Raw genomic sequence first — 55,514 nt, forward strand, 5'->3', positions numbered from 1 at the left:
GACGGGCGAGATCATCGGCTTCTACTACAACCGGCAGATCTTTGAGGAGAACGGCGTCTCCGTGCCCACCACCTTCGACGAGCTCGAGGCTGCCTTTGAGACCTTCAAGCAGAAGGGCGTCACGCCGATCGTGCTCGGCAACCTGGACAAGTGGCCGGCCATCCACGTATACGGCGACCTCCAGGGCGCCTACACCACGCTGGAGTACCTGGATCAGCTGATCTACCACCAGGGCAATCAGACCTGGGAGACCGACGACATTATCGTCCCGGCCCAGAAGCTCCAGGAGTGGGTTCAGAAGGGCTATCTGATGGAAAACTTCGCCGGTGTGGGTTATGATGACGCGTGGAAGATTTTCGCCAACGGCGGCGGCGCCACGCTGCTGGCCGGCAGCTGGCTCTCCGGCGACCTGGCCAAGGCGATGGGCGAGAACGTCGGCTTCTTCCTCATGCCCGACCGCGATCGCCCGACGGTGCACGTGGGGGGCGTCGGTCTGCCGTACGGCATCATCAAGACCACCAAGCACCAGGACCTGGCGGCCGAGTTCATCAACTTCCTGGTCTCCGACCGGGCCGTGGAACTCCTGATTGCGAACGAGACGCTGCCCGGCCTGCCCATCGGCGACGAGCACATCAAGGAAGGCACGCTGTCCGGCGACCTGTACCGGGCCTGGAACTATGCCAACCAGACCAACACCGTGGGTCACTACATGGACTGGGCCACGCCGACCTTCTATGACACGCTGACTGCGAGCCTGCAGGCGCTGATGGCCGGTGAGATGGATCCAGAAGGCTTCGCAAGGGAGTTGCAGCGTGACTATGCGGCGTTCCTCGCAACGAAGCAGTAAGTCAGGCGGGGCGGAGCCGGCGGCCGCCGGCTCCGCCCGCATCCCGGGCCGGTCCTCTGTCCTGGCGAGGCTGGAGCCCCACCTCTTCTACCTCCCGGCGCTGGTCATCTACGCGCTCTTCATGGTGGTGCCGGTGGCCGGTACCGTGGGGCTCAGCCTGGTGCACTGGGACGGCTGGGGAGCCCCGTCGTTCGCCGGGCTGGCCAACTACGTCGCCGCCTTCCGCGACCCGCTCTTCTGGCAGGCGCTGTGGCACAACCTGGTGCTCATTCCGTACTACGTGGTCCTGCCGCTGGCAATCGGCTTGGTGCTGGCCGCGGTCATCGAGCAGCTGAAGCTCAGGGGCACGGGCTTTTTCCGCTTCACCCTCTTCCTGCCCTACATCATGCCGGGCGTTCTGGTGGGCGTCGTGTGGCGCTGGTTGCTCAACCCGGTGTTCGGGCTGGTGAACGAGGTGCTGGCCCTGTTCGGCGTCGCGGGCCCCGCCTGGCTGGGCGACTTCAAGCTGGCCTTGCCCACGGTGGGCCTCATCGGCGCATGGGCCGGGTATGGATTCTGCTTCGTCGTCTTCCTGGCCGGCATCCAGAAGATCCCCGCCGAACTCTACGAGGCTGCCCGCATCGACGGGGCGTCGGCGGTCGGGGAGTTCTGGCACGTGACGGTGCCCGGGCTGCGCGGGGAGATGGTGGTCGTGCTGGTGGCCAACATGATCAACGCGCTGCGGGCGTTTGACGTGATCTGGGCCACCACCCGGGGTGGCCCCGGGCGGCAGACGACGGTGATTGCCTCGTACATGGTTGAAAACGCGTTCAACATCAACCGGGTCGGATACGGTGCGGCGCTGGCCGTGATCCTGGCGGTGGTCACCATCGCCCTGTCCACGGCGACGCTGCGCCTGCTGGGGGAGAGGAAATGACGGACAGCGCAAGGCGGGCAACCTGGACCAGGCACATCCTCGCATACGCGTTCCTGACCCTCGCTGTGCTGGGGGCCCTCGTGCCCTTCATCACCACGACGATCTCGTCGTTCAAGACCGACACGGAGCTGGTGCAGGGGGCGCTCAGCCTGCCGAAGGTCTGGCAGTGGCAGAACTACGTGACCGCCTGGGTGCAGGGTAAGTTCGGCATCTTCTTCCGCAACAGCGTGATCGTCGCGGTGCTGGTGGTGGTGCCCTCGGTCATCCTCTCGGCCATGACGGGCTTCGCCTTCGCCCGCTACCGCTTCCGCGGGGCCGGCGTCCTGTTCGCGGTCTTCCTGCTCGGCATGACCATCCCCAGCCAGGCCCTGGTGATCCCGCTGTTCTACGAACTGAAGTTCATGGGGCTGCTCAACAGCCACGCGGCGATGATCCTGCCCCAGATCGCGATGAGCCTCTCGTTCGGCACGCTGCTGATGCGGACGGCCTTCGCCAACCTGCCGCGGGAGATCTCCGAGGCGGCCATGGTGGACGGCTGCACCTCGTGGCAGGCCTTCTGGCGGGTGCTCCTGCCGCTCGTCAGGCCGATCCTCGGCACGCTGGCCCTGCTCTTCTTCATCTGGACGTGGAACGAGTTCCTCCTGCCCTTCGTGGTGACCACGGTGGAGGAGTACCAGACGCTGCCGGTGGGCCTGCTCTACTTCCAGCAGCGGTGGACGTCCAACGTTCCCGTGCTCTGCGCAGGAGCGACCATCATCTTCCTGCCGCTCACCTTGCTCTTCCTCATCTTCCAGCGGCAGCTGATCGAGGGCATCATCGCCGGTTCCGTCAAGGGTTAAGCGCATAGGCTGGTCTTACTCAGGAGGGACAGGTAGGCGCATGGGAAAAGAAGGCCGTGGCGTCGGTCCGACGATCTATGACGTGGCGAGGGTCGCCGGCGTGTCCCTGGCGACGGTCTCGCGGGTGGTCAACCAGAGGCCGAACGTGCGGCCGGAAACGCGGCAGAAAGTTCTGGCGGCGATGAAGGAGCTGAACTACCGCCCCAACCTGATCGCTTCGGCCCTGATGACCGGGCGGACGGCCACCATCGGGCTGCTGGTGCCGGACATCACCAACCCCTTCTTCGCGGAGATCTGCCGCGGCGTGGAAGACGCGGGCTTCGCGATGGGCTTCAGCGTGATGATCTGCAACACGGACGAGAAGCTGGAGAAGGAGCGATGGTACATCGACGTCCTGCGGAACAAGGGCGTCGAGGGGATCATCCTGGCCAGCCCCGAGGTGAACGACCCGAACATCGCCGCCCTGCACGCGGAGGGCTTTCCCATCGTGCTGCTCACCCGCGGCGTCGACGCGCCGGAAGTGCCCTCCGTGGGCGTGGACGACTTCCGCGGCGGCTACCTGGCCACCGAGTACCTGCTGCGCCTCGGCCACCGGCGCGTGTCTCTCTTCGGGGGTCCTACCCGCACCCGTCCGGGCCTCTACCGCAAGAAGGGCTTCGAGGCCGCCATGGAGCAGTACGGGGTGCCGGTGGATCCGGCGCTGGTGGACGAGGGTGAGTTTACCGCAGCCAGCGGCGCGGAGCAGGCGACGCGCCTGCTGGCCAGACAGGTGCCGCTGCCGACGGCCATTGTGGCCGGCAACGACCTCATCGCCATCGGCGCGATCAAGGTCCTGCGGCGCAGCGGCATCCGGGTGCCGGAAGACGTGTCAGTGATCGGTTTCGACCTGACCGCCCTGGCCCGGGATTTCGACCCCGAACTCACCTCCATCGCACAGCCGATGCAAGACCTGGGCAGCGAGGCGATGCGGATGCTGGTCGAGCGAATCCGCGAGCCGGCGGCGCCGGTGCGCCAGATCCTGCTGCCCCCGCGCCTCTCGGTGGGCGAGTCGACGGCTCCTCCGCGCTCCGGACGCTAGGTCCGGCGCGGTTTCCTTTGCGGCAAGTTGTAAGCGCTTACAATAGAGCATGAAATGGAGTGGATGGCATGAGCAACGCAAGGTTGGGTTGCGCAGTGCTCGGGCTCGGGCGCATGGGGTACCGGCATGCGAACATCCTGGCGACGCAGGTTCCGGAGGCCCGGCTGGTGGCCGTCTCCGACGCGCTGGCCGGCCGGACGGCGGAGGTGGCCGCTGACTTCGGGGTGCGGGGGAGCACGGACTGGCGCGAGATCGTGGCGGATCCCGAAGTGGATGCCGTCATCGTGGCCACGCCGAGCACGACCCACGCCGAGATCTGCATCGCGGCGGCGAAGGCCGGCAAGGCGATCTTCTGCGAGAAGCCCCTGGCGCTCACCGTGGCCGAGTGCGAGGCGATCGGTCAGGCGGTGGATGCCGCGGGCGTCCCGTTCCAGCTGGGGTTCATGCGGCGCTTCGATCCGGGCTACGCGGCCGCGCGGCGTGCGATTGACGAGGGGGCCATCGGCGACGTGGTGGCCTACAACGGCATCAGCCGCGATCCGGAAGCGCCGCCGGAGGCGTATGTGGCCGAGTCGGGCGGCATCTACCTGGATTGCCTGATCCATGAGTTCGACATCGCCCGGTTCCTGATGGGCGACGAGGTAACCCGGGTCTACGCCACCGGCAAGGCCCTCGTCTACCCGTGGTTCGCCAAGTACGAAGACGTGGACACCGCCCACGTCATCCTCGAGTTTGCCCGCGGCGGCATCGGCCACATCGAGGGCAGCCGGCACGCCTTCTACGGCTACGACATCCGCGGCGAGGTCATCGGGACCAAGGGGACCATCACCATCGGCTATCAGCGGCAGACGCCCATCATGCTGCTGACCCGGGCCGGCGTGACCCACGACCTCGTCCCGGGCTTCCTGGAGCGGTTTGAGCAGTCTTACGCGATCGAGATCGTGGAGTTTGTGAACGCTGTCCGTGCCGGCCGGAAGCCGTCCGTCGGCGTGTGGGACGGCAGGCAGGCGCTCGCCGTCGCGCTCGCCGCCGGCAAGTCGCAGCGGCTCGGCCGGCCCGTGGCGTTGGAGGAGGTATGAAGATGGCACGCCTCACCGGAGCGGAGATCCTGGTCGAGTACCTGATCGCCAACAAGGTTCCCTACGTGTTCGGCATTCCCGGCCACGGCGACGTCTGCCTGTTCGACGCCGTGGTGGACCGGCAGGATCGGATCCAGGCCCGTATGGTCTACCACGAGCAGAGCGCGGCCCACATGGCGGACGCCTACTACCGGGTGACCGGCCAGCCCTGTGCGGTGTTCACCTCCATCGGTCCCGGCGCGTGCAACACCACCATCGGCGTGGCCCAGGCCTACGTGGACTCCACCGCCCTGCTGGTGGTGACAGGCAGCACCCACACCTACATGCGGGGCCATTCGGTCCTGCAGGAGCTGGACCGCTACCAGTTCTCCGACTTCCCTAACGTCCTCCGCCCGATCACGAAGCAGACCTTCCAGCCCACCCGCGCCGACGTGGTGCCCTTCGTGATGCACCGGGCCTTCAACAAGATGCTGAGCGGGCGGCCCGGGCCGGTCCACATCGACATGCCCATGGACGTCCAGGCCGAGGCTGCCGACGTCGAGCTGCCCCTGCCGGTGCAGCGGCAGGCGGCCCACCGGCCCCGGCCCGACGCGCAGGCGGTGGAGAAGGCCGTGCGCCTGCTGCTGGATGCGGAGCGTCCGGTGGTGCTCATCGGCGGCGGCGTCATCACCGCCAACGCCTGCAAGGAGGTGCAGGCGATCGCCGAGTTCCTGGGCGCCGCGATCCTGACCACCTGGATGGGCAAGGGCGCCGTGCCGGAGGACCACGAACTGTACGGCCTGCACCCCGGCTCCCCTGGCTCCAGCGTGGCCAACGCCCTGCTGCGGGAGGCCGACGTGGTGCTCTCCTTCGGCTGCCGGTTCACCGACTGGTCCTTCTCCAGCTACCACAAGGACTACAACATGCAGCCGGACTGCAAGTTGATCCAGGTCGACATCGACCCGCACGAGATCGGCAAGAACTTCCCGGTGGCCGTGGACATGGTGGCCGATGCCCGCAGCGCCGCCCGCGACATCCTGGACGGCCTGAAGCTGCTGGGCAAGCCCCGCGACTGGCGCGGCTCGGCCTGGCACCGGCGCATCGTGCAGCTGCGTGAGGAGTGGTACGCGGCGCTCCGTCCCGCCCAGACCTACGACGGCCCGGGGTTCACCACCATCTCCCGGGCGCTGGTGGAGGTCCGCAAGGCCCTGCCGCGGCACGGCATCGTCGTCGCCGGCGCCGGACTCGTTCAGAACCAGGTCTACCAGGAGTTCCCCGTCTACGAGCCCAGGACCCACATCAGCTCCGGCGGCTTCAGCACCATGGGCTTCACCGTGCCGGGCGCGATCGGGGCGAAGCTGGGCGCCCCCGACCGGCCGGTGGTGGGTCTGGCGGGCGACGGCGACTTCCTGCAGACCATGCAGGAGATGGGCGTCGCTGCCATGTACGACGTGCCGGTGGTCTGGGTCGTCATGAACAACCGCGGGTTCTCCTCCATCCGCAACCTCCAGGAGAACCGGTTCGGCCGCGATCGCGTGATCGTCACCCGGTTTGAACGGCGCGGCGAGGCCTACAGCGCCAACCTGGCCGAGGTGGCGCGCGGTTTCGGCATCCAGGGCGAGCGGGTGGTCGACCCGAACGAGATCGCACCGGCCGTGCAGCGGGCGCTCGCCTCGGGCGGCCCGGCCCTGGTCGAGGTGATGGTGAACGAGCGCGGCCTGACCAGCGCCGGCTGGTGGGACGTTCCCGTGCCAGAGTACCTGAAGGAATCGCACGCGGACTGGCGGCAGAATCGCAGCAAGGAGGTTCTTTAAAGTGGAAGGAACAGCCACCGGCCGGATCAGCGTGGGCGTCGGCCCGATCGGATGGGTGAACGACGACCTCCGGGAGTGGGGCGCTGAAACCCCCGGCACGCAGGTCATGGATGAGATCGGCGCCGCCGGCTTTGCCGGCACCGAGATGAGCTACAAGTATCCCCAGGACCCGTCCGAACTGCGCCAGACGCTCGCGGCGCGCGGGCTGGTGCTGTCCGCCGCCTACCGCTGGACAAACCTTGCCAACCCCCGCCGCCTCGAGGAGGAGATCGCTGCCACGAAGCGGCACATCGACTTCTGCCGCACCGCCGGCGCCCGCTACGCCATCGTCGCCGAGGGCTACCGGTCCCAGCACTGGGATCTGGAGGGTGAACGGCCGCGCCGGCAGCCTCTGGAGGAGGAGCACTGGAAAAGCCTGATCGAGGGGCTCCACGCCTGCGGTCGCTACGCCCGGGAGCGGGGGATCACCCTGGTCTTCCACCCGCACGGCGGCACCGGGGTGGAGTCGGAGGCGGAGATTGACCGCCTGATGGCCCTCACCGACCCGGAGCTCATCGGCCTCTGCCCCGACACCGGCCACATCTTCTACGGCGGCGGCGACCCGGCGGCGGTCTTCCGGCGCCACGCCGGCCGCATCCGGTACGTGCACGCCAAGGACGTCCGGCCCGAGGTGCTGGCACGCGTGCGGGCGGAGGGTCTCACCTTCAAGCAGGCCGTGATGGCCAACGTGTTCTGCACCCCGGGGACGGGCTGCCTGGACTTCCCGGCGATCTTCGCGCCCCTGCTCGCGACGGGCTTCTCGGGGTGGATCGTCGTCGAGGCGGAACAGGACCCGGTGCGGTACCCGGCCCTGGAGGTCTCCCGGGCCGCGCGTGCCTACATCCGGGAGGTGACCGGAGCATGACCCAACCGACCCTTCTGATTCGGCAGCAGCGGGAGGCGGGGCTGCTGGTCTCGGTGGCCCCGCCCCAGGGCGGCATGACCCGCACCCACTTCCAGGCGTACCGGCTGAAGCCCGGCGAGACGCTCACCGGCGACGAAGCAGGCCGCGAGGCGGCTCTCGTCGTGCTCGGCGGGAAGTGTACGGTGGCAGCCGGGAGTCTGGAGTTCCGCGGCGTCGGCACCCGCCGGGACGTGTGGGAGAAGGTTCCGCCCGCCGTGCTGCTCCTCCCGCCGGCGACGCCCTTTTCGGTGCGGGCGGAGACCGACCTGCACCTGGCGGTGGCCTCCGCCCCCGTGAGCCGGGGCGGCGTGCGGGCGGTGCGGCTCGTGGGCCCCGAGGAGATGGTGACGGAGCATCGGGGCGAGGGCCAGACCTACCGCTACATCCAGCACCTGCTTCCGCCCGCCTCGACGCTGGCCGAGTCGCTGATCCTGGTGGAGGTGTACACGCCGGGCGGCAACTGGTCCAGCTTCCCGCCCCACAAGCACGACACCGAGGATCCGCCCCACGAGAGCTTCCTGGAGGAGATCTACTACTACCAGATCCGCCCCTCCGGCGGGTTCGCCTTCCAGCGGGTCTACACGGACGACCGCGCGCTGGACGTCGCCTGCGCACCGGGGGACGGCGACCTCGTCCTGGTCCCGCGCGGCTACCACCCGGTGGCGGCCACTCCGGGCCACGACGCCTACTACCTGAACGTGATGGCCGGACCCACGCGCAACTGGAACTTCCGGCCCGACCCGGTGTACGCGCACCTGATGAACTGGCAGAAGCCCAACGTGTAGCCTGCAGCCGTCCGGGAGGAGGAATTGACGTGGTCCTGAAACCCGACACCCGCGTCTACTGCCTGGGCAGGGTGCTGGTCGACCTTTACGCCGAGCAGCTCCACACGCCCCTGGCGCGGGTTCAGTCCTTTCGCAAGTACCTTGGCGGCTCCGCGGGCAACACCGCCTTCGGGCTGGGCCGCCTCGGCGCCTGGGCGGGGCTGATCAGCCGCGTGGGCCCCGACGAGTTCGGCGACTTCCTGCTGGCCGAGCTCCAGGGGGCCGGGGTCGACACCGAGATGGTGCGGCGTGACCCGCGCTATCCCACCGCGCTGGCCTTCGGCGCCCTGTTCCCGCCGGGCGACTCCAAGGTGCTCTTCTACCGCAAGCCCTGCGCCGACAACCACCTGGAGATCGGCGACATCATTGAGGAGCGGCTCGGCGGGATGCTGGTGGTGGCCGCCACGGCCCTCGCCGAGTCCCCCGTGCGGGAGGCCGCCCTGTACGCCCTGCACATCAACCGGCGGCGGGGCGGCGTCAACGTGGTCGACGTCGACTGGCGCCCCGGCCTCTGGGCGGACCCGCGGGCGGCGCTGCCCTACTACCGTGCCGCACTGGGCCTGACGGACATCGTCCTCGCCAACGAGGCCGAGCTGGCCTTTGCGGGCGAGTCCGATGACCCGCCCACGGCAGCGGCAAACATCCTCGCCCTGGGCCCGCGCCAGGTGGTGGCCAAGCGCGGCGGGGCCGGCGTCCTCATCTTCGGCGAGGGCGGGCCGCTGCAGGTGCCGCCGTTCCGGGTGGAGGTCATGAACACCCTGGGTGCGGGCGACGGCTTCGGCGCGGCTTACTGCTTCGGGCTCCTGCAGGGATGGCCCACCGAACGCTGCGCCACCTTCGCCGCGGCGGCCGGCGCGATCGTCGTCAGCCGTCACAGTTGCTCGCAGGCCATGCCCACCCGGGCGGAGGTGGAGCAGCTGATGGCCGCCCAGGGCCGCGCCTACTAAGCAGAGAGGAGATGGAGCATGAGCGGAAACGAGATGCCCCGCCTGGCCCCCATGCTGATCGGGAGCGAGTGGCGGCGCACCTTTGACGGACCGACCACCCCCGTGGTCAACCCGGCGACGGAAGAGGTGCTGGCCGAAGTGCCGGCCGGCGGTGAGCGGGAGGTCGCCGAGGCCGTGGCTGCCGCACAGGCCGCGTTCCCGGAGTGGTCGGCCGTTCCGGCGCCGCGCCGCGCCCACTACCTGTTCCGGTACCGGGCGCTGCTGGAGGAGCACTTCGAGGAGCTGGCCCGGCTGATCACCCTGGAGCACGGCAAGGCCCTGGACGAGAGCCGCGGCTCCCTGCGCCGGGGGCTTGAGGTGGTGGAGTTCGCCTGCGGCATCCCCACCCTGCTGATGGGCGAGACTCTGACGGACATCTCCCGGGGGATCGACGGCAGCCTCATCCGCCAGCCGCTGGGTGTCTGCGCCGGCATCACCCCCTTCAACTTCCCCGGCATGATCCCCCTCTGGATGTTCCCCGTGGCCATCGCCTGCGGCAACACCTTCGTTCTGAAGCCCTCGCTGCGGACGCCGCTGACCAGCGTGCGCCTGGTGGAGCTGGCCAGAGAGGCCGGCCTGCCCGACGGCGTCATCAACCTGGTGCACGGCGGCCGGGAGGCGGTGGACGCCCTCCTCACGCACCCTGACGTGAAGGCCGTCTCCTTCGTCGGCTCCACGCCGGTGGCGCAGCACATCTACGCCACCGCCGCGGCGCACGGCAAGCGGGTGCAGGCCCTCGGCGGCGCCAAGAACTACCTCACCGTGATGCCCGATGCCGACATGGAGCGCACGGTCAAGGCGGTCATCGATTCGGCGTTCGGCTCCACCGGGCAGCGGTGTCTGGCGGCCTCGGTGCTGATCGCCGTGGGAGCGGCCGGCGACGAGATCGTCTCCCGGCTGGTGGAGGCTGCCCGGCAGGTGCGGGTGGGCGACGGCCTCGACCCCGAGACCTTCATGGGCCCCCTGGTCTCCCGGGAGGCGCTGGAGCGGGTGACGCACTACATCGAGCTCGGCGTGCGGGACGGCGCAGAGCTCCTCCTGGACGGGCGGGAGCACCCCCGGTACGGCTCGGGCCGCGGCTTCTTCATCGGCCCGACCATCTTCGACCGCGTGCCGCCCGAAAGCGCCCTGGTGCGCGACGAGATCTTCGGGCCGGTGCTGGCGGTGATCCGGGCCGACACGCTGGAGGAGGCGATCGCCCTGGCCGGCCGGTCGGCCTACGGCAACGCCAGCGCTATCTTCACCCGCGACGGCAAGGCCGCGCGCACCTACGCCCTGGCGGTGGATGCCGGCATGGTGGGCGTGAACATCGGCGTCCCGGCCCCGATGGCTTTCTTCTCCTTCGGCGGGCACCGGGCGTCGTTCTTCGGCGACCTGCGGGCGCACGGCAAGGACGGGGTCCACTTCTACACGGCAGAGAAGTCCATCACCACCCGCTGGTTCTAGCGGGCCTTCCGCATCACACCTCCACATCCGGCAAGCGCACCCCGGCCCTGCGCCGGGGTGTGCTCGTGCATCGCCCCAGCAGGAGGGCGGGAAGGAGGATGCGAAAGAAGACGTATCCTACCTCGAGGGGGTACCTTGCAGCGATGGCCAGGGCCAAGAGCCTCTTCGTCTGCCAGGAGTGCGGTTACGAGTCTCCGCGCTGGATGGGTCGGTGCCCGGGCTGCGGCGCCTGGAACAGCCTGGTGGAGGAGCCGGCGGCCCGCTCCGGCGGGTCCGGCGCCGGCCTGCCGGGCCTCGGTTCGGGCGAGCGGCCCGTGGCCATCGGCGAGGTGCCCGCGGAGGACGCCCGGCGGCTCCCCACGGGTTCGGCCGAGCTGGACCGGGTACTGGGCGGGGGCATCGTGCCCGGCGCGTTCGTGCTGGTGGGCGGCGACCCCGGCATCGGCAAGTCGACCCTCCTCCTGCAGCTGGCGGCCCGGGTGGCCCGGGATCACGGCACGGTTCTGTACGTCTCCGGCGAGGAGTCGGCCCGGCAGATCCGCCTCCGGGCCGACCGGCTGGGCACCTTCCACGAGCGCCTGCTGGTGCTGGCCGAGACCAACCTCGAGGCCATCGCCCAGCACGCGGCGGCCATCCAGCCGGTGCTGCTCATCGTGGACTCGATCCAGACCGTCTTCACCCCGGACCTGCCCTCGGCCCCCGGCTCCGTCGGCCAGGTGCGGGAGTGCGCGGCGCGGCTCCTGCGCGTGGCGAAGGGACAGAACACAGCCGTCTTCATCGTCGGCCACGTCACCAAGGAGGGAGCCATCGCCGGCCCCCGGGTGCTGGAGCACATCGTGGACACGGTCCTCTATTTCGAAGGAGAGCGGCACGCCAGCTTCCGCGTGCTGCGCGCGGTGAAGAACCGGTTCGGCTCCACCAACGAGATCGGGCTGTTCGAGATGCGCGACGCCGGGCTGGTGGAGGTGGGCAACGCCTCCCAGCTGTTCCTGGCGGAGCGGCCGCTGGAGGTGGCGGGCTCTGTGGTGGTTCCCTCGCTCGAGGGCACCCGCCCCCTGCTGGTGGAGGTGCAGGCGCTGGTGAGCGCCTCCACCTTCGTCACGCCCCGCCGCACGGCCGACGGCGTCGACCTGAACCGGGTTCAGCTGATCATCGCCGTGCTGGAGAAGCGGGTGGGGCTGCTCCTGGGCAACCACGACGCCTACGTGAAGGTGGCCGGCGGCGTGCGGCTGGCCGAGCCGGCCATCGACCTGGGGCTGGCCGTGGCGCTGGCCTCTTCCTTCCGGGACCAGCCGCCGGACCCGCAGACGGTGGTGGCCGGCGAGGTGGGTCTGGCCGGCGAGGTGCGGGCCATCTCGCGGATCGAGCAGCGCATCCGGGAGGTGGAGAAGATGGGCTTCACGCGCATGGTCTTGCCCCGAGCCAACCTTCGTAGCCTGAGCGTGAAGACACACCTGGAACTGATCGGCGTTGAGACCGTGATGGAGGGGCTGGAGGCGGCCCTGAACCGGTGAGTCCCGGTGGCAGGGGGGTGTTCCGGTGGACGAGCGGGACGGTTTCTGGCGAGTGCTGAGGCAGGTCGCACCCGGCACGCCGCTCAGGGAGGGGCTGGAGTCCATCCTGCACGCCCGGACGGGTGCGCTCATCGTCGTGGGCGACTCCCGGGAGGTGATGGCGCTGGTGGACGGCGGCTTCCGCCTGGACTGCGAGTTCACGCCCGCCAGCCTGTACGAGCTGGCCAAGATGGACGGGGCCATCATCCTCACCCGCGACGCCAGGCGCATCCTTTACGCCAACGCGATGCTCGTCCCCGATCCATCGATTTCCACGAACGAGACCGGCACCCGCCACCGTACGGCCGAGCGGGTGGCGAAGCAGACGGGCGAGCTGGTCATCTCCATCTCGCAGCGGCGTAACCTGATCACGCTGTACCAGGGGCCGATGAAGTACATCCTGCGCGATTTCCCCGTCATCCTGGCCAAGGCGAACCAGGCCCTGCAGACCCTGGAGAAGTACAAGCTGGTGCGGGACGAGGCGGTCGCCCGACTCTCCGCGCTGGAGCTGGACGACATGGTCAGCGTGCAGGACGTGGCCGCGGCCATCCAGCGCACGGAGATGGTCCTCCGGATCGCCAAGGAGATCGAGCGCTACATCGCCGAGCTGGGCGTGGAAGGCCGCCTCGTGGCCATGCAGCTGGAGGAGCTGACCGCCGGTGTGGCGGCCGAGGAACTCCTGATTCTGCGGGACTACGCCGCCGCCGGCGACGCCCAGTGTGCCGAGGCGCTGCGGGAGCAGCTGGCCTCCTGGCCGTACGAGATGCTGCAGGATCTGACGGCTATCGCCCGGCTCCTGGGCGTGGCTTCCGTGCCGGTCGCACTGGACGCCCCCGTCTCGCCCCGGGGCTACCGCATGCTGCGCCGGATTCCCCGGCTGCCCGCCGGGGTGATCGAGAACCTGGTGGGCCAGTTCGACCGGCTGCAGGGGGTGTTGCATGCCTCCCTGGAGGAGCTGGACGAGGTGGAGGGCATCGGCGAGGCGCGGGCGCGGGCGATTCAGGAGGGGCTGCACCGCCTGAGGGAGCAGATCCTCACGCTGCCGGGGCGGCACCTGGGGCTCCCGCCGACGCCGTGACCCCCGGCCTGGGCGGAAAAACACAAAGCCCGAGCGCAAGGCTCGGGCCTCATATTTTTCATTCACAGCGCCAGGCGGTCTCAGTCGGCAAAGTTGTAAACCCCGAGGGCGGACAGCTTTTTCTGCTCCTGGAGGATGATGTCGTAAAGGTTCAGGTCGAAGGTGTTGCAGAGCGCGGCGAGGTAGAAGAGGCTGTTGCCCAGCTCCGCCTCGACCACCTCACGGCAGTGGTCGCAGAGCTTGCCGCTCACGTGGGACTGCACATGATCCCGGAGTTGCTCCAGGGTGGCATCGGCCGGGTACTGCTGGCGGGTGGCGTGCACCTGGACACAGCCACAGGAGGTGACCGCCTTCGTGATCGCGCGGTTCACGCGGGCCTGAGACTCCTGGAGCTTGGCCATGATGTCCAGCACGCTGCGGTGACGGATGAGGTACTCATTTACCGTGTCTTGAAACTGATCGCACAGCAAGTCTTTCACGACATTCACCTCTCAGTCCCATGCGGGTCAGGGGTGCACCGATCCTCAGCCGGCGGGCATTTCCTGGCCTGCTTCTTATTGTAGCAGAGCGGCCTGTCCGGCACAAACGGCGGTTGCAGGAAAACCGCGCCAGCCCCCGCAGGCCCCGTGATTCGGTTGAAAGTACAGTGCGAGGGCGGAGCGTATCGCTTCCGCCCTCCCTCTGGTGGAGCTAAGGGGATTCGAACCCCCGACCTCGTGAGTGCGATTCACGCGCTCTCCCAGCTGAGCTATAGCCCCATCCTGAGGGTCATTGTACGGCGCCGTGGGCCGCGCGTCAAGCGGGTGTCCCGATGCGCGGCTGCGGGATACAGCAGGTGTGCGAATAATATGTATATTGTATAAACTTTTGTTGACAACCGTGTTAGCGTCTGGTACCCTGAAACCGGTAGGTCATGTGTGTGGGGAGGGTTCGGTCCGACCGGACGGGGGTGATGCGGTGTTTCAGGTGGGCGACAAGGTGGTCTACCCCAAGCACGGGGCCGGGATCATCGAGGCGATCGAAGACCGGGAAGTGCTGGGAGAGCGCAAGCGGTATTACGTGCTGCGCCTGTCGGTCTCCGACATGCAGGTGCTGGTGCCGTGCGACGGCTCGGAGCGGGTCGGGCTTCGCCAGGTGATGTCGGAACAGATGCTGCAGCGGGTGCTCGAGGTACTTCGCTCCCGGAACACGCAGCCTGCCAACAAGTGGAACCACCGCTACCGCACGAACCTGGAGAAGATCCGCAGCGGCGATATACTCGCCCTGGCCGAGGTGGTGCGCACGCTCTCGCAGCGCGACCGGGAGAAGGGCCTCTCCACCGCGGAGCGCAAGATGTTGGAGAACGCCCGGCAGATCCTCCTCTCCGAGATCGTGCTGGTCCGCGACCTCGAGCCGGAGCAGGCGAGTTCGTTCCTCGACCACGTCCTGGCGCAGTGAGGTGGCGCCGCCCCCCGGCGCCGCCTTCCTGCACATTTCCGCACCCAGCGAACCTGGCGTTTGCGTGGAGCGTCACATAATGTAGAGGGGTTCGTCCGCAATACCGGATAGCTATTTGCGCAAGAGGAGGTGAATGGATGTTGAGAAAGAACCTGCGCCTGATCCTCACAGCGGTGGGGGCGCTCAGCGGCTTCAGTTTCACCTTCCTCTGGAAGGAAAGCGTCGCCCTGCTGCTGTCGGTTCCGGAACACTGGGCGTTCACGCTGCTTTACTTCGTCGTTGGCACCCTTGTGGGTGGCCTCCTGGGCTTCTTGCTTCATCCATTCGTAACCTGGCTGGAAGGCCGGCTGGCAGGGACTTCATTCATCGATATCATCCTCGGTTCCGTTGGACTTATCTGCGGGCTTCTCATTGCGGCCCTGCTTGGCGTCTTCATCGGCAAGATTCCCCTCTTTGGCGGCGTCATCTCCATCCTGACCGCGGTGATCCTGGGCTATCTGGGCATGACCGTCACCACGCGCAAGCGGGAGGAGGTCAGCGAGGCGCTGGCCTCGGTCTTCAACCGCTCGGCGCGGAAGGAACACGCGGCGGCCGCGACGGCGCAGAAGGCGCACGAGTACCGCGGCGTCAGCAAGCCCAAGATCCTTGACACCTCCGTCATCATCGACGGGCGCATCGCCGACATCGTGCAGGCGGGTTTCCTCGAGGGCCCGCTGGTGGTGCCCTCGGTGGTGCTGGAGGAGCTGCGCCACATCGCGGACTCCTCCGACGTCCTGAAGCGCAATCGCGGCCGGCGCGGCCTCGACATCCTGAACCAGATCCAGAAGCAGGCGGGCACCGATGTGCGCATCTACGAGGGCGAGATCGACGCCCCCGAGGTCGACATCAAGCTGCTCAAGCTCGCCAAGATGCTGGGGGGTGTCGTGGTCACCAACGACTTCAACCTGAACAAGGTGGCCGAGCTGCAGGGCGTGAAGGTCCTGAACATCAACGAGCTGGCCAACGCCCTCAAGCCGATCGTCCTGCCCGGCGAGGAGATGACCGTGTCGGTCGTGAAGGAAGGGAAGGAACCCGGCCAGGGCGTCGGCTACCTCGACGACGGCACGATGATCGTCGTGGACGGCGGCAAGCGCAACATCGGCGAGACCATCGAGGTCCTGGTCACGTCGGTCATCCAGACGGCCGCCGGCCGTATGATCTTCGCCAAGCCCAAGCTTTCTTCCCTGGAGAAGGTGGCGCCGTGAGCGTGGCAATCGAAGGCGTTCAGGTTCCCGTCAGTGCCGTCATCCCCGCTGCTGGCTCGGGGACCCGCATGGGGGGAGGAACTGCCAAGCAGTTCCTCCCTCTCCGCGGCGAGCCGGTACTGGTGCGTACCGTAAAGCTCTTCAGCGCGTGCCCCCTGGTGGACGAGATCGTCATCGCCGCCGCTGATCTGGAGACTACCCGGGAGCTGGTGGGCCATCTGCCCAAGGTCGCCCGCATTGTCCCCGGCGGAGCGACCCGGCAGGAGTCGGTGTGGGCGGCGCTGCAGGCCGTTCACTCCCGCCCCCGGATCGTGGCGGTGCACGATGCGGCCCGGCCGCTCCTCACCCCCGCGGTGCTGGAGGGGGTGCTGCGTGCCGCCGCCGTCCACCCGGCTCTCGTGGTGGCGGTGCCCGTGCAGGACACGATCAAGCAGGTGGCGCCCGACGGTACCGTCGTCGCCACGCCCGACCGGGGATCGCTCTGGGCCGTGCAGACGCCCCAGGTCTTCTGGGCGGATGTGCTGGTGCAGGCCTTCCGCCAGGCCATGGCAGACGGCTTCACCGGCACGGACGACGCCTCCCTGGTGGAGCGGATTGGCGTGCCGGTACGGGTGTTCCGCGGGGAACCGACCAACCTGAAGCTGACCACCCCTGCGGACTTCCGGGTGGCGGAAGCCCTGCTGGAGGGAGGCGCATGACCGTGCTGGTGGGATTCGGCTACGACGTTCACCGCCTGGTGGCCGGGCGGCCGCTGGTGCTAGGCGGCGTACGGATTCCCCACGAGAAGGGGCTCGACGGCCATTCGGACGCAGATGTGATCCTGCACGCGCTGATGGACGCCCTGCTGGGGGCCGCCGGGCTGGGCGACATGGGCCGGCACTTCCCGCCGGCGGACCCGGCCTACGCGGGGGCCGACTCGCTGGAGCTGCTCCGGCAGGTGGTCGCCCTGCTGGCGGCGGAGGGGTACCGTCCCGTCAACTGCGACATGACGTTGCTGGCGGAGCGGCCCAAGATCGGGCCGTACGTGGGTGAGATGCGGGAGCGCATCAGCGGCGTCCTGGGCGTCCCGTCCCGGCGCGTCAGCATCAAGGCCACCACCAATGAGCGGATGGGTTTCGTGGGCCGGGAGGAGGGCATGGCGGCCTACGCGGTCGCCCTGATTGAGGAGGCCTGAACCGGGCCGGCACATCCCCGGACAGGGGCCAATGGCTTGACGTGCCTGCAATGGCTTGACATCCACAAGGGCGCTTCGTAAAATCGGAAGCAACGCAAAGGCGACGAACGGGAGAAGTACCTGCGGGAGCCCGTACAGAGAGCCGCCGCCCAGGCTGAAAGCGGAGGTCGGGGGAGCGCAGGGAACATGCGCCCGGGAGCTGGGGTCCGAACGGGCGCGGGCACGGTCCGCGACCGCTAGGCGCCCACGGAAGGCCACCGTTAGCGGGCACAGGGTGTGTTGGCACCCGGAAGAGCGGGGCGCGGTCCGGGCGCCCAATCAGAGTGGAACCGCGGGTGTGTGCCCGCCTCTGGTGTGCAGAGGCGGGCCTTTCCTTGTTGGAGAGGGAGGGAGCGAGATGTGGCGACAGATTCGGCGTGATATCCAGGTCGTCTTGGAGCGCGACCCCGCCGCACGGTCGGTTCTGGAGGTCCTGCTCTGCTACCCCGGACTCAAGGCGATCTGGGCGCACCGTATAGCCCACTGGCTCTGGCAGCGGAACTTCAAGCTGCTGGCCCGGATCATCTCCCAGATCTCCCGCTTCTTCACGCAGATCGAGATCCACCCCGGCGCCAAGATCGGTCAGGGGGTCTTCATCGACCACGGGTCCGGGGTCGTGATCGGCGAGACGGCGGAGGTTGGCAACAACGTGACCATTTACCAGGGTGTGACCCTGGGGGGCACGGGGAAGGAGAAAGGCAAGCGGCACCCCACTATCGAGGACAATGTGGTCATCGGCACCGGCGCCCGCATCCTGGGCTCCTTCCGGGTCGGCGCCAACAGCCGCATCGGCGCAGGGGCGGTGGTTCTGCGGGAGGTGCCGCCCAACTCCACGGTGGTGGGCAACCCGGGCCGGGTCGTGGTACAGAACGGCGTGCGCACAGACCAGCTGGACATGATCCACATGCCCGACCCCATCGCCAACATGTTCGACCACATGCAGCGCCAGATCGACAAGCTCACCCAGCGCATCGAGCGGCTGGAAGAGGAGAATCGGGCCCTGCGCAGAGTACAGGAGGGTTTGGCCCATGGGCATCCGCATCTACAATGACCTGACCAGGCAGAAGGAACCGTTCGTCCCCATCGAGCAGGGCAAGGTTCGCTTCTACAACTGCGGGCCCACCGTGTACGACTACTTCCACATCGGCAACGCCCGCAACTTCGTCGTCTTCGACACGGTACGCCGCTACCTCGAGTACCGGGGCTACCAGGTGACCTTCGTGCAGAACTTCACCGATGTGGATGACCGGATGATCCGGCGCGCGGGCGAGCGCGGCATCACCGTGCGGGAGCTGGCCGACGAGATGATCGCCGCCTACTTCGAGGACGCGGGCGCCCTGGGCGTGCGCCCGGCGGATGTGCACCCGCGGGCCACGGAGTTGATCGACGAGCAGATCGCCATGATCCAGCAGCTGATCGACAACGGGCACGCCTACGTTGTCGAAGGCGGCGACGTCTACTACCGGGTCACGACAAAATCCGACTACGGGAAGCTGTCGCACAAGAACCTGGCCGATCTTGTCGCCGGCGCCTCGGAGCGGGTCGACCCTGACGACCGCAAGGAGCACCCCTTCGACTTCGCCCTGTGGAAGGCCCAGAAGCCGGGCGAACCGGCGTGGCCGTCCCCGTGGGGCATGGGGCGCCCCGGCTGGCACATCGAGTGCTCAGCGATGGCCCGCAAGTACCTGGGCGACACCATCGACATCCACAGCGGCGGCGAGGACCTGACCTTCCCACACCACGAGAACGAGATCGCCCAGTCGGAGGCGGTGACGGGCAAGCCCTTCGCCCGCTACTGGATGCACAACGCACACCTGATGATCGATGGAGCGAAGATGTCCAAGTCTCTGGGTAACTTCTTCACGGTGCGCGACATCCTGAAGCACTACGACGGCGAAGTCATCCGCATGTTCCTGCTCTCCGCCCACTACCGCACGCAGCTCAACTTCAGCGACCAGGCGATGGCGGAGACGAAGCGGGCGCTGGAGCGGCTCTACAACACGGTGACCAACCTGGAGCACCTGGCCCGCACCGCTCAGCGGACGGAGATGGACGCCGGCGAGGAGGCGACGCTGGCCCAGCTCCGCCAGGCCCGCGAGCGCTTCGTCGAGGCCATGGACGACGACTTCAACACCGCCGAGGCCATCGCCGTCCTCTTCGACCTGAGCCGCGAGCTGAACAGCCGCGTGGGCCCCGGCGCCTCCCGTGCCCTGGCCGAAGGGGGGCTCACCCTGCTGAAGGAGCTGGGCGGCGTGCTGGGACTCCTGCAGCGGCAGGTCTCTGCCGAAAACCTGGACGCGGAGATCGAGGCCCTGATCGCGGCGCGGCAGGCCGCCCGCAAGGCCCGCAACTTCGCCGAGGCCGACCGGATCCGGGACCAGCTCCGGGAGATGGGCATCGTGCTGGAGGACACCCCGCAGGGTGTGAGGTGGCGGCGGGTATGAGGCTGGAGAACCCGCTGGAGCTGCCCCCGCTTACCCTGGCTTACCTCGGCGATGCGCTGTACGAGACGTTCGTGCGGGAGCGGCTGCTGGAGCTGGGGCACGTGCGGGTGAACGACCTGCACCGCCACGCCCTCCGGTACGTGCGGGCGACCGCCCAGGCCGAGGCCCTGCAGCACCTCATGCCCGGGCTCACCGAGAGGGAGCAGGACGTGGTGCGGCGCGGGCGGAACGCCAAAGGGCACGGCGCCCCCAAGTCTGCCGACCCGGTGGAGTACGCCGCCTCCACCGGTTTCGAGGCGCTGCTCGGCTACCTGTACCTCTCCGGTCAGGAAGAGCGGCTGCGGGAGCTGCTCCTGGCCGCGGCCGCCTACGTGGAGGGCACGGCGCACTGACCAGTTCAGGGCGCGTCCGTCGGCACTTGCCGGGCGGCGCGCCCACCACCCCGTCGATCCCACCCCGCCGGGAGGGGCGTGGGCGGCGGGGTGGAATACTACATCGAAGTTTTGTAAGGCGGGAGGTGCGGCGGTTGAACATTGAACTGCAATACCTGGCGCTGTGCCGGGAGATCCTGGAGGAGAACGAGCAGGCCATCGCCGAGGGCCGCTGGACGCCGAACCGCACGGGCATGGGCACGGTGGGCGTGTTCGGGCGCATGCTCAAGCACGACATGGCCGAGGGGTTCCCGGCGCTCACGACCAAGAAGCTCTTTTTCAACTCGGTGAAGGCCGAGCTGCTCTGGTTCCTGGCGGGCCGCACCGACCTGGAGTTCCTGCACGAGCGGGGCTGCCACATTTGGGACAAGGACGCCGCCCGGAACGGCGGCAAGCTGGGGCCCATTTACGGCAAGCAGTGGCGGGCCTGGGAGGGGCCCGACGGCAGGACCTACGACCAGATCGCCTGGGTGATCGACCAGATTCGACAGATCGCGGCCGACCCGGAGCGGCCCAACCCCAACGCTCGGCGGCTCATCGTGAACCCGTGGAACGTCGCGGACCTCGACGAGATGGCCCTGCCGCCGTGTCACGGCCCGTTCCAGTTCCACGTGAAAGACGGCAAGCTGCACCTGGCGGTGTGGCAGCGCAGCGCCGACCTCTTCCTGGGCGTACCCTTCAACATCGCCAGCTACGCGCTGCTGCTCCACATGGTTGCCCAGGTGACCGGGCTTCAGCCGGGCACCTTCACCCACTACCTGAACGACGTCCACATCTACCGCAACCTGCTCGACCAGGTGCGGCTGCAGCTCACCCGGGAGCCCTACCCCCTGCCCCAGTTGTGGCTGAACCCGGAGATTAAGGACATCGACCAGTTCACGATGGACGACATCAAGCTGGTGAACTATAAACACCATCCGGCGATCCGCGGGGAGATGTCGACGTGATCATCCTCGTTGCGGCGATGGGCCGGGACCGGGTGATCGGCCGGGACGGGCGGATGCCCTGGCGCCTTCCCGCCGAGATGCGCCACTTCCGCCGCACCACGATGGGTCAGGTGGTGGTGATGGGGCGGAAGACCTACGAGTCGATCGGCGGCCCCCTGAAAGGGCGCACCAACATCGTGCTGACCCGGGACCCGCACTACCGGGCGCCGGGCTGCGAGGTGCGCCACTCCGTGGCCGATGTGCTGGCCGATCCGCGGCCGCTGTACGTGATCGGCGGCGCCGAGCTTTACCGGCAGTTCCTGCCCCATGCAGACGAGATGATCCTCAGCCGCATCGAAGGCGACTTCCCCGGCGACGCCTTTTTCCCCGAGTGGGATGAGTCCGAGTGGGAGCTGCTCTCGGCGACGCCCCACCCGCCGGACGCGGAGAACCTGTACGGGTTCACCGTGGAACACTACCGGCGTGTCGCACATCGGGGCGGGGCGGCGCGGGCAGACTGAAGCTGGAGGGGACGGAAGCCGTGTCAGGACAGATCGAGGGCCGCATTCCCGTGCTGGAGGCCCTGCGCGCCGGCCGCACGATCAACAAGCTCCTGGTGGCCAAGGGCGCCCGGGAGGGGTCGATCCGCGAGGTGGTAGCCCGGGCCCGGGAGGCCGGCGTGATCGTGCAGGAGGTCGACCGGGAGCGGCTGGACGCCATGGCCCGGGGTCGGAACCACCAGGGCGTGATCGCCCTCGTTGCCCCCCACCGCTACCACGACCTGGACGAGCTGCTCGCCCGGGCCGCAGAGGCGGGCGAGGACCCGCTGCTCCTGGTGCTCGATGGCATCGAGGATCCGCAGAACCTGGGCTCGCTCCTGCGCACCGCCGACGCCGCCGGGGTCCATGGCGTGATCATCCCCGAACGCCGGGCGGCCGCCGTCACGCCCACGGTGGCCAAGGTGTCGGCCGGGGCGGTGGAGTACGTGCCCGTGGCCCGGGTGACCAACATCGCCCGCACCCTGGAGACGCTGAAGGAACAGGGCTACTGGGTGGTCGGCACCCATCAGGACGCGCCGCAGCTCTACTACGAGGCCCGCCTGACGGGGCCGCTGGCGGTGGTGATCGGCAGCGAGGGCAAGGGCATGAGCCGGCTGGTCGCCGAGAAGTGCGACGTCACGGTACGGCTGCCGATGCTCGGCCACGTGTCCTCCCTCAACGCCGCCGTGGCCGGGGCCATCTTACTCTACGAGATCCGCCGGCAGCGCAGCACGCGCAAATAGAAACACCCGCGGCCCCGCGGGGGTGCGGGCGTCCTGACGTCCGGGGCGGATGGGCGGCGGCGACCGCCCTGACCGCCAGTGGCCCGGGTCGGTCGGGAGCATACCGGTGCGTTCCCGGCTGGTAAAATACAGAAGGGTGGCCGCATGGACAGGCCACCCGTTCTTGGCAAACGCGTTGCCGAATACATTTCGACATCGCTGCTGAGATCCCTGCTATTTTGCGACGGATTCTGCTGCCGTATTCAGGTTGACCTGGCCCGTTGCCTTGACGTTAACTCGCGCCAGCGAGTATAATCCACATTAGGATTGCCGCAGAGGGACAAGGCGTGATTCGGGCCGCTCTTCCAATCCGCAACATACTCGTCGCGACAGCCGCAGGTCGGGTAGTCGCCGCACACACTCGTAGTTTATACCTGTGTAAGGATTGTATTGAGAGGGGGACGGCTCATGACGGCGACACCGCAGCGCGATGTCTTCCACGACTACGACTCCATGCTCGACGAAGACATCGTGGAGTACGCCCGTGAGGGGTCGACGGAGGCGCTGGAATTCCTCATTAATAAGTACAAGAACTTTGTGCGGGCCAAGGCTCGCTCATACTTTCTCATCGGCGCGGACCGCGACGATATTACACAGGAAGGTATGATCGGCCTGTACAAGGCCATCCGCGACTTCCGCTCGGACAAGCTGTCGTCGTTTCGGGCTTTTGCAGAACTCTGCATTACCCGGCAGATTATAACGGCCATCAAGACGGCGACCCGCCAGAAGCACATCCCCCTCAACTCCTACGTGTCGCTGAACAAGCCCATCTATGACGACGACTCGGATCGTACCCTGCTCGATGTGATCTCCGGCTCGAAGGTAACGGATCCGGAGGAGTTGATCATCAGCCGGGAAGAGTTCGGCGACATCGAGGGGAAGATGGAGGAGATCCTGAGCGATCTCGAGTGGAAGGTGCTGATGAGCTACCTCGACGGGAAGTCGTACCACGAGATCGCCGTGGAGCTCCACCGGCACGTGAAGTCCATCGACAACGCCCTGCAGCGGGTGAAGCGGAAGCTGGAGCGGTACCTGGAAAACCGGAATCAGGGGCTCGACCGCGCAAGCGACTAGGCCGCAGTTGCGGCCTGTTTCTTTTATGTCAACGGCAGCGCGTCCGTCATAGGCTGGGAGGGAAGGAGGGAGAGCATGGGCTGGTGGAACGACGACGCGTTCGCCGCCGACGTGGCGGACGACCGGGATTGCGGCTGCGATGACGACCGCGGCGCGTTCCGTGACCGCAAGCGCCGGCGCCGCCTGATACCCATCGGGGACGTCACCGTGGACTGCACCCCGGTCACCTTCCGCACCCCCGGCCAGGCGTTCAACCTGGTGAGCTGCCCCGTTTCCAAGGTCGTGCCCGGTCCGGGCGGCCGGCCCTGCGTGGCTACGATCAACACGCCGCCGCTGCAGATACCCAGCGCCCGTCGCCGCAAGCACTGCGGCTGCGGCTAGGCACCGGAGGGCACCGGCCCTCCGTACATTTGAAACCCGGCTGAGAATGTGGTATGATTATCGTCGCCGTGGTTTGCTGGCGTAGCTCAACTGGCAGAGCACCTGATTTGTAATCAGGCGGTTGCAGGTTCGATTCCTGTCGCCAGCTCCAACACATAGCGGGGCTCCGAGGGCCTGTGCCTTCGGAGCCTCAACGCGTTCCTCCGCAGGAGTTGTGCCTCCGGTGGCCGAACCTCTACGCGTTCAGAGCCGGGGCGACTCCGCCCGGCATCCCACACTTCCGTGGCAAGTGCCCTGACCGGTTGACTCCGCTGCAGACAAGGAGCTGAGGACGGATGGACGTGACGCGCTCCCTGGCCCGGTATGTGGTGGACGCCACCTACGAGTCACTCCCCGCCGAGGTCATCCATGAGGCGAAACGGTCCCTGCTCAACTGGATGGGAGTGGCCATCGGCGGCTGCCGGCACGAGGCGGTGGAGATCGCCCTGGCCACGGTCGCCGAGTTCAGCGGTCCGCCAAGAGCCTCCGTGCTGGGGCGGACCGAGCGGCTGGACATTCTCCACGCCGCCCTCATCAACGGGATGAGCTCCCACGTCTTCGACTTTGACGACACCCACCTCGCGACGGTGATCCATCCGAGCGGACCCGTGGCGCCGGGGCTGCTCGCCATCGCGGAGACGCGCCCCGTATCGGGCAAGGACCTCCTCCTCGCTTTTGTCCTGGGGGTGGAGGTGGAGTGCCGCATCGGAAGGGCGGTCTACCCGTCGCACTACGACCAGGGCTGGCACATCACGGCCACAGCGGGCGTGTTCGGCGCCGCCGCAGCAGCGGGCAAACTGCTCCGCCTCACCGAGCAGCAGATGGTCCACGCCCTCGGGATTGCGGCCACTCAGGCGGCCGGGCTCCGGGAGATGTTCGGCACGCACTGCAAGCCGTTCCACCCCGGGCGTGCCGCTCAGAACGGGCTCCTGTCCGCCCTCCTGGCGGCGCGGGGCTTCAACAGTTCGACGCAGGGCATCGAGGGCCGTCGTGGCTTCGCAAACGTGATGGCGGCCGAGCACAACCTGGCCGAGATCACCGACGGGCTCGGCGATCGGTTCGAGATCCTGTTCAACACGTACAAACCCTTCGCCTGCGGCATCGTCATCCACCCGGCCATCGACGGCTGCATCCAGTTGCGCAACGAGTACGGGCTCACCGCGGATCAGATTGAGAGGATCGACCTGCGGGTGAACCCGCTGGTGCTGGAGCTTACGGGCAAGCGGGCGCCGCAGGTGGGGCTGGAGGGCAAGTTCTCCGTGTACCACTCGGTCGCGGTGGCCATCATCGACGGCGCCGCCGGCGAGGCGCAGTACAGTGACAGCCGGGTGGCCGATCCTGCCGTTGTCGCACTGCGGGAGCGGGTGACCGCAACTGCAGATCCTGGCATGCCCAAGGACGCGTGCTACGTCGCCATTACCCTGGCGGACGGCCGGGTACTTGAGCGGTACGTACCCCATGCGGTGGGCAGCCTGGAGCGGCCCATGACGGACGACGAGCTGGATGCGAAGTTCCGGGCCCTGGTGGCTCCGATTCTGCCCGCGAACCAGACGGAGGAGCTGATCCGGCTCTGCCGCAGCCTCGAGCAGCTCCCCGACAGCGCGGCGCTGGTGGAGAAGGGCGTGCCACGCACGGAGGAAGGCCGCACGTAAGGCTGTCGGGGCCCCGCATGCCGGGTGCGTTGACGGATCTCGCCCCGGGATTGGCGCGCACACCGATGAAGCTTGAGACCACCCTTCTTCGGCGAACTCCAGGCGCGTCGAAGAAGGGTGGTCTGCTGGAACTCTCCCGGCCTCTCCTTTGGTGAGCGCTTTCGGGGCACACCGCCACAGGGCGTCGCCAGCCAGCAACGCGACCTGCCGCATGCGGCGGGTCGTGTACGCGGCTGCAGACCTGGCGGGGAGGCAGCAAAGAGGCCCGCCCTGCAGGGCGGGCCCACGGTAAGCCTCACGCAAACACCCCTGCCAGCACCGCGATCACCACCAGCCCGGGCAGCAGGTTGCCGATGCGGATCTCCGTCGCCCCGAGCAGATTCAGGCCGATCGCTGCCACCATCAGGCCGCCGGTGGCGCTGATCTCCCGAATCATCGCGTCGGTCAGCACGCTGCTGATGGCTGCCGCACCCAAGGTGAGGAGTCCCTGGTAGACGCCCACCGGGATGGCGGCGAACATCACCCCGACGCCCATCACCGACCCGAACATCACCGATGCCACGCCGTCGAGGATCGACTTGGCGTAGAGGATCGACGGGTTGCCGTTCAAGCCGTCTTCCAGCGCACCGGTGATGGCCATGGCGCCGGTGCAGAAGAGCAGCGAGGCCTGCACGAAGCCCTTGGCGAAGCTTCCCCGCAGCGTGAGGGGCCAGCGCTCCAGCCGCTTCGCCCAGTTCTGGAGCCGGTCCTCGATGCGCAGGAGTTCGCCGATGGCGGTACCCACCGCGATGGAGACCACCACCAGCAGCATGTTCTCGGTTTCCCAGGCCATCTTGAGCCCGATCAGCACCACGGCGAGGCCCAGCGCCTGCATGGTGCCCTTCCGCACGGCCTCGGGCACCTGCGGGATCACCAGGCTTCCCAGCGCGCCCCCGACAATCACGGCCCCCACGTTCGCAAGGGTGCCCAGACCGATCACGTCCCCATGCCTCCCACCGCTTTACATTTGCAGCGTAAAGTTTCGGTCTCGCACCCCTTCTTCCTGCTAAAGGCGCATGGCCCGGCTCGCAAGGCTACGCCCCCTGGTCGCCTTCCGTATCGGTGCAGACGCAGTTCCGCCCGGCCCGCTTCGCCGCGTAGAGCGCGCGGTCGGCGCGGAGGAGCAGGTCGTCGGCGGTCCGCCACTCCGGGCGCCACTGGGCCACGCCGAAGCTCGCGGTAAAGCGGATGCGCACGCCCGCGTCCGGTGTCACTTCCGTTTCGGCATAGGCGGCCCGGAGCCGCTCGGCGACCCGTACCGCCTGTTCCGCCGTCGTTCCCGGAAGCAGCACGGCGAACTCGTCGCCGCCGACGCGGCCGAAGGCATCCTCCGCCCGCAGGACCTGCCGCCCCGTGCGCACCACCTGCCGCAGCACCTCGTCGCCGGCACTGTGGCCGTACTGGTCGTTGATGCGCTTGAAGTGGTCCACGTCCAGCATTACCAGCGCCACGGGCCTGCAGCGGCGGGGGGCCTCGGCGATCTCCCGCTCGCAGAGCTGCACGAAGAAGCGCCGGTTGAAGGCTCCCGTCAGCCCGTCGACGGTGGCCAGCTGCTCCAGGTTCAGCTCCAGCCGCTTCCGGTCGGTGGTGTCCCGCAGCACGCAGACCAGAACAGCCTCCGCACCGGTCTCCGCCGGCAGTGCTGCCGTGGTCATCTCCGCCCAGCGCTCCGTCCCGTCCTTGCACCGGACCTGGAGTTCGACGACCGTGTCGGGGCGGGGCGGGCCCTTGAGGCTGGTGACCTCGGTGAGCGAGCGCCCGACCAGTTCGTCCGGCTGGTACCCCGCCAGGCGGAACACCGAGGGGCTCACGTAGGTGAGGCGGCCCGTGCGGTCGAGGGTGAGGATGACATCGGCGACGTTTTCGGCCAGCAGCCGGTAATGGGCCACGCTCTGTGACAGTTCGGCCGTGGTGCGGGCCAGCGCCTCAGTCATCGTGTTGAAGGCCGCGGAGAACTCGCCCAGGAACTCCACCCGCTGGGAGAAGTCCCCGGCGGCGATGCGCTGCGTCTGCCAGGTGAGGTGGCGGAGCTCCGCCTGCAGCGACTTCAGGTAGCCACTGAGCAGCCCCCGCTGGCGGATGGGCTGACTCAGGTTGCCGTGGCTGATGCGCTGCAGGTGGCTCCGAACCGCCGCCAGTTCCTGGTACAGTTCGGCGAAACCCTTGTGGGTCCGGAGTTCGGCAGGTGGCTGCTCCGGGGCGTGGGGGTCGGTGAGCAGGCGCTGCAGCGCAGCCACGGCCCGGTCCAGGTCGGCTACCCCCTCGCTCATTGTGGTTCCTCCGCCTCCGCCACGAAGCGGCAGACCCGCTCCCCCGAGGCCCAGCAATCCACCTCGGTCACGTGGTAGATCCGTCCGGTGAAGGCCTCCAGCAGGCCGGCGATGAAGCCCTCGTCGTACTTGCAGACGTGCATGTTCATCTCCGGCAGGCCGGAGCAGTCCAGGTCCTCCGCAACGGTCAGTACGAGGCGGCCAGCGTCGGGGTTGGTCTCTTCCACGCGCAAGATGCCGATCCCAAACTCGCGCAGCAACCGTTGGAGGTCTCGTACGTACTCCGGCAGCGACCCCCTGGGCTCCATCTGGCGTTCGGCGAACGCCTGGCCGGCCAGACGGCCTGCCGCGCGGAACAGCCGGTCGGCCGCCTCGGCGCCGTACTCCGCCTCGAGCACGTGCCGGAGGCTGAACTGCATGAGCCGGTACGCCTCCAGGCGGGTCGTGGGCCCCAGGTTCGGACGTCCCAGTGCGATGTCACCGATCTGATCCCAGGAGAACCCGTCCTTGCTGTTCGGCATGGCCGCCCTCCTTTCCGGCATGAATCGTCGCGAAAAACCTTGACACTTGTTATTTTACAATAGGCAGACAACCCCTGTCTGCGAGATGGTGCGCAGCCCAAGCGGCGCTCCCGGCCCGGCGGGAGCGCCGGCTTGCGTCTGCTTACCAGGGGTCGTCGGGGAGGGAGCGAACCGAAAGGTCCGTGAACGTGCCGGCACCCTCCTCCACGAAGAGGCCGAAGGAGGGACCGCGGTGGTCGTAGACGCGCAGGGCCAGCGCAGACCGGTCGTTCACGAAGACCTCGACGATCGATCCCGAGAGGATGAGCGTCACGGTGAACTCCTGGCGTGGGTCGCAGGGCAGCGGCCGGTCGACGGGCCGGAGCCGGGGTCGACCTTCGGGCCCGTAGCCGCTGAACGTGAACCGCTGGGCCTCGGGCTCGATGGCCAGCCGGTAGCCGCCGGAGAGGCCGGGATCCGTGCGCAGCAGGGCGCCGAAGCGGCGGGCGCCCCCGTCAGGGCGGAAGCGGAACCGGATCAGCCGGTTGCCGGGCAGGTCCGTGGTGGCGTATGCCAACCCCGGCGCCGCGGCCGCCAGTTCCGGGCCCTCCGTCCGCCACCGGCCGAGCTGGGGAGTGAAGGAGGGAACCGCCGCGGGCGTTCCCAGCTGCAGCCGCTCGGGCGGACACTTCACCCAGAGGCTGCCGTCGGTGGGGTCCTGCACCAGCTCACGTACCAGGCCGTGTCCGCCCCACTGGGGGTAACCCGAGTCCGCGTCGCCGGCCCGAGTGCCCAGCCAGCCGAAGAGCATCCGCCGCCGGCCGTCGCCCGCCGTCTTCCCGGCGTAGAAGAACGGACCGTCAAAGGTCTCCACCCGGGGCGTCTCCCAGGGGCCGCAGAGGCTCCGGGATTTGCGGTAGAGCGTGCCGTGGGTGGAGTCGTGGGCCCCGGAGAAGAGCAGGTACCACCAACCGTTCCAGTAAAAAAGGTCGGGGCATTCCAGGTGCCGGCCCAGATGCGGGGCCCAGAAGGGCGCACGTGCCTCCCACGACCGGAGGTCCCGGGAGGCCAGGAGGGCGATCGCACCCCGGAACGGCTCGGGCCCCTCCTTCAGGGAGGCGGTCACCAGCATCCAGTACTCCTGCGCCTCCTCGTTCCAGAAGGGGAAGCCGTCGCGCCAGTCGGTCGGCGCGTACCAGCGCGGGTCCGGCCGCGAGATGGGGTTGGCAGAATCCTTCGTCCACGTGATCAGGTCAGTGCTGGTGGCGTGACAGAGGGTCTCATGCATCACGCCGTTGGTCGTGAAATAGCGCCCCAGATAGTACATGTGAAACGTCCCGTCTTGGTGGAACACCGAGCCGGTGCCGCACGAGGCCTCCTCGCCAGGCTCGACGGCCATGGGGTACTCCGTCCAGTGGACGAGATCGCGTGAGGCGAAATGTCCCCACTTGTGGCAGACCCGGGGCAGGACGAGGTGGCCCTGGTCCCATACGTAGAACAGGTGGTAGGTGCCCTCCCAATAGAACGGGACGGGATCGCCGAACCAGGCGTTGGCCTCCCGGTCCGTTGGCCGCAGGTGCACGGCGCCGACGGGGATACTGAGCGGATCGTCCAAGGGCTCGTCATCCTCCTTTGTTGGGTTTACAATACATGCCATGATCATATCGGTTTGCAGTCAGCCGCACAATTCCACGCCCGAAAATCCCCGGAGTTTTAGTGTACTGGAACCTTAGCAACTTGAACATCGACCGTAGGAAGTGGATTCGCAGGAGACAAGGGAGGATCCACCATGGCTGAGTCGGAGGGTGCAGGCATGCCGGAAGGGCAGATTCGCCGCGGGATGATCGCATCAACGGTGGAGGGCTCTACGTACACCATCTGGACCGGCGCGCTGAGCGGCAGCTTTCTCACCGGCATGGCCGTGTACCTGGGGGCGGGCGGCTTCGCACTGGGCATCCTCGGGGCGCTGCAGTCCCTGGCGACCATGATGCAGCTCCTGGTCGCCCCGCTTGTGTCGGGGCTGGCGCACCGGCGCAACTGCATGGCGCTCTTCGCGGGCACCCAGCGCGTGGGCGGCGCACTGGCCGGGCTGCTGGCGCTCTGGCTCCTGCCCCCGCCGGCTTCCCTGTACGTCTTCGTGGCGCTGCAGGTGCTGGCCTGGGTCGCCAACGCCCCGACTTCGGTGCTCTGGCACGGGTACATGTGCGACCTCGTGCCCATGGACGTGCGGGGGCGGTACTTCGCCCAGCGGAACGCGTGGACGACCCTGGTCTCCATGCTGACGGTGCTGCTCTACGGCCAGATTCTCGACCGGTGGCCGGGCCGGCCCGGATTCACGGCGCTCTGCCTGGCGGCCCTTGCCGCGGCGCTGGTGAATCTGTACTGGTGGTTCCAGCACCCGGAGCTGCCCCGGGGCGACAGCCGGGGGAGCCACTCCTTCTGGGAGTCGCTGCGCGTGCCGCTCACCCGGCCGGGGCCGCACCTCACGGCCGCCGGCTTCTATGCCGCATGGGGGGTGGCCCAGGGCCTGGCCACCCCGTTCTACCCCGTCATCCTGGTGCAGTACCTGGGCCTTTCGTTCTCCACCGTGTCCTGGCTGACCACCCTCTCCTCCCTGGCCTCGATCCTCACAGCGCCGCTGTGGGGGCGCTGGGAGGACCGGGTGGGGCAGCCGCGGGCCATTGGAGTTCTCGCCCTTGGGCTGGCCTCCGTGCCGCTATGGTACCTGCTGGGCGGGAAACTGGGTCTGCCGCCCCTCATTCTGGGGCACGTGGTGTACGGCTCGTCCTCCATGGGGATGAACCTGGCCAACCAGACGCTGAACATGCGGCTGGCCCCGCGGGAAGACCGAACTTCCTACTTCGCCTTCTTCGCGGCTGCGACCGGGCTGACCGGCTTCCTCACGCCCGTCCTGGTCGGGCCGCTCACGGGCTCCCACCTGGCGCAGCTCTTCGTCTGCTCCGCCCTGCTCTCCGCTACGCTCAGCCTGTTCTGGGTGCTCCGGCTCGAGGCGCGGGTTGAGGCACAGATGGGCACCCTCGTTGCCTCCAAGTAGATCTTTCGTACTCTTTCATGCTCCGGGAGGAGAAAAACTTCGTTCTGTTGGGGGACGACAGCAGGAGATGGGGGGATGCGCGGCCAATTACTCTAGTGCCTAGATAAAGTTGACCCCGAATCGGGCTTGCTCGGCCCTGAAAAGAGGGCTGGCGAGGCTGAGAAAGGCACAACTTTAACGAGTAGAAAAAGAAAGGTGGGAGTGTGTGGTGGCCCGCCGGATGGTGACGGGAAATAGCGATCTGATTCGCCAGTGGAACCGCTCGCTGGTCCTGGATGTCATCCGGCGACAGGGGCCGGTCTCACGGGCCGAAGTCAGGCGGGTCACTGGGCTGAACTTCACGACCGTAACCAACGCCGTGGCTGACCTGATCGCTGAGGATCTCGTGTGCGAGGTCGGGCTGGGCACGTCCAACGGCGGCCGCAAGCCCGTGCTGCTGACGCTGAACCCCACCGCCCGGTACGTGCTGGGCTGCGAACTCCAGAGCGCCAAACTCGTCGTCGGGCTGTTTGACCTGTCCGGCCAGATGGTGGGACAGGTGCGCAAGCCCAAGTCTCCGGGCACGCCTCCGGCGGAGGCGGTGGCCCGCATCGCCGAGGGCGTGCGGGAGATCCTTTCCGCCGCCGGCGTCTCCCGCGACAAGGTGGAGGGGATGGGGGTGGCCGCTCCCGGCCCCCTGGACAGCGAGGCGGGCGTGCTGCTTACGCCGCCCAACATGCGGGGGTGGCAGAACGTGCCCCTCCGGCGGCTGCTGGAGGAGGCGACCGGGCTCTCGGTGCAGGTGGAGAAAGACGGCAACGCTGCCGCTGCCGGCGAGATCTGGTTCGGCGCCGGCCAGGCGGTGAACAACCTGATCCTGATCATCGTGGACGATGGCATCGGCGCCGGAATCGTGATGGGCGGAAAGCTCTATCGCGGCGCCGGCGGTGCCGGAGAGATCGGCCACGGCACCCTGGACCTCGACGGGCCGCGGTGCAGCTGCGGCAACCACGGCTGCCTGGAGGCCCTGGCCTCGGGCTTCGCCCTCGGCCGGAAGGCCGCCGAGGCGATTCGCCGGGGCGTGGCGAGCAGCCTGGCCGCACAGGCCGAGGCCGAGATCGGCACCGAGGAGATTCTGCAGGCCGCCGAGGCGGGAGACAAGCTCGCCCTGGACCTGCTGGACGAGTGCGGGCGGATGCTGGGCATCGCCGTCGCCAACACCGTGAACATGTACAACCCCGAGTTGATCGTGCTGGCCGGCCGGCTGGCCCAGCGCAGCCCCATCGTGCTGGATCGGGCCCTGCAGCTCGGGCGGGCGAGGGCGTTTTCGGTGCTCTCCGATCAGGTGCGCATCGTGCGCTCCGCCCTGGGTGACGACTTCCTGGTGAAGGGAGCGGCCTCGCTGATTCTGGCCAGGCTCTTCCGGGGCCCCGTCGACCTGTTTCCGTCATGATTGCGTGGGAGTCTGCCTGAGGGGCTCCCAGGCGATAGAGACCAAACTCTTGGCTGAGGAGGTTCGCATGGGCATGATCGGACGCAAGGTTACCGCGGTATTCCTGGCTTCCTTGCTCGCCGCGACGCTGCTCGCCGGCTGCGGTGGCGGCGCCAAGAAGGGCGGAGAGAGCACGACGCCGCAGACGCAGCAGCCCACCCAGCAGCAACCGCAGCAGACTGAGACCCCGAAGGCCGAACCCGTCTCCATTGAGTTCTGGGGCTGGTGGTCGTCCGAGACCCGCATGCCGACCATCAACAAGATCGTGGACAAGTGGAATTCCGAGCACCCGGACATCCAGGTGACCTACACCTTCGTCCCGTTCGGCGAGATGAACACCAAGTACCTGGCCTCCGTGGCCGGCGGCAACCCGCCCGACATGGTCGTGTCGCCTGACATTTTCACCTCGATCCAGCGCGGCGAGAACGGCCAGGCGATGGAGCTGAGCTCCCTGGGCGCCCTCGACCTGAAGGACCTGTACTACCCGAACTTCTGGGACGCCGTCACCACGGATGACGGCAAGATCTACGCCCTGCCGTGGGTGGGCGAGACCAAGTTCCTGTACTACAACAAGCAGCTGTTCCGCGAGGCCGGGCTCGACCCCGAGAAGGGCCCCGTGACCTGGGACGACCTGTGGACTATGGCCGAGAAGCTTGACAAGTGGGAGGGCAGCAAGCTCGTCCAGATGGGCTTCCACCCGCTGATGGGCAACTTCGGCTTCCAGGGCTGGGTCTGGAACGCCGGCGGCCTGCTGTTCCAGAACGACGAGACCCCGACCATCAACGCCGACAAGAACGTCGAGGTCCTCGAGTGGATCAAGAAGTGGACCGACCGGTACGGCTATGACGTCTTCTCCGCCTTCAAGGGCAGCTTCGGCGAGGGCCCGCAGGATCCGTTCATCCAGGGCAGGCTCGGCATGGTGGTTGAGACCGCGACCTTCGAGAAGGAGATCAAGACCAACGCTCCCACCCTCGAGTACGGCGTTGTCCCGGTCCCGACGCCCGACGGCAAGCAGCACCAGAACGCCTCTTACAGCGGCGGCTTCTCTGTGGAGCTGCCCGTGGGCTCCAAGCACCCGCAGCAGGCCTTCGAGTTCGCCAAGTACTGGACCCAGGAGGCTGCTGTGATCTGGGCGCAGGAGCAGAACGACTTCCCGGCTTACACCAAGGCCGTCGAGACCATCACCACGCCTGAGTTCAAGCGGGCGGCCGACAACATGCAGTACACCGGCCTGATCCCGGTGCCGCTGACTGCCTCCAACTACCTCGACTTCGTCAACCCGGCGGTCGACGAGGTGCTGATGGGCAACATGAGCGCCAAGGCCGCGCTGGACCAGGCCCAGTCGCAGATCGAGGACGTTGTCGCGGAGAACCTGGCGGGCAACTAGCTGTTGACGGAGGTGACGCCCCGGGGGGCCAGGCTCCCCCCGGGGCATTCCTTAACCAGCCAACTTCCAGGTTCGGGGAGGTGGGGCATCATGGCAGCCACCAAAGGGGCCCGGCCCAGGCGCTTTGCGCTCTCCATGCGGGCCAAGGAGGCCCTGGCCGGCTACCTGTTCATCCTTCCGTGGGCAATCGGTTTCCTGGTGTTCGTCGCCGGCCCCATGCTGTTCTCGCTCTACGCCAGCTTCACCAACTACAACGTCACGTCCAAGTTCGACTGGATCGGCCTGGCCAACTACAAGAAGATGTTCTTCAGCGACCCGTTCTACTGGAAGTCGGTGTGGAACACCCTGTACTTCACGGTCTTTTCCGTGCCGATCAACATCGTGGTGGGCGTGGTCTCCGCCGTCCTGCTGTTCCAGAACGTGCCGTTCCAGAGGATGTGGCGGACCATCTTCTATCTGCCCAAGGTCCTGACCGGCGTGGCGGTGCTGATGCTGTGGGTCTGGGTCTTCAACCCGCAGGATGGCCTGATGAACAACTTCCTGCGGTCCATCGGAGTGGACAATCCGCCGCTCTGGTTCGCCAGCCCGAAGTGGTCGAAGCCGGCCCTGATCGTGATGTCGGCCTGGAGCGCCACCGGCGGTATCCTGCTCTACCTGGCCGGACTCCAGGCGATTCCCAAGCAGCTTTACGAAGCGGCGCAGATCGACGGAGCCTCCGGGTGGCGCCAGTTCCTGAACGTCACCCTCCCGATGCTCTCCTCGACGATCTTCTTCAAGCTGATCACCGGCATCAACGGTGCCATGCAGTACTGGGAGGCGGCCCTGATCGTGACCAACCCGCCGGGCAGCCCCTCCAACTCGACGCTGTTCAACGGCCTCTACATCTGGAACACCGCCTTCCGCGACATGAAGATGGGCTACGCCTCGGCGATGGCCTGGGTGATGTTCATCATCACGATGATCCTGGCGGCCATTCAGTTCTGGGGCTCCAAGCGCTGGGTCTACTACGAGGGTGAAAGGAGGTAACCGCCGTGGCCACGACGTCAAGGTCGCCCTACATGACCCCTGAGCTCATCCGCAGCCGGCGGCGGCACCTCATCTACACCATCGCCTGGAAGACCATGGCGCTGTTGATCCTGGCCGCGGTGAGCGCCTTCATCGTCTTCCCGGCCCTGTGGATGCTTTCCACCGCGCTGAAGCCGGACGATCAGGTCGCGCTGTCCAACTGGATTCCCCGGCCGCCGGTGTGGCGGAACTTCATTGAGGCCTGGACCTCCGTGCCGTTCACCCGGTACACCATCAACACCGCCCTCTACAGCGGCGCCTGCGTGCTGGGTGAGACGCTCAGCAGCTCGCTGGTGGCCTACGGGTTCGCCCGCCTGCGGTTCCCCGGCCGGAACGTGCTGTTCGGGCTCATGCTCTCCACCATGATGATCCCGGGCATGGTGACCATGATTCCCCAGTACGTGCTCTTCTCGAAGATGGGCTGGGTGGGCAGCTACCTGCCGCTGGTGGTGCCCAAGTTTTTCGGAACCCCGTTCTTCATCTTCCTGCTCCGGCAGATGTTCATGGGCATACCGGAAGAGCTCTGCGAGGCGGCCCGCATCGACGGCGCCAACGAGTTCTGGATCTACTCCCGGGTGATCCTGCCCCTCTCGAAGGCCTCGCTGGCCACGGTGGCGCTGATGAGCTTCGAGGGCGCGTGGAACGCCTACGTCGGCCCGGTGCTGTACATCAGCAACACGAAGCTCTACACCGTGCAGGTGGGCCTGGCGATGTTCAAGTCCAGTTCGCAGACCGAATGGCAACACCTGATGGCCGCCTCGATCATCGTCATGCTGCCGATTATCATCCTGTTCTCTGCCTTCCAGCGGTACTTCACGGAAGGTGCGGCCATCTCGGGTGGCGTGAAGGGTTAAGAGGAGGCTGCGCATGGGCTCCGGCAACAAGCAAACGAACTACCTACTTGGCATCGACATCGGCGGAACCAAGCTGGCCGTGGGCGTCGTCACGCCGGAGGGCCGGGTTGTCGCCCAGGAGCGCATCCCCACGCAGGTGGAGGAGGGCCCCGAGCGGGTCATCGCCCGGTTGCAGGGACTCTGCCACGCCGCCGTGACCGCCGCGGGCATTACCTGGGACCAGATCCGCGCCTGCGGCGTGGGCTGCGGCGGACCCCTCGATCCCGAGTGCGGCGTCGTGATGAACCCGCCCAACCTGCCCGGGTGGGTGGAGGTACCGCTGGTGCAGATTCTTGCAGATGCCTTCGGCCGTCCGGTGTACCTGGATAACGACGCCAACGCCGCCGCCCTGGCCGAGCACCGGTTCGGGGCCGGGCGGGGCGTGCAGAACATGGTCTACCTCACCATCTCCACCGGCATCGGCGGCGGCATCATCCTCGGCGGCCGGCTGTACTCCGGCGAGACCGGCAACGCCGGCGAGATCGGCCACATGTCGGTGGTCTACAATGGCCGGCCGTGCAACTGCGGCGGCCGCGGCTGCCTCGAGGCCTACGCCTCCGGTCCCAGCATCGCCGCACGGGCGCGGGAGGCCGTTGAGGCCGGCGAGCCCTCACTGCTCCTCGACCTGGCGGGCTCGCCGGACGGGATAACCGGCGAGACCATCAAGGAGGCCCTGCTGCGGGGCGACCCGCTGGCGCGGCGGATCTGGGACGAGACGGTGGAGATCCTGGGAGCGGGCCTCGCAAGCGTGATCAACATCTTCAACCCTCGGCGCATCGTGCTGGGCGGGGGCATGACCAACTACGGTGACCTGCTCTTCGAACCGGTCCGGCGCATCGCCCGGGCGCGCGCCATGCGCCCCCTGGCGGAGCCGGTGGACATTGTCCCGGCCCAGCTGGGCAATGACGTGGGCATCCTCGGCGCCGCCGCCGTGGTGCTGGAGCGGCTGGAGTCCCGCGCAGCGGAGGTGGGGAGCTATGTCTGAACCCCTCAACAGCTATTTGGAGGAGCATCTCGCCGTCGCCCGGCAGTTGGAGCCGCTCCTGCCGCAGGTGGAGGCTGTGGCGCAGGCCATCTGCCACGCCCTGGCGCAGGGCGGGCGGGTCTACGCCTTCGGCAACGGCGGCAGTGCGGCCGACGCCCAGCACTTCGCGGCTGAGCTCCTGGGCCGGTACCGGCGGGAACGGCGGCCCCTGCCGGCGATGGCCCTCACCACCGATCCGTCGACGGTAACCTGCATCGGCAACGACTACGCCTTCGCCGAACTTTTCGCCCGCCAGGTGGAGGGGCTGGTGCGGCCGGGCGACGTGGTGGTGGGGATCACTACGTCGGGCAACTCGGAGAACGTCATCCGGGGGCTCGCGGCCGCCCGGCGCCTCGGGGCCGTGACCGTGGCCCTGACCGGCGGGACCGGCGGCCGGGTGGTCTCCGTGGCGGATCACGCGCTGGTGGTGCCGTCCGGGGCGACCGCTCGCATTCAGGAAATGCACGTCTTAATGATTCATATGATCTGCGAACGCATCGACGACTGGGTGCTCGCGGGGAGGCAGGACGGTTGAGCGGAGGGAAGGTTCTCTGGCAGATCGGACCGGCCGACCTGGTGGACAACTACCGGCAGCCCGATCTGCTCGACCCGGTGGTGCTGCAGGTGTCCGCCGCCGCAGGCACCCGGCGGTGGCCGCTGTTTCACCCCAGTGAGGCGGACCCGGACGGAGGGTACCGGCTTCATCCCTACACCATTCAGTTCCACATCGCAGAAGAGCCGCAGGGTGCCTACCTCCTGCGGCTTTGCTATCTGGCGATTGCGCCCCGGCTCGCCTTCCTCGAGGTGGCGGTGAACGGCGTTTCCGGCGCGGTGTACCTGCGGCCGGAGCCCGGCCGCTCAGGGGAGATCCGGTTGCACGCGGGTCTGCACACCACCATCTACGCGGAGGGCGTGGCGGAGGTGCTGATTCCGGCGTCCCTGCTCCGGCGCGGGGCCAACGCCCTGGTGCTTACCGCCCGGGACGAGGGGGAGGTGCTCCGGGTCGACCGCCCCGAGGCGATCAAGCGGCTTGACCGCATGGCGAACGGCGCCGGGTTCATCTACCAGCAGCTCACCTTGCTGCACCAGCCGGCGCCGCCCGCTGACCCGGTGCGGCGGGTCGCGGTGGTGCCCACCGTGCTCTACCGCCGCGGCCGTGACGGCGAACTGGTGGAGCGCTGCTTCGTGGAGGTCGAACTGGCCGGGGGCTGCCCCGCCGGTGAGATGCGGCTGACCCTGCGGGAGGGCGACCGGGAGGAGCGGCACGCCCTGGCGCTGCCGGCCCGGCCTTTCGGCCACGTGCGCCTGCCCTTCGACCTCTTCGACGGCGACGGTGAGGTGGCCTGGCGGCTGGAAGGGCCCGGCTGGGTCCGCGAGGGGCGACTGCGCCGCAAGCGGAAGTGGCTGGTCTACATCACGCCCCACGCCCATACCGATATCGGCTACACCCACCGGCAGTGGGAGGTGGCCGAGCGGCTCTGCCGCAACATCGACTTCGCCCTGGACCGCCTGGCCGCGCTGCCGGAGGGGCAGACGGACTTCACGTATCACCTGGACTCCGCGTGGGCTCTGGAACACTACCTGCAGACCCGCAGCCCGGCGCGCATCCGAGCGCTGGCCGAGGCGGTGCGGAAGGGTAAGATCGGCGTGGCCGGCAATTACGTTGACCTGCTCACCCACCTGGCCGGGCTGGAGGACCTGATCCGCAACCATGCCGTCACCGACGTGCTGCTCCGGCCGCTGGGGGCCGCGGCGCGCTTTGACGCCGTGGTCGACGTGGCCTCCATCACCGGTGCGGCACCGACGATCCTCAGCGAGGCGGGCATTCCCTACCTGGTGCACGCCAACAACCAGGACCGGGGTCCTTTCCGGCTCAACGGCAACCTGCACCTGAAGTCCCCCTTCTGGTGGGAGGGCGCCGCCGGCGGCCGGGTGCTCGTCTGGCTGGCCAAGATGTACTGTGAGCTGCGCAAGGTCTGCGGCTCCCCGCCCGTGCCCGCCTCCGCCGAGCGGGGGCTCGAGCTGTGGCTGGCCGAGTACGAGCGGGAAGACTACGTCCCCGACGCCGTGCTCCTCTACGGGCAGGAGGCCGACAACACCGACCTCGACCCCCAGCCGATCGACTTCGTGCGGCGCTGGAACGAGACGTACGCGTACCCGCGGCTCATTGCCTGCGACGTGGCGCAGTTCTTCGACGACGTGGCGGCGCGCTTCGGCGACCGGCTGCCCACGGTGCGGGGCGACGGCGGGGCCTACTGGGAGGACGGAGCCCTGAGCTCGCTGGCCGAGACGGCGCAGGTGCGGGAGGCCCAGGCCAGCCTTCCCGCTGCCGAGCGGCTGGAGGCGCTGGCGGCCATTCACGCCCCGGGCCGGGCCTTTCCCCTCGCCCAGTTTGACGAGGCCTGGCGGCAGGTGCTGCTCTACGACGAGCACACGTGGGGCGCCTTCCTCAGCTGCAGTGACCCCGATGCCCTGCTGACGCAGGACCAGTGGGCCGTGAAGGCGGGCTTTGCCCGGAGCGCGGCGGACTGGGCCCGGCGGCTGCTGCACGGGGCCGCGACCCGTCACAGCCTCTGCTGGAACACCGACGGGCGCGAGGTGGTGGTCTACAACCCGCACAGCTTCGCCGTCAGCGGCCCGGTGCAGGTGGAGATCGAGCCCGACGAGGTGCCGGTGGACCCGGCCACCGGGCAGGCGATACCCATGCGCACGCTGCGGCGCCTGGCCACCCAGGCCGTGGTGGAGCTCTGGATCGACCAGATGCCGGGGCTCAGCTACCGGCGGCTGGTGCTGGTGCGCCGCCCCGCCGCGGAACCCGGGACGTCCGGGCAGGCGATGGATGTCGATACCGCCGGGAAAGACTTCGACAACCCTGTCATTCTGGAGAACGACTTCTACCGCCTTACTGTCGACACGGGCAGGGGCGCCATCGCCAGCTGGTTCGACAAGGATCTACAGCAAGAGCTGGCGGACCCGTCCGATCCCCTGGGGCTCGGCCGGCTGCTCTATGCCCGGGGCGGCGAGGGTACCCGGCTGGTCTCGAACCAGGCGAACCTGCCGGACGGCCACCCCGAGGTGCTCTCCCGCTTCCGCCCCACCGCGGTCCGGTTGGAACGGCACGAGTTGGGGCAGTCCCTGGTGCTCCGGGGCGAGGTGGAGGCGGGGGAGCTCACGCTGACCGTCAGCTTGCCCTGCGGGGCGAAGTGGGTCGACCTGGCCTACTGCTACCGCAAGGAGCCGCGCCGCACCAAGGAGGCGGTCTACGTCGCCTTCCCGACGGCGCTCGCCGGGGCCACCGTGCGCTCCGATGCCCATCTGGGCTGGGTGGACTGGCACCGGGAGGAGCTGCCGGGCGGGTGCAAGGAGTGGCTGCCGCTGCAGACCTCCGTCCTCCTCTCCACCGAGGGGGCGGCGGTACAGATCTGCTCGCCGGACGTGCCGCTCTTCACGGTGGGCTCCGTCGTGCGGGGCCGCTGGCCGAAGGAGATGGACCTGACCGGCGGGAAGGTCTTCTCGTACGTGATGAACAACTACTGGCACACCAACTACAAGGCGGAGCAGGGCGGCGAGATCAGCTTCCGCTACCGGCTGACCAGCGGCCGGTCGATCCCGCCCGACCAGGCCTACCGCCTCGGCTGGAGCACCCGCCGGGGGCTCTACGCCCACCGCATCTCCTTCCAGGATTTCCGGACCGCACGCGCCCCCTACGCCGACCCCGCGGGCGGCCGGCTGGCGGAGGTCAGCCCCGAGCAGGTGGCCCTGACGGCCTTCACGCGGGCCCGCTGGACGGACGGCTACGTGCTGCGGGTGCAGGAGATCGCGGGCCAGGAGCGGACCGCCCGCGTGCGTATCCCCGGGCGGCGCATCGTCCGGGCCTGGGTCACCGACCTCCTGGAGCGGGAGCGGACCGACCTCGCACCTGCGCCTGACGGCTCGCTGGCGGTGCCGGTCCCGGCCTGGGGTCTGGCCACGGTGCGTTTCGAACTGGCGGATGACGACGAAGGAGGAGCCGAGCCTTGAAGCAGACGAAGCTGCACATGATCGGGCACGGCCACATCGACCCGGTGTGGCTCTGGCGGTGGCCGGAGGGCTTCCAGGAGGTCAAGGCGACCTTCCGCTCCGTGCTGGACCGCATGAACGAGTACGACGACTTCATCTTCACCTGCTCCTCCGCGGCTTTCTACGCCTTCGTGGAGGAGAACGACCCCGAGATGTTCGCTGAGATCCGGCGGCGCGTGCGGGAGGGCCGCTGGGTGATCGTGGGCGGCTGGTGGGTGGAGCCCGACTGCAACATCCCGGGCGGCGAGTCGTTCGTGCGCCAGGGGCTCTACGGCCAGCGGTACTTCCACTCCCGCTTCGGCGTGATCGCCCGGACCGGCTTCAACCCCGACAGTTTCGGCCACGCCGCCACGCTGCCCCAGATTCTGAAGAAGAGCGGCATGGACTTCTACACGTTCATGCGGCCGGGCCCCCACGAGAAGGGGCTGCCGGGCCGGCTCTTCTGGTGGGAGTCAAACGACGGTTCCCGGGTGCTCGCCTTCCGCATCCCCTTCGAGTACCTCACCTGGAGCGGCGACATTGAGAAGCACGTGCGCAAGTGCGAGGGCGAGGCCAAGGAGCCGTTCAGTGAGATCATGTGCTTCTACGGCGTGGGCAACCACGGCGGTGGCCCCACGAAGGCGAACCTGGACTCGATCCGGCGCATGAACGGCCAGCCGGACTTCCCCGAACTGGTGATGAGCTCGCCCGACCGGTTCTTCCGGGAGCAACTCGGGCGCGACCTCCCGATTCCGGTGGTACACGACGAGCTGCAGCACCACGCCAGCGGCTGTTACGCCGCCCACAGCGCCATCAAGCGCTGGAACCGCAAGGCGGAGAACCTGCTCCTCACCGCCGAGAAGTTCTCGGCCCTGGCCCAGCGGCTCACCGGCCAGCCGTATCCGACCGATTTCGAGCGGGCGTGGCGGGGCGTGCTCTTCAACCAGTTCCACGACATCCTGGCCGGCACGGCCCTGGAGGAGGCCTACGACGACGCCCGCGACCTCTACGGCGAGGCGATGGCCATCGGGGCGCGGGCCCTGAACCACGCCATCCAGTCCATCGCCTGGCGGGTGCAGATCGACCACGTGGAGGGGAGCCAGCCGGTGGTGGTCTTCAACCCGCACGCCTGGCCGGCGCGGCTGCTGGTGGAGATGGAGACCGGCGGGCTGAAGGAGCAGCACGTGCTGCTGGACGACCAGGGGAACCCGGTGCCCTTCCAGTTCGTGCGCTCCCACGCCACCGTGACCGGCTGGCGGCGGCGGGTGGCCTTCGTCGCCGACCTGCCCGCCATGGGCTACCGCACCTACCGCTTCGTGCGCCAAGAGGAGCCCGGCCCGTCCTTCCCCGAGGTGGGCGCCACCGACACGGTGCTGGAGAACGCCCGCTTCCGGCTGGAGATCGACCCCGAGACGGGCTGCATCAAGCAGCTCCTCGACAAGAAGGCGAACTTCGCCGTCATCGCCGGCGGCGGCGCCCGGCCCGCGGTGATCCACGACCCCAGCGACACCTGGAGCCACGGCGTGTTCAAGTTCGAAGACGAGGTGGGCTCGTTCGCCCCGACCCGGGTGCGCCTGATCGAGCATGGCCCGGTGAAGGCCACGATCCGGGTGGAGAGCGCCTGGGGAAGCTCGAAGCTGATCCAGGACTTCAGCCTCTACCGCGAACTCGAGCGCATCGACGTGGCGGTGACGGTGGACTGGCGGGAGCAGCAGAAGATGCTGAAGCTCCGCTTCCCCACGAGCCTGCACTTCCCGCGGGCCACCTACGAGATCCCCTACGGCCACATCGAGCGGCCCGCCAATGGCGAGGAGGAGCCCGGACAGAGCTGGATCGACCTCACCGGCGTGGTGCGGGGCACCGATGCGCTGTACGGCCTTTCGCTGCTGAACGATGGCAAGTACAGCTTCTCGGTGCGGGGCCGGGAGATGAGCCTCACCGTGCTGCGCAGCCCCATTTACGCGCATCACGACCCGTACGTGCCGACGCCCGATGGGATCTACACGTACACGGACCAGGGCGTGCAGCGCTTCACCTACTCGCTCCTGCCCCACGAGGGCAGTTGGGAGCAGGCGGGCACGGTGCGCCGGGCCGCCGAGCTGAACCAGCCCGCCGTAGCCCTGCCGGAGACCAGCCACGCGGGCCCGCTGCCGCCCGCGCAGTCGCTGCTGGCGGTGGATGCGCCCAACGTGGTGGTGAGCGTGGTCAAGAAGGCCGAGGACGGCGACGACCTGGTCGTGCGGGCCTACGAGACGGACCGGGTCGCCACCCGGGCCACCATCCGGATCCCGCTCCTGGGCCGGGAGTTCGACGTACGCTTCGGGCCTTGTGAGATCAAGACCTTCCGGGTGCCTGCAGACCCGGCGGCTCCGGTGGTGGAGACGAACCTGCTGGAGTGGGTGGAGGCATGAGGGCCCGTCCGGTGAACCCCACGCGGGTGGATGCGGACCTGGCGGTGGGGTACGCGGAGCTGGGGGCGCTCTGCGCGGGCGCCCCCGTGGTGGCGGTGGACGGCATGTGGGGTGCGGACTGGGACCGCATCGTCGCGGCGCTGCCCGGCTACCGGGTGGTGCGCACGACGGACTACCTGCGCCCCCCGGAGGAACTCCGGGCGCACTTCCAGCCCTGGCTCACCGATAATCCGGTGTTCGGGCGAATCTGCGACCGGCCCCTCTCGGATTACTTCCGGGCGGACGCGCTGGAGGCGGCCGCACGGGGCGACCGCCTCCTGGTCGTGGGTCCGGGGGCGGCGGCGGTGAGGCCCGACGCCGACCTGCGCCTTTACTGCGACGTGCCCCGGGAGGAGATCATCCGGCGGCAGCGGCAGGAAGGGCTGCCCAACCTGGGGAACCTCGCCTCCGGCGGATCCGGGGATCGGTACAAGGCGGCCTACTACGTGGAGTGGCCCCTGCTGGAGGCGCACAAGCGTACCCTCCTCCGGGGCGGTGCGGTGGACTACTATGTGGACTGCACCGATCGCGAGCGCCCCGTCGCCCTGCCGCTGGCGGTGCTGGAGCAGGTCGTGGCCGACGTGGCCTCCCGCCCCTTCCGCTGCAAGCCTTTCTTCATGCCCGGCGTGTGGGGCGGGCAGCGGCTGAAGGAGGCGGCGGGGCTGCCCCCCGAGTGGCCCAACTGCGCCTGGGACTTCGAGGTCGTCGCCCCGGAGAACGCCGTGACCGTCGACGTGGGCGGCGTGGCGGTCACCCTGCCCTTCCACATCCTGATGTGGCTCCAGGCCCGGCGGATTGTGGGCGAGCAGGTCTACCGGCAGTTCGGCGAGTTCTTCCCGGTGCGCATCAACTACCTCGACACCATGCAGGGCGGAAATCTTTCCCTGCAGGTGCATCCCCACCACACCTACACGCGCCAGCAGTTCGGCGAGCCCATCGGGCAGGACGAGAGCTACTACGTGGTGGAGCGGGCGCCGGGCTCCAAGGTCTACCTCGGCCTTACGGAATCGGCGACCCGGGAGCGGCTGGCCGAGGCGGTGCGCCGGGCGCAGGAGGAACAGGTCCCCTTCGACATCGCCGAGTTCGCCAACGCATGGGACGCCCATGTGGGCGATCTCTTCCTCATCCCGGCCGGCACGGTGCACTGCAGCGGCGCGGGCAACCTGGTGCTGGAGATCAGCTCCACGCCGTACTGGTATACCTTCAAGATCTACGACTATCTGCGGCCCGACCTGGACGGCAGGCCCCGGCCGATCAACGCCGGCTTCGCCTTCGACGTCATCGATTTCACCCGTACGACCGGGTGGGTGGAGCGCTATCTCCTTCCCCGGCCGCTGCTGCTCCGGGAGGAGCAGGGGGGGCGGGAGTACCACCTGGGCAGCCATGCCATGACCTTCTACGGGGTGAACCGGCTGCACATCGACAGCGAGATGGGAGACGACACCGCAGGCGGCTTCCTGCTCCTCACCGTGGTGTCGGGCGAGGGGGCCATCCTGTGGGCCGCGGACGACCAGGCCCTGGCTGAGATCCGCTACCTGGAGACCTACGTCGTGCCGGCCTCCCTGGGCCGGTTCCGCCTCTCGGCCATCGGGGGTCCCTGTCAGGTGGTGAAGACCTATGTGCGCCGATAGCGCGGTGGTGATCGGGCTGGACGTGGGCGGCACGTCGGTGAAGGCGGGGCTGGTGGCGGCCGACGGCGGCCTGGTGGGGCGGGACGACGGGCTCGTCCACTTCCCCATGGCCAGCGACCAGGGCCGGGAGGCGGTGCTGGCGCAGTTCGACCGGGTGCTGCGGGCGCTGTGGGCGCTGGCGGGCGGCCGGCCCGTCGTCGGCATCGGGGTCGGCATGCCGGGTCCCTTCGATTACACTGCCGGCGTGAGCCTCATCCGGGGACTGCGGAAGTACGACTCCATCTGCGGCGTCAACCTGAAGGACGACTGGCGCCGGAGGTTGGGCCTCGACGTGGAGTTTCCGATCCGGTTCATCAACGATGCCGCGGCCTTCGCCCTGGGCGAGTCGCGGTACGGCGTCGCCCGGGGGAAGCGGCGGGTGATGGCCGTTACCCTCGGCACCGGTTGCGGCGGCGCCTTCGTCGTGGACGGCCGCATCGTGACCGAGGGGGAGGGGGTGCCCCGCAGGGGCGAGGTCTACCACCTGCCCTTCCGCGGGAGCATCCTCGACGAGTGGGTCTCCCGCCGCGGCATCCTTCGGCTGTGGCAGGAGATCGACCCCGGTCGGGCCAACTGGGACGTGAAGGAGCTCGCAGACGCGGCCCGGTCCGGCGACCCGGCGGCCCTGCGGCTCTGGGAGGAATGGGCGGCCGTCCTGGCCGACGCACTGGGGCCGGTGGCGGAGGCCTTCCGGCCGGACCTGTTGGTGCTGGGCGGCCGGATCGCCCGCAGCGCCGACCTCTTCGCCGGCCCTCTCGCCGCGCGGTTGGGCGGGCGGGTGGCAGTGGCCGCGGATCCGGCCGCCGGCGTCCGCGGGGCGGCCAGCCTGGTCTGGGATGCTGCGGGAGCCGCCGATGCGCGGCGCAGGGGATGTCCGCCGACCGCGATGCACGGGGGGTTGATGGATGGACGACCTCAAGATCCGACCTCTCCTGGCTGACGAGGAGGCGCCGATGGCGCTCCTGCTGCTGGCTGATCCGTCACGGGAGGCCGTCGAGAGCTATCTCCGCCGCGGCCGTTGCTACGTGGGTGAACTGGCCGGGCAGGTCGTCGCCGTCTGCGTCCTGATCGAGACGCGCCCACACACAGTCGAACTGGTCAATGTGGCCGTGGCCGAGGAGGAGCAGGGCCGGGGAATCGGCAGAAGAATGGTCCTGCACGCCATCGACGTCGCCCGCTCCCTGGGGTTCAGGAGCATCGAGGTGGGGACGGGCAACTCGTCGCTGAAGCAGCTGGCGCTCTACCAGCGCTGCGGGTTCCGGATCGTGGGTGTGGACCTGGACTTCTTCACCCGGCACTATCCCGAGCCCATATACGAGAACGGTATCCTCTGTCGCGACATGATCCGCCTCCGGCTGGACCTCTGACCACGCAGCGCAGGGGTGGCCCGCCGGGCGTCGCAACCGCGAACGAGGGCGCTCCGCGTGGAACCGTTCAGCAGTCCCAACCGCCTGACCGACGTGCAAGAGGACCCGGGCGTGCGTCGCCCGGGTCCTTCCTACCTATATCTTGTGCTGGAGCGCTGTGTTTATGTACTGCAGCAGTTCGTCCACCACCCCGTGGGGCATCACCTTCTCGTAAGCGGCGGCCAGCACCTGCTTGAACCGCTCGAAGGCGGCGGGGCGGGCGGGGTCGCCCTGCGGGGGCAGCGGCTGCAGCGGCCGCGCGGCCTCCTTCACCGCCCGGGGGCGGCTGCCCCAGTGGGTGAGGTACTCGAGATCGCGCGTCATGAAGATGAAGCAGGGGATGGCGCGGGACGTGCCGTTCTCCAGGTACTGGTCCATGATGTCCAGGTTCTGGTCCCGGAAGAACCAGCGCGCCTCCATGCCCGCCTCCTCCGCCACCCGGGCGAGCACGGGCCCCGTCCGGGCCGCGTCGCCGCACCAGTACTCCTCCAGCACCAGCACCTTCAGCCCCAGCGGGCGCAGGGCGGCCAGCGCCTCCCGCTGCGCAGGCGTGAAGGTCACCGACTCGTAGATCTGCCTGCGCTGCTCCTGGTGCTCGGTGGCCCCGGCCAGGTACTCGCCCCACGTGAGTCCCGTCGCGAAACGCTCCGCCGATACGACCGGCACAGAGACCCCTCCCCATCGCAAAATCCGGTTGCTGTGGGTTTTGACGGCGCCGGCCCGCCCCGCGCTACGGGCCCGCCCCGGGCCGGGCGCCGCAGCCCTGTGCCACAGGCCAGGGGGAGTTCCGTCAGAACGGTTCTTCCAACAGGTTGACCTCCTGCACCGCGCCGTCCGGCCCGATGCGCAGGGTCTTGATCTGGCACGGCCCCAGTGCCACCGGGAAGTCGGCGCCCAGCAGCGGGATGCGCACCCGCACGCGGGCCGCACGGCCGCAGGGCTCGTAGAGCCGCAGGACCCAGTCGTCGCCCTCTTCGGCCCGCTTCAGGGCTGTCGTCGCCGCACCGTCGGGTGGGTCCACGGAGAGGAAGGACTGCGCCTTCGGCAGGCTGCCGGGGTGGGCGTATTCCCGCACGAAGGTGAGCGGCTCGTTGAAGTCCTGGGCGGCCTGCACCACGCCCGCGTCCCGCCAGTCGCCCGCGTGGGGCAGCAGGGCCCAGCGGCACACGTGGACTCCCTGGTCCAGGTGTCGGTCCGCCGGGCGCAGCGGGCGGGCGTCCCGGTCGCCGCCGCCGTGGATCGGGCTGCGCAGGATGGAGAGGCGCAGCTCGCCCCCCAGCGCATCGGCGCCGTACTTGCCGTCGTTCAACAGGGCCACGCCGTAGGCGAGCCGCCGGGCGGCCCGGTCGCAGGCGGCGCCGCCCGCGTCCCCCTGCCCGGCCCAGTTGGCCTCGGTGGTCCTCGCCTCCCCGGCCAGGAAGCCCGTCACGTCCACCCACTGCTGAATCGGCTCCTCCTGCCCCGCCGCCGGCCGCTCCACGAAGCCGAAGGGCACCGAGCAGGTGAGCCGGGCCTCCTCCAGGGCGAAGGGGAAGGCCAGCTTCAGGAACCGGTACTCCTCGTGCCAGTCCACCTCCAGCCGGCCGTGGATGGCCGGGCTCTCCCGGTAGAGGGTGATCTCCTGCCGGGCGGTGGAGCGGCCCCAGCGCAGCGTGATGCGCCAGGTGGCCCGCACCGGCCCGTTCTCGATCAGCTGTACCTCCGGCTCGCCGAAGACGCCGGCCAGGTGGCGGAAGTGGGCCCCCTTGCCCCAGGCGTTGGTGGGGTCGTCGATGACCAGCAACTGCGCTCCCGCTCCGGCCAGCAGCTCCCGGTCCAGCCGCCTGTCCCGGAGGCTTCGCAGGGCGCCGGTGCGGGGCTCCAGCTCCAGCCGCCACCAGTGGTTCTCCATCACCCGCTCGTCCGCGGCCAGGGGGAGGGCGTCGGGGCCAGGCAGGGCCGGCGGCCGGTCGACGATGCGGTAGAGCCGGTAGCCCAGCGGCGGCACGTCGGCCAGGAAGGCCACCCGCTTGCGGGGCGGGCCGGCCTCGCCCTCGGCGAACTGGTGCACCACGGGTCGGTTCTGGTCGTCCTGCACCTGCAGCTCGTCGATGTGCCAGTCGTTCAGCTCCACGTCGATGACTTCGCGGCGGGGCCAGGGGCTGGGGTTGAAAACCACCACCGGTACCCCGTCGCCCAGGTCGGCCACCGCGTTGCCCGGCCCGGTGCGCACCCGGCGCATGGCCTCCTCCACCGGGTGGTCGCCGCTGCGGGTGTCGATGTGGTGGGCGATGGCCTGCATGGCGGCGTGCGTGGCCCGGCGGGCGGTGCCGATGGCCTCGCCCAGCTCGCGCCGGACGTCCTCGTAGGCCCGGGGGATGCTGGTGCCGGCGAGGATGTCGTGGAACTGGTTGAAGAGCAGGTGCTGCCAGGCCCGCGCCAGCGGTTCCGCCGGGTAGGGCAGGCCGAACCGGGTGGCCACGGTGGACCATTTCTCGGCCCCGGCCAGGGCCGACTCCGCCTCCCGGTTCCAGCGCTTCACCCCCGCATGCGACGTGTAGCAGCCGCGGAAGGTGTACTGCAGGGGCCCCTTGTAGACGGGGTGTTCCCGACCGGCCGCCCGGTCAAAGAAGCCGTCGACGCGGCCCAGGCGGAGCGTGGGCCAGTCCGGGGAGGCCATGAGCTCCCGGAGGTTGGCGATGGCCTTCTTCGTCGGACCGCCGCCGTGGTTGCCCACGCCGAAGACCACCAGCCACTCGGGCGCGTCCGCCGGCCGCCAGTCGATGGCGGCGGTGAGCGAGTCCACCACCTGGTTCGGGTTCGAGTTGTAGGTCTCGATGCGGGCGCTGAGGATGCGCGTGCCGTCGGGCCCCTCCCACCAGAACAGGTTGGAAGGCAGCTCCAGCTCGTGGGGGTGGGGGCGCCAGAAGACGAAGTACTCCAGCCCCGACAGCCGGAAGATCTGGGGCAGGGTGGGGGGATGGCCGAAGGAGTCAGGCAGGAACGCCACCCGGGCCCGTTGGCCGAAGGCGCGCTGGAAGTAGCGCTGGCCGTAGAGCCCCTGGCGGGCCAGCGACTCGCCGGAGGGGACGTTCACGTCGGGCTCTACCCACCAGCCGCCCACCGGCTCCCACTGGCCGGATGCCACGGCAGCCTGGATTTCGGCCATCAGGTCGGGGTGGATCTCCATCCACTGGTACTGCGCCGCGGAGCTTTGCACGAAGACCAGGTCGGGGTTCTCGCGGATGCGGTCCAAAGCCGAGCGGAAGGTGGCCTTCACCGCCTCGCAGCCCTCCTGCCGGTCCCAGAGCCAGACCGGGTCCAGGTGGGCGTGGCCGGCCAGCGTAAAGGTAATCGCCTTGCTGCGCTTGCTGTTCACGTGCAGGTTCGTCCTCCTTCTCTCACCCATCGGGAGGAGATCACTCTCCCCTGGGCGAAGGACTTCTTATAAGCGTTAGACTAAGTTGGCCCAATCTCCTGGTCCGTCGCGGATGAATCTTCACAGACCGGAGGGATCGCCGTGCGGGTCTCGCTGAACGGATCGGACTGGCAGTTCAAGGGCTTCCTGGGCGAGGACTGGGTCTGGCGGGATGCCGAGAAGCCGGGCACCCGGGACGTGCGCTGGTGGTACCCGGCCGTCGTGCCGGGCAGCGTGCAGGCCGACCTGCTGCGGCTCGGCCAGATTCCCGACCCCTACTACGAGCAACAGAGCCTGCTCTCCGAGTGGGTCCACCAGCGGACCTGGATCTACAAGAAGTCGTTCCTGGCCGACCTCAGCTGGTGGGGCCGGCGGGTCACCCTTCGCTTCGAGGGAGTGGACTACGCCGCCCAGTTCTTCCTGAACGGCGAGCCGCTGGGCCGGCATGAGGGCATGTACACCCCCGTCGCTGTTTTGGTGGGGGACCGGCTGGGTTTCGGCGCCGAGAACCTGCTGGCGGTGGTGATCGAGCGGGCGCCGGACGAGGAGCCGCAGGTGAGCAAGACCTGCTACGTGCGTACCCATAAGGCCCGCATGAACTACTGGTGGGATTTCTGCCCCCGCATGGTCCACCAGGGCATCTGGGACGACGTCTACCTGGAGGTGACCGGCCCGGTGCAGGCAACGGACCTCTGGGTACGGCCGGAGCTCACGCCGGACTTCCGCCGGGCCGACCTCTCCGTCTCCGCCGTGCTGGACGCGGCCGAGCGCTGCCGGGTGACGGCCGAGATCGAGATCGCCCGCGACGGGGCCGTGGTGGCCCGGCACAGCTCCGCCCACGCCCTGCCGCCGGGCGAGACGCGGCTGAACTTCGCCCTGCCCCTGGAGCGACCTGCACTCTGGTGGCCCAACGGCTACGGGGAGCAGCCGCTCTACGAGGCGACGCTGCGCCTGATCACCGAAGACGGTGCGGTGTCGCACGCCCGTACCGTCACCTTCGGCATCCGGCGGGTGGAGGCGGTGCGGAACGAGGGGGCCCCGGAGGGCTCCCTGCCGTACACGCTGGTGGTGAACGGCCGGCGTGTTTATCTCAACGGCTGGAACTGGGTACCCATCGACGCCCTGTACGGCGTGGAGCGGCCGGCCAAGCTGGAGCGGCTGATCCGGCTGGCGGACCGGGCGCACGTGAACCTCTTCCGGGTGTGGGGCGGCGGCCTGATAGAGAAGGAGGCCTTCTACGACCTCTGCGACCGGCACGGCATCATGGTCTGGCAGGAGTTCATCCTCTCCAGTTCGGGCATCGGCAACAAGCCTTCCACCGACCCCGCATACGTGGCCATGATGGCCCGGGAGGCGGAGAGAATCATCCCCCGCCGCCGGAACCACCCGTCGCTGGTGATCTGGTGCGGCGGCAACGAGCTGATGGACGGCGGCGTACCGCTCACCGACGCCGAGCCTGTGCTGGCGGCCCTGAAGGACGCGGTGCGCCGGCTGGACCCCGACCGCCACTGGCTGCCCACCTCGCCCTCGGGGCCCGTGGCGAACCTGTCGCTCAAGGCGCTGGACGAGAACCCGGAGGGGCTGCACGACGTGCACGGGCCCTGGGAGCACCAGGGGCTCACGGCGCAGTATACCCTCTACAACCGCTCCACCGCGCTGCTCCACTCGGAGTTCGGCGCCGAAGGCATGGCCAACGTGAAGACGATCGAGGCGACCATCGCCCCCGAGCACAGGTGGCCGGCCACCAAGGACAACCCCGTCTACTTCCACCGGGGCGCCTGGTGGATCAACGAGCCGCTGGTGCAGAAGGCCTTCGGCGGAATCGAGGATTGGGTCACGCTCTCCCGGGCCAGCCAGTTCCTGCAGCACGAGGCCTTGCGCTACGCCCTCGAGGCCAACCGGCGCCGGCAGTGGCGGTGCAGCGGCTCGATCCCCTGGCAGTTCAACGAGCCCTTCCCCAACGCCTGGTGCACGTCTGCGGTGGACTACTACGGCGAGCCCAAGGGCGGCTACTGGGCCGTGGCCCGGGCGTACGCCCCGCTGGCGGTGACGGCCCGGTTCGACAGCCAGGTCTGGGCCGGCCGGGAGCGGTTCACCGCACAGGTGTGGCTTGCCCACGCCGGCGCGCAGGCGCTGGACGGACTTACGGTGAAGGTCCGGGTGGTGGGCGCCACCGGACGGGTCTACCGGGAGCAGGAGTGCGCGGCGACCGCGCCGGCGGCCGGGGCGGTCCCGATCTGCACGGTGGATCTGCCGCTGGCCGAGATCCGCGAGCCGCTCTTCTTCCTGGATCTGACCGTGACGGGCAGCCCGGACCTGACCGCGACCGGTGGCTCGGACATGGCCGTGTCCGGCGGCGCACGGCGGGTGGCCGAGAACCGGTACCTGTTCGCCACCGGAGAGAACCTGCGGCCGATGCTTCACCAGCCCACCGTCGCGGTGGAGGTGGCCGCGGGCGCAGACGGGCAGCTCACGCTGACCAACCGGGGGGCGGTCGCCGCCCTCTGCGTGCGGCTCGACGACGCCCGCCCGCTGAACGCACCGGGCTGGGCCTGGTTCAGCGACAACCTCCTCCACCTGCTGCCGGGCGAACGCCGGACGGTGCGGGTGGAATGGTCCCCCGAGGCGGGGCCGGAGCGGCGGCTCCTCATCCAGGGCTGGAACACGGAGGCGATTCGGCATGGTTAGCGGGAAGGCACCCGGCGAGGCGGTGCGGGTGAGCGGCGGCGAACTCCAGGTCGGCAACCGGCTGCGCGCGACAGCGCTGCTTTCGGTGCTCGTGCCGGACGGCGCGGGCGAGCGCGCCCTGCCCGTGCCGGTTGAAGATACGGAGCCGGGCCGGCCGGGTGAGCCGCAGGAGACCGGCCAAGCGGGCGCGGCGGGCTGCCGGGAAGGCGGCCGTGCGGGCGATGCGCCCATCCCCTTGGTCCTGCGCGGCCGGGCGCACGGCTTCGCCGCCGAGGCGGTCTGGACGCCACGGCCCGGCGAAGACGCTCCCTACTGGGACGTCGACCTGCGTGTCCGTTACGAGGGCGAGGTGCCGGCGGAGGCCGCCCTGCGGGTCAGTTTCGACCTCCTGGGGCCCGGCCGTCCCACCTGGCTGATCCCGGGCGTCTTCTACGGCCAGAACCGGCTGCCCCACTGCAGCCGCATCTACCCCCGGTACGATTTCGCCGGCGGCGATCCGCAGCAACTGGTCTCAGACCGCTGGTCCTTCCGTGCCGACCGGGCGGCGGTACCGGCCGTCTTCGCCTGGAACGAGGACGGCTCCGCCGCGCTGTCCACCGCCGAGACGAGCCCGCTGGGCATCACCGGCGTGGGCTTCGCGGGGAACGCAGACGGTACGAGGATCTGGCTGGACTTCCCCTTCCGGGAGGAACCGGTCACCTACCTGGCCCCCGGCACGCCGGGGCCGGCCGACCGCCCCCGCCACCGCTTCTCCCCCGGCGAGGAGGTGCTCCTGCGCTTCCGGGTCTGGGTCGGCGGGTCGGAGCCTCACGCCTACGCCCCCTTCGTGCGGCAGCTCTACCGGCTGGATCGGGCCGCTCACCCGCTGCGGCCCTGGATGGGGCTGCGCCGGGCCGCCGGGTTGACCGCGTACGGTCTCTACCGCTGGCACTATAAGCCCGACCTGGCCATCCTGTGCGAGACGGCCCCCTTCGACCGCGAAAGCGGGGCGCAGGACCGGCTCAACATGCACGTGGGCTGGGTGAGCGGCACGCCGTGGCTCCACGCCCTGCTGGAGTACGGGCGCGCCCACGGCCGGGAGGAGTACGTGGAGGCGGCGGTGGCGGTGATGGACAAGATCGCCTCCGGCCTCGCCCCGGCGGGGATCTTCTGGGGCGAGTGGCGCCAGGGCCGCGGCTGGAGCCAGGGGTGGACCCCCCACAAGGGCTGGGTCCACGCCCGCACGATTGCCGAGGCGACACTCTTCATGGTGCGCGCCCTGGCGGCGGAGCAGGAGCGGGGGGTGAACCACCCCGCCTGGGCGGCGGCCGTGCTGTCGAACCTGCTCTACGTCTGCCGCGTGCAGCGGGCCGACGGCGCCCTGGGGGCATACTACCACGCCGAGTCCGGCGAGGTGATGGACTGGGAGGGCGCAGGCGGCCTCCTGTGGATCGCCGCGCTGCTGGAAGCGGCGGAAGTCATGGAGGAGGTGGCGGACGCGCTGACGCAGGAGGGGGTCCCGTCCGGCGGGGATGCCCGGCCGCCGGTGGAGTGCGGGGCGCTTGACGGGGCCCTGTGCTCGGCGGGGTGCGGCTCGCATGCGGCGGCCCTGCACGGGATGGGGGGCCAGTCGCCAGAGTTGGCCCAGCCGTCGGCCGGAGGCAGGGCGCAGGCGGTGCGGGCCCTGGCCGCGCGCTTCCGGGACGCGGCCCTGCGGGCTGGCCAGTACTACCGGCGGTTCGTGGATGAGGCCTTCCTCTACGGTGCGCCGGAGGACGTGCACCTCTGCCCCACCAGCGAGGACGGCTACAACGCGGTGATCGCCTACGTGCGGCTCTACGAGGAGACCGGCGACCCGCAGTGGCTGGCCGTGGCCCGGGATGCCGCCGACTGGACCATGACGTTCCGCTGGACCTACAACCTCGCCTTCCCGACACACACCATGCTGGCCCAGTTCGACTTCCGGTCCCGGGGCGCCGACCTGGCCTCGCCTTCCAACCAGCATCTGCACAATTACGGCCTGATCGCCCTGCCCGAGATGCTGCGGCTCTGGCGCCACACCGGCGACGACTACTACCTGAAGCGCACCCGCGACAACCTGGCCTGCTTCCTCCAGTTCATCGCCAGGGAAGATGGCGACTTCAACGCCTACAAGGGCATGGTGACCGAGCGCTACTACAACACGAACTGCTTCCAGCCCAAGGGGATGCTGCTCACCCTCTCCCACGCCTGGAGCGTGGGTGCCGTGCTGTACGCCGCGCAGGAGGCGGCGCGGTATGAGGCGGAGTGGGGCATCGACCTCGGGTTGCCGGAGGAGTAGGAGACGGCCGGTGGTCGTCCTGTTGATCACGGGCGGCTGCGGCACACCCGCGCGAGCAGGCCCGAATCCGGGCGGTCGCCTACAAGGGCATCTGGCTGCTGATGGTCATCATGGAGCAGCACCGGTTCAAATCTAACAACCTCGAAGCAGCCTACCGCGGGCTTGCCGAGGCGAATGCCGTCCTGCGGCAGGTGGAACCCCGGTAGGGGGAGCTGGCTCTGCCCTGAGCGGATCTTGGCTGCCACGATAACGGCCGGGGCGTACCTGCCCCGGCACAGCGAGGGATTCGGGGCTGCGGTAGTTCGACGGGCGCTGGAG

Annotated in this window: 47 protein-coding genes and 2 tRNA genes; 40 read left to right on the forward strand and 9 right to left on the reverse strand. The window is 68.8% G+C overall.

Features of this window, described 5'->3' with window-relative positions; translation table 11 throughout:
- The 12 genes from AB2385_RS07755 to disA all read left to right on the forward strand — a co-directional run.
- Positions 1–847 (forward strand): extracellular solute-binding protein (locus AB2385_RS07755; protein WP_367654387.1); only part of this gene is annotated, 847 nt, incomplete at its 5' end.
- Positions 819–1,763, forward strand: coding sequence for a carbohydrate ABC transporter permease (locus tag AB2385_RS07760; RefSeq protein WP_367654388.1), 945 nt, complete (start codon positions 819–821; stop codon positions 1,761–1,763). The genes AB2385_RS07755 and AB2385_RS07760, both read left to right, overlap by 29 nt.
- On the forward strand, positions 1,760–2,602 hold the full coding sequence (locus AB2385_RS07765; protein WP_367654389.1) for a carbohydrate ABC transporter permease: 843 nt from the start codon (positions 1,760–1,762) through the stop codon (positions 2,600–2,602). Before AB2385_RS07760 ends, AB2385_RS07765 begins: the two co-directional genes overlap by 4 nt.
- Positions 2,603–2,642: 40 nt before the next feature.
- The gene (locus tag AB2385_RS07770) at positions 2,643–3,680 is read left to right on the forward strand and encodes a LacI family DNA-binding transcriptional regulator (RefSeq protein ID WP_367654390.1); all 1,038 of its coding nucleotides are present in this window, start codon (positions 2,643–2,645) and stop codon (positions 3,678–3,680) included.
- A 68-nt stretch (positions 3,681–3,748) separates the two neighbouring features.
- A complete protein-coding gene (gene iolG / locus AB2385_RS07775) occupies positions 3,749–4,759 on the forward strand; it encodes an inositol 2-dehydrogenase (RefSeq protein WP_367654391.1) in 1,011 nt (336 codons plus the stop codon).
- 2 nt (positions 4,760–4,761) lie between these two features.
- Positions 4,762–6,552 carry a thiamine pyrophosphate-binding protein gene (locus tag AB2385_RS07780; protein WP_367654392.1) on the forward strand — a complete coding sequence of 597 codons (1,791 nt, stop codon included), beginning with the start codon at positions 4,762–4,764 and terminating at the stop codon, positions 6,550–6,552.
- A gap of 1 nt (position 6,553) precedes the next feature.
- Complete coding sequence (gene iolE, locus AB2385_RS07785; protein WP_367654393.1) at positions 6,554–7,456, forward strand: myo-inosose-2 dehydratase; 903 nt, start codon at positions 6,554–6,556, stop codon at positions 7,454–7,456.
- Complete coding sequence (gene iolB, locus AB2385_RS07790) at positions 7,453–8,280, forward strand: 5-deoxy-glucuronate isomerase (RefSeq protein ID WP_367654394.1); 828 nt, start codon at positions 7,453–7,455, stop codon at positions 8,278–8,280. Before iolE ends, iolB begins: the two co-directional genes overlap by 4 nt.
- Positions 8,281–8,309: 29 nt before the next feature.
- Entirely contained in the window at positions 8,310–9,266 is a 957-nt protein-coding gene (gene iolC, locus AB2385_RS07795; RefSeq protein ID WP_367654395.1) for a 5-dehydro-2-deoxygluconokinase, read from the forward strand.
- An 18-nt stretch (positions 9,267–9,284) separates the two neighbouring features.
- The gene (locus AB2385_RS07800) at positions 9,285–10,751 is read left to right on the forward strand and encodes a CoA-acylating methylmalonate-semialdehyde dehydrogenase (RefSeq protein ID WP_367654396.1); all 1,467 of its coding nucleotides are present in this window, start codon (positions 9,285–9,287) and stop codon (positions 10,749–10,751) included.
- Positions 10,752–10,894: 143 nt separating this feature from the next.
- On the forward strand, positions 10,895–12,265 hold the full coding sequence (radA, locus tag AB2385_RS07805) for a DNA repair protein RadA (RefSeq protein ID WP_367654397.1): 1,371 nt from the start codon (positions 10,895–10,897) through the stop codon (positions 12,263–12,265).
- A gap of 25 nt (positions 12,266–12,290) precedes the next feature.
- A complete protein-coding gene (gene disA, locus AB2385_RS07810) occupies positions 12,291–13,382 on the forward strand; it encodes a DNA integrity scanning diadenylate cyclase DisA (RefSeq protein WP_367654398.1) in 1,092 nt (363 codons plus the stop codon).
- An 80-nt stretch (positions 13,383–13,462) separates the two neighbouring features.
- Here the strand turns inward: disA and AB2385_RS07815 are convergent, their stop codons facing one another.
- Together AB2385_RS07815 and AB2385_RS07820 are read right to left on the reverse strand one after the other, a co-directional pair.
- Positions 13,463–13,861: a DUF1573 domain-containing protein gene (locus AB2385_RS07815; RefSeq protein ID WP_367654399.1), complete on the reverse strand. Its 399-nt coding sequence runs from the start codon at positions 13,859–13,861 to the stop codon at positions 13,463–13,465.
- A 203-nt stretch (positions 13,862–14,064) separates the two neighbouring features.
- A tRNA-Ala gene (locus AB2385_RS07820) sits at positions 14,065–14,140 on the reverse strand.
- Positions 14,141–14,339: 199 nt separating this feature from the next.
- On the opposite strand from AB2385_RS07820, the gene AB2385_RS07825 reads away from it, so the two are divergent.
- The 14 genes from AB2385_RS07825 (at position 14,340) to AB2385_RS07890 (ending at position 25,544) form a co-directional block, all read left to right on the forward strand.
- Complete coding sequence (locus AB2385_RS07825; RefSeq protein WP_367654400.1) at positions 14,340–14,819, forward strand: CarD family transcriptional regulator; 480 nt, start codon at positions 14,340–14,342, stop codon at positions 14,817–14,819.
- A gap of 137 nt (positions 14,820–14,956) precedes the next feature.
- Positions 14,957–16,063 (forward strand): PIN/TRAM domain-containing protein, encoded by a 1,107-nt coding sequence (locus tag AB2385_RS07830; protein ID WP_367654401.1) that lies wholly within the window; start codon positions 14,957–14,959, stop codon positions 16,061–16,063.
- Positions 16,060–16,761, forward strand: a complete 702-nt coding sequence (gene ispD / locus AB2385_RS07835) for a 2-C-methyl-D-erythritol 4-phosphate cytidylyltransferase (protein WP_367654402.1) — start codon at positions 16,060–16,062, stop codon at positions 16,759–16,761. Before AB2385_RS07830 ends, ispD begins: the two co-directional genes overlap by 4 nt.
- Positions 16,758–17,237 (forward strand): 2-C-methyl-D-erythritol 2,4-cyclodiphosphate synthase, encoded by a 480-nt coding sequence (gene ispF / locus AB2385_RS07840; RefSeq protein ID WP_367654403.1) that lies wholly within the window; start codon positions 16,758–16,760, stop codon positions 17,235–17,237. The genes ispD and ispF overlap by 4 nt, the downstream gene beginning before the upstream one ends.
- A 397-nt stretch (positions 17,238–17,634) precedes the next feature.
- The gene (cysE, locus tag AB2385_RS07845) at positions 17,635–18,327 is read left to right on the forward strand and encodes a serine O-acetyltransferase (protein ID WP_367654404.1); all 693 of its coding nucleotides are present in this window, start codon (positions 17,635–17,637) and stop codon (positions 18,325–18,327) included.
- Entirely contained in the window at positions 18,311–19,720 is a 1,410-nt protein-coding gene (gene cysS, locus AB2385_RS07850) for a cysteine--tRNA ligase (protein ID WP_367654432.1), read from the forward strand. Before cysE ends, cysS begins: the two co-directional genes overlap by 17 nt.
- The gene (locus AB2385_RS07855) at positions 19,717–20,112 is read left to right on the forward strand and encodes a Mini-ribonuclease 3 (RefSeq protein WP_367654405.1); all 396 of its coding nucleotides are present in this window, start codon (positions 19,717–19,719) and stop codon (positions 20,110–20,112) included. Before cysS ends, AB2385_RS07855 begins: the two co-directional genes overlap by 4 nt.
- A gap of 161 nt (positions 20,113–20,273) precedes the next feature.
- On the forward strand, positions 20,274–21,098 hold the full coding sequence (locus AB2385_RS07860; protein WP_367654433.1) for a thymidylate synthase: 825 nt from the start codon (positions 20,274–20,276) through the stop codon (positions 21,096–21,098).
- Positions 21,095–21,598, forward strand: coding sequence for a dihydrofolate reductase (locus tag AB2385_RS07865; RefSeq protein WP_367654406.1), 504 nt, complete (start codon positions 21,095–21,097; stop codon positions 21,596–21,598). The genes AB2385_RS07860 and AB2385_RS07865 overlap by 4 nt, the downstream gene beginning before the upstream one ends.
- Positions 21,599–21,618: 20 nt before the next feature.
- The gene (rlmB, locus tag AB2385_RS07870; RefSeq protein WP_367654407.1) at positions 21,619–22,359 is read left to right on the forward strand and encodes a 23S rRNA (guanosine(2251)-2'-O)-methyltransferase RlmB; all 741 of its coding nucleotides are present in this window, start codon (positions 21,619–21,621) and stop codon (positions 22,357–22,359) included.
- 447 nt (positions 22,360–22,806) lie between these two features.
- On the forward strand, positions 22,807–23,472 hold the full coding sequence (gene sigH, locus AB2385_RS07875; RefSeq protein WP_367654408.1) for an RNA polymerase sporulation sigma factor SigH: 666 nt from the start codon (positions 22,807–22,809) through the stop codon (positions 23,470–23,472).
- 75 nt (positions 23,473–23,547) lie between these two features.
- Complete coding sequence (locus AB2385_RS07880; protein WP_367654409.1) at positions 23,548–23,853, forward strand: hypothetical protein; 306 nt, start codon at positions 23,548–23,550, stop codon at positions 23,851–23,853.
- A gap of 75 nt (positions 23,854–23,928) precedes the next feature.
- Positions 23,929–24,004 (forward strand) — tRNA-Thr (locus AB2385_RS07885).
- A 184-nt stretch (positions 24,005–24,188) separates the two neighbouring features.
- Positions 24,189–25,544, forward strand: a complete 1,356-nt coding sequence (locus AB2385_RS07890) for an MmgE/PrpD family protein (RefSeq protein ID WP_367654410.1) — start codon at positions 24,189–24,191, stop codon at positions 25,542–25,544.
- A 295-nt stretch (positions 25,545–25,839) separates the two neighbouring features.
- On the opposite strand, the gene AB2385_RS07895 is transcribed toward AB2385_RS07890, so the two are convergent.
- From AB2385_RS07895 to AB2385_RS07910, 4 genes are all read right to left on the reverse strand, one after another.
- Positions 25,840–26,523: a DUF554 domain-containing protein gene (locus AB2385_RS07895; RefSeq protein ID WP_367654411.1), complete on the reverse strand. Its 684-nt coding sequence runs from the start codon at positions 26,521–26,523 to the stop codon at positions 25,840–25,842.
- 94 nt (positions 26,524–26,617) lie between these two features.
- The gene (locus AB2385_RS07900; RefSeq protein WP_367654412.1) at positions 26,618–27,853 is read right to left on the reverse strand and encodes a diguanylate cyclase; all 1,236 of its coding nucleotides are present in this window, start codon (positions 27,851–27,853) and stop codon (positions 26,618–26,620) included.
- A complete protein-coding gene (locus tag AB2385_RS07905; protein WP_367654413.1) occupies positions 27,850–28,374 on the reverse strand; it encodes a V4R domain-containing protein in 525 nt (174 codons plus the stop codon). Before AB2385_RS07905 ends, AB2385_RS07900 begins: the two co-directional genes overlap by 4 nt.
- A gap of 142 nt (positions 28,375–28,516) precedes the next feature.
- A complete protein-coding gene (locus AB2385_RS07910; RefSeq protein ID WP_367654414.1) occupies positions 28,517–29,968 on the reverse strand; it encodes a GH32 C-terminal domain-containing protein in 1,452 nt (483 codons plus the stop codon).
- Positions 29,969–30,142: 174 nt separating this feature from the next.
- Between AB2385_RS07910 and AB2385_RS07915 the strand changes: the two genes are divergently transcribed.
- The 12 genes from AB2385_RS07915 (at position 30,143) to AB2385_RS07970 (ending at position 46,773) form a co-directional block, all read left to right on the forward strand.
- On the forward strand, positions 30,143–31,408 hold the full coding sequence (locus tag AB2385_RS07915; protein WP_367654415.1) for an MFS transporter: 1,266 nt from the start codon (positions 30,143–30,145) through the stop codon (positions 31,406–31,408).
- 208 nt (positions 31,409–31,616) lie between these two features.
- On the forward strand, positions 31,617–32,840 hold the full coding sequence (locus AB2385_RS07920) for an ROK family protein (protein ID WP_367654416.1): 1,224 nt from the start codon (positions 31,617–31,619) through the stop codon (positions 32,838–32,840).
- Between the two features lie 73 nt (positions 32,841–32,913).
- The gene (locus AB2385_RS07925) at positions 32,914–34,266 is read left to right on the forward strand and encodes an ABC transporter substrate-binding protein (protein WP_367654417.1); all 1,353 of its coding nucleotides are present in this window, start codon (positions 32,914–32,916) and stop codon (positions 34,264–34,266) included.
- A 90-nt stretch (positions 34,267–34,356) separates the two neighbouring features.
- A complete protein-coding gene (locus AB2385_RS07930) occupies positions 34,357–35,292 on the forward strand; it encodes a carbohydrate ABC transporter permease (protein ID WP_367654418.1) in 936 nt (311 codons plus the stop codon).
- A gap of 5 nt (positions 35,293–35,297) precedes the next feature.
- Complete coding sequence (locus AB2385_RS07935) at positions 35,298–36,185, forward strand: carbohydrate ABC transporter permease (protein WP_367654419.1); 888 nt, start codon at positions 35,298–35,300, stop codon at positions 36,183–36,185.
- Positions 36,186–36,198: 13 nt separating this feature from the next.
- Positions 36,199–37,209, forward strand: a complete 1,011-nt coding sequence (locus AB2385_RS07940) for an ROK family protein (RefSeq protein WP_367654420.1) — start codon at positions 36,199–36,201, stop codon at positions 37,207–37,209.
- Positions 37,202–37,783 carry an SIS domain-containing protein gene (locus tag AB2385_RS07945; protein WP_367654421.1) on the forward strand — a complete coding sequence of 194 codons (582 nt, stop codon included), beginning with the start codon at positions 37,202–37,204 and terminating at the stop codon, positions 37,781–37,783. The genes AB2385_RS07940 and AB2385_RS07945 overlap by 8 nt, the downstream gene beginning before the upstream one ends.
- Positions 37,780–41,268, forward strand: coding sequence for a glycosyl hydrolase-related protein (locus tag AB2385_RS07950; protein ID WP_367654422.1), 3,489 nt, complete (start codon positions 37,780–37,782; stop codon positions 41,266–41,268). Before AB2385_RS07945 ends, AB2385_RS07950 begins: the two co-directional genes overlap by 4 nt.
- On the forward strand, positions 41,265–43,697 hold the full coding sequence (locus AB2385_RS07955; protein WP_367654423.1) for an alpha-mannosidase: 2,433 nt from the start codon (positions 41,265–41,267) through the stop codon (positions 43,695–43,697). Before AB2385_RS07950 ends, AB2385_RS07955 begins: the two co-directional genes overlap by 4 nt.
- 11 nt (positions 43,698–43,708) lie before the next feature.
- Positions 43,709–45,367 (forward strand): class I mannose-6-phosphate isomerase, encoded by a 1,659-nt coding sequence (locus AB2385_RS07960; protein WP_367654424.1) that lies wholly within the window; start codon positions 43,709–43,711, stop codon positions 45,365–45,367.
- Positions 45,354–46,346: an ROK family protein gene (locus tag AB2385_RS07965; protein WP_367654425.1), complete on the forward strand. Its 993-nt coding sequence runs from the start codon at positions 45,354–45,356 to the stop codon at positions 46,344–46,346. The genes AB2385_RS07960 and AB2385_RS07965 overlap by 14 nt, the downstream gene beginning before the upstream one ends.
- Positions 46,312–46,773 (forward strand): GNAT family N-acetyltransferase, encoded by a 462-nt coding sequence (locus tag AB2385_RS07970; RefSeq protein WP_367654426.1) that lies wholly within the window; start codon positions 46,312–46,314, stop codon positions 46,771–46,773. The genes AB2385_RS07965 and AB2385_RS07970 overlap by 35 nt, the downstream gene beginning before the upstream one ends.
- A 135-nt stretch (positions 46,774–46,908) precedes the next feature.
- Here AB2385_RS07970 and AB2385_RS07975 read toward each other — a convergent pair whose 3' ends face one another.
- Positions 46,909–47,478: a thioredoxin family protein gene (locus tag AB2385_RS07975; protein WP_367654427.1), complete on the reverse strand. Its 570-nt coding sequence runs from the start codon at positions 47,476–47,478 to the stop codon at positions 46,909–46,911.
- A 124-nt stretch (positions 47,479–47,602) separates the two neighbouring features.
- The gene (locus tag AB2385_RS07980; protein ID WP_367654428.1) at positions 47,603–50,170 is read right to left on the reverse strand and encodes an alpha-mannosidase; all 2,568 of its coding nucleotides are present in this window, start codon (positions 50,168–50,170) and stop codon (positions 47,603–47,605) included.
- Positions 50,171–50,311: 141 nt separating this feature from the next.
- Between AB2385_RS07980 and AB2385_RS07985 the strand changes: the two genes are divergently transcribed.
- Both AB2385_RS07985 and AB2385_RS07990 read left to right on the forward strand, forming a co-directional pair.
- On the forward strand, positions 50,312–52,897 hold the full coding sequence (locus tag AB2385_RS07985) for a glycoside hydrolase family 2 TIM barrel-domain containing protein (protein ID WP_367654429.1): 2,586 nt from the start codon (positions 50,312–50,314) through the stop codon (positions 52,895–52,897).
- Positions 52,890–55,196, forward strand: a complete 2,307-nt coding sequence (locus AB2385_RS07990) for a hypothetical protein (RefSeq protein WP_367654430.1) — start codon at positions 52,890–52,892, stop codon at positions 55,194–55,196. Before AB2385_RS07985 ends, AB2385_RS07990 begins: the two co-directional genes overlap by 8 nt.
- Positions 55,197–55,222: 26 nt before the next feature.
- On the opposite strand, the gene AB2385_RS07995 is transcribed toward AB2385_RS07990, so the two are convergent.
- On the reverse strand, positions 55,223–55,514 hold a 292-nt coding region (locus tag AB2385_RS07995; protein ID WP_367654431.1), incomplete at its 5' end, for a hypothetical protein.

It is taken from the genome of Symbiobacterium sp. (assembly GCF_040797425.1).
In the GTDB taxonomy this organism is placed as follows: domain Bacteria; phylum Bacillota; class Sulfobacillia; order Symbiobacteriales; family Symbiobacteriaceae; genus Symbiobacterium.

Excerpts from the sequence above, each read along its gene's own strand:
- AB2385_RS07760 (WP_367654388.1), top strand. The coding sequence starts at position 819 with ATGCGGCGTTCCTCGCAACGAAGCAGTAAGTCAGGCGGGGCGGAGCCG.
- AB2385_RS07765 (WP_367654389.1), top strand. The coding sequence starts at position 1,760 with ATGACGGACAGCGCAAGGCGGGCAACCTGGACCAGGCACATCCTCGCA.
- AB2385_RS07770 (WP_367654390.1), top strand. The coding sequence starts at position 2,643 with ATGGGAAAAGAAGGCCGTGGCGTCGGTCCGACGATCTATGACGTGGCG.
- iolG (WP_367654391.1), top strand. The coding sequence starts at position 3,749 with ATGAGCAACGCAAGGTTGGGTTGCGCAGTGCTCGGGCTCGGGCGCATG.
- AB2385_RS07780 (WP_367654392.1), top strand. The coding sequence starts at position 4,762 with ATGGCACGCCTCACCGGAGCGGAGATCCTGGTCGAGTACCTGATCGCC.
- iolB (WP_367654394.1), top strand. The coding sequence starts at position 7,453 with ATGACCCAACCGACCCTTCTGATTCGGCAGCAGCGGGAGGCGGGGCTG.
- AB2385_RS07800 (WP_367654396.1), top strand. The coding sequence starts at position 9,285 with ATGAGCGGAAACGAGATGCCCCGCCTGGCCCCCATGCTGATCGGGAGC.
- radA (WP_367654397.1), top strand. The coding sequence starts at position 10,895 with ATGGCCAGGGCCAAGAGCCTCTTCGTCTGCCAGGAGTGCGGTTACGAG.
- AB2385_RS07830 (WP_367654401.1), top strand. The coding sequence starts at position 14,957 with ATGTTGAGAAAGAACCTGCGCCTGATCCTCACAGCGGTGGGGGCGCTC.
- ispF (WP_367654403.1), top strand. The coding sequence starts at position 16,758 with ATGACCGTGCTGGTGGGATTCGGCTACGACGTTCACCGCCTGGTGGCC.
- cysE (WP_367654404.1), top strand. The coding sequence starts at position 17,635 with ATGTGGCGACAGATTCGGCGTGATATCCAGGTCGTCTTGGAGCGCGAC.
- AB2385_RS07855 (WP_367654405.1), top strand. The coding sequence starts at position 19,717 with ATGAGGCTGGAGAACCCGCTGGAGCTGCCCCCGCTTACCCTGGCTTAC.
- sigH (WP_367654408.1), top strand. The coding sequence starts at position 22,807 with ATGACGGCGACACCGCAGCGCGATGTCTTCCACGACTACGACTCCATG.
- AB2385_RS07880 (WP_367654409.1), top strand. The coding sequence starts at position 23,548 with ATGGGCTGGTGGAACGACGACGCGTTCGCCGCCGACGTGGCGGACGAC.
- AB2385_RS07890 (WP_367654410.1), top strand. The coding sequence starts at position 24,189 with ATGGACGTGACGCGCTCCCTGGCCCGGTATGTGGTGGACGCCACCTAC.
- AB2385_RS07900 (WP_367654412.1), bottom strand. The coding sequence starts at position 27,853 with ATGAGCGAGGGGGTAGCCGACCTGGACCGGGCCGTGGCTGCGCTGCAG.
- AB2385_RS07905 (WP_367654413.1), bottom strand. The coding sequence starts at position 28,374 with ATGCCGAACAGCAAGGACGGGTTCTCCTGGGATCAGATCGGTGACATC.
- AB2385_RS07915 (WP_367654415.1), top strand. The coding sequence starts at position 30,143 with ATGGCTGAGTCGGAGGGTGCAGGCATGCCGGAAGGGCAGATTCGCCGC.
- AB2385_RS07925 (WP_367654417.1), top strand. The coding sequence starts at position 32,914 with ATGATCGGACGCAAGGTTACCGCGGTATTCCTGGCTTCCTTGCTCGCC.
- AB2385_RS07930 (WP_367654418.1), top strand. The coding sequence starts at position 34,357 with ATGGCAGCCACCAAAGGGGCCCGGCCCAGGCGCTTTGCGCTCTCCATG.
- AB2385_RS07940 (WP_367654420.1), top strand. The coding sequence starts at position 36,199 with ATGGGCTCCGGCAACAAGCAAACGAACTACCTACTTGGCATCGACATC.
- AB2385_RS07945 (WP_367654421.1), top strand. The coding sequence starts at position 37,202 with ATGTCTGAACCCCTCAACAGCTATTTGGAGGAGCATCTCGCCGTCGCC.
- AB2385_RS07965 (WP_367654425.1), top strand. The coding sequence starts at position 45,354 with ATGTGCGCCGATAGCGCGGTGGTGATCGGGCTGGACGTGGGCGGCACG.
- AB2385_RS07970 (WP_367654426.1), top strand. The coding sequence starts at position 46,312 with ATGGACGACCTCAAGATCCGACCTCTCCTGGCTGACGAGGAGGCGCCG.
- AB2385_RS07990 (WP_367654430.1), top strand. The coding sequence starts at position 52,890 with ATGGTTAGCGGGAAGGCACCCGGCGAGGCGGTGCGGGTGAGCGGCGGC.